We start from the raw sequence: 53,037 nt of genomic DNA, 5'->3' as shown, positions 1-53,037 counted from the left end.
GCGGGCGAAAAATCGGCCGCGCTGTCGTACTCGAACTGGGAAGCGTTGTTCACCACGCAGAGCACCGGGCCCAGCGCGGCGCTCGCGCGCCCCAGCAGCGCGCGCACGGCGGTTTCGTCGCTCAGGTCGCACTGCACCAGCGCGGCGCGCCGGCCAAGCGCCTCGACGCCCGCCGCGGTGGCGCGCGCGTCCTCGTGCGAGGCGCGGTAGTGCACGGCCACGTCCCAGCCGGCCTTGGCCAGCCCGAGCGCGATGGCGCGCCCGATGCGCTTGCCGGCGCCGGTCACCAGCGCCACGCGCGCGTTTGCGATTGCTTGTTCGTCCGCTTGTTCGTCCGCTTTGTCGTGCATATTTTGTCGATGCGTCCCGTTGTGGCTACAATGCCGAAATGTCCTTAACCTTACCCGTCCCCGATAGCGACGCGCTGGCCGCGTCCCACGCCCTGCAGCACCAGATTGCCGCCGAAATTGCGCAGCACGATGGTCCCATGGGCGGCGCGATCCCGTTTTCCCGCTTCATGGAACTGGCGCTGTACGCGCCCAAGCTGGGCTACTACAGCGGTGGCGCCGCCAAGCTGGGCAAGGATGGCGATTTTACAACCGCGCCGGAGATATCATCCCTGTTCGGCGCCGCGCTCGCCCAGGTTGCAGCCCCTATTATCGCCCAAAGTTCACCCAATATCCTTGAATTCGGGGCCGGCACCGGGAAACTGGCGCGCGACGTGCTGACAGCCATGGCGCAGCAGGGCGTGCGGATCGACAGTTACGCCATCATCGAACTGTCGGGCGAACTGCGCGCGCGCCAGCAGGAAGCACTCCGCGATTTTCCGCAGGTGACGTGGCTGGACGACTTTCCGGCCGCGTTCAGCGGCGTGGTGCTGGCCAACGAGGTGCTCGACGCCATGCCGGTGCAACTGGTGCGCAAGGACGCCGACGGCTGGCGCGAACTGTACGTGACGGTCGAAGACGGGGCCTTTGCCTTTACGCCGCGCGCACCCGATGCGCAGCTGAAGCAGCGCATCCAGACCCAGATTCCCGATGGCGAATCCTTGATCGAAGGCTATCTGACCGAAGTGCATGCCGTTGGCTGCGGCTTCATGGCCACGCTCGCGCGCATGCTGGCGGCGGGCAAGGGCGCGGCGATCCTGGTCGACTACGGCTTTCCGGCGCACGAGTACTATCTCGACCAGCGCATCGGCGGCACGCTGATGTGCCACTACCGCCATCATTCGCATCCCGAACCGTTTTACCTGCCGGGGCTGCAGGACATCACTGCCCACGTCGACTTTACCGCCATGGCGCTGGCAGCGCAGGACGCCGGGGCCGACGTGCTGGCCTACATGAACCAGGCGTCGTTCCTGCTGGCGGCGGGCATTGGCGAGCTGCTGCTCAAGCTCGATCCGGCCGACCCCAAGCGCTACCTGCCGCAGGCGAGCGCCGTGCAAATGCTGGTGTCGCCGGCCGAAATGGGCGAGCTGTTCAAGGTGCTCGTCGTCGGGCATGGCGTGACTTTGCCTGCGGCCGTGATGGCGGCCGATCGCACCCACCGCCTGTAGACGGCGCGCTTACCGCTTACCGGGCGAGACGCTTCAGGTAGATGCTGTAAGCGACGCCGTGAATGTCGGGCGCATCCGCATGCCACGTGAAACCCATGCGCTGGTACATGGGCAGCGCAACGGACATCAGGGCGCTGGTGTGCAGCGCAAACACGGGCGCCTGGTCGCGCCTGGCGCAGTCGATGCAGGCGTGCGCCAGCGCCCGGCCAACGCCCAGGCCGCGTGCCTCGGGCGCCACCACCAGCATGCGCATGATCGGCCAGGCCGGATCGAAAAACGCGCTCTTGATCTGGTGCGGCCCGATGTACGCGACCGCGCCGACCAACTGCGCGTTGCGCTCGGCAATGATGATTTCGCCGTGCGCCGACAAGGCCGACATGGCGCCGATCTTGTTGTTGAAACCGGGCCAGTCGGAATATGCAGATTCAAATTGGGCAAATGCGCTCACGGCCAGGGCATTGATTGCCGCGGCATCGGCGGGAGCATAGGGGCGCAAATTGATCGTATCCATCTGCGCAGTATGGCCTTGATGGCGGGCTCGGGCAAATGCCGGTGCGTCGCCTGGCGAGCGCCGGTGTGGTATCGGCTATCATGAAGCCAACAAAACGTCCGCATTGCCCATCCATGGCTCGAATCCACACGCACTATGACAACCTGAAAGTGTCGCGCAAGGCGCCGCAGGAAGTCATTCGCGCGGCCTACAAGGCGCTGAGCCAGAAGTACCATCCGGACAAGAACCCGCACGACGAGAAGGCCGCGCGCATCATGGCGATCCTCAACAGCGCCTACGGTACGCTGGCCGACCCGGTGCGGCGTCATGAACACGACGAGTGGATCGCGGCCGAGGAATGGGAAATCGACTGGCTGGAAAGCACCCGCGCCGACGACGGGCGCGAGCTCGCGCACGGCGAGGGGGGCCAGTGGCGCCCGGAACTGATCGACGACGCCGTCACGCCGCGCCTGCGGCGCAATCCGCTCTGGTGGCTGTCGCTGGCGCTGTGCCTGGCGCTTGGCTGTGCGGCGGGGGTGTTGCTGATGATCCAATTGAAAGTGGCGCCGGTGCCGGCACTGGCGCCGGTGGTCAGCGTGGCCGCCGTGGCGCCGCCGCCGGTGGTGCCGGTTGACGACCCGCTGCACGATGGCTGGGCCGTGAGCCAGGCGCCGGTGCCTGACGCGGCCCGTTCGCCCGAGGTCCTGACGCTGGGCATCACCGAGCTGGTGATCCCCAAGCGCGCGCCCGACTGCGACATGGCATTGACCATGCTGGCCTCGCCCAATGGCGAGGCATGGCCGGCGCAGTCGGGTTATGTGGACGGCTTCCCGGTGGGGAACCAGGGCAAGGAGATGCAGATTGTGCTCGACAATGGGGCCAATTCCTCGCCCGTGCTGGTGAAGGTGTATGACCTGGAGCGGCGCTCGAATGTGCGGCACGTGTTTGTGCTGGCGAACCAGAGCATGACGGTGGAGAACCTGGCGGCGGGCAGGTATGAGGTGCGCTATCAGAATATCGCGGTTGGGGGCAGCAAGGAGGAGTGCTTGGTGCGCAGGGCGCCAGCGGTGGTGCGGGCGGAGCCTTGAGGGGGTATTGGCGGCTCTTGGCGGAATGCGCTTTTCCGCCCTACATGTATCGCTGACCGCTGACCGTAGGGCGGAAAAGGGCTAGCCCGCATTCCGCCATGAGCCGCCACTACCTATTCAAATTTTCCATTGACCGATCCCGCTCACGATGTTATTGGCGGCTCATGGCGGAATGCGCTGCGCTTTTCCGCCCTACATGTATCGCTGATCGCCATGCGCCGCCGTCAGGTATTCAAATTCTCGATCAGCCCCATCTCGCCCGACGACATCAGCTTGTCAATGTCCACCAAAATGAGCATCCGCTCATCGATCGTCCCCAGTCCGATCATGTAGTCCGAATTGAACGCGGCTCCCATCTCCGGCGCCGGCTTGATCTGGTCCGGCGTGAGCGTGGTGACGTCGGACACGCTGTCGACCACCATCCCCATGATGCGCCCGCCAATATTGAGGATGATGACCACGGTGAACTGGTCATACACGGGCGTGCCCAGGTTGAACTTGATCCGCATGTCGATGACGGGGATAATAATGCCGCGCAGGTTGATCACGCCCTTGATGAATTCCGGCGCGTTGGCAATGCGGGTGACCGCTTCGTAGCCGCGGATTTCCTGCACCTTCAAAATGTCGATGCCGTATTCTTCGGAGCCTAGCGTGAAGGCCAGAAATTCGCGCCCGGCCGCTTCCTTGCCGGCGCCGGCATGGGCGGACGTGTTGGACGATTGGGTGTAGCTCATGGCAGTGCTTCCTTATGATTAATGCAAGGCGGCGCGGGCCGTCCAGCCTTACCGGTCAAGCGTAGCAGAGTCCGTGAGCAATTACGAGTAACACTGTTGCCGTCTTGCAAAATAAGAATGACCGAGGCTGGACTTGGTTGCTACTTTGTTTATAATAAAAAATGGGTAATTGACGGTGCCGCTGCTGTCGGCGCCACAGGCCCGCAGGAAACGCCTTATCCGCATCGCGCCCACCGCCCCTTTGAGGAGCCCGTATGACCGACCAGAGCGCAGACGCCGACGACAACTGGCTGCTTGACGAAGATGACGAAGCCGAGGGCGCCGCCCAGGCTGCCATCGACCAGCGCCTGTGGCGCGTGCTGATCGTTGACGACGACGTCGACGTGCACGCCGTCACCCGGCTGGCGCTGCGCAACGTCAGTTTCAAGGGCCGCGAGCTGGAGCTGTTTTCGGCCTACAGCGGGGCGCAAGGCTTCCAGATCCTGCGCGATACGCCCGACATCGCGCTGGTGCTGCTCGACGTGGTGATGGAAACCGACGACGCCGGCCTGATCCTGGCGCGCCGCATCCGCGAAGAATTGTCGAACCAGATCGTGCGCGTGGTGCTGCGTACCGGCCAGCCCGGCCAGGCGCCCGAGCAGCGCGTGATCATCGAATACGACATCAACGACTACAAGGCCAAGACCGAGCTGACCACGCAAAAGCTGTTCACCACGGTAATCTCGGCGCTGCGCGCCTACGAGAGCTTGATGATGCTTGAGCGCAGCCGCATCGGCCTGGGCAAGATCCTGGCTGGCGCCACCAATCTGTACCAGATCCATTCGCTGCGCGAATTCGCCTCGGGCGTGCTGAACCAGGTCAGCGCGATTCTCGACGTGGGCGCCGACGGCGTGCTGTGCGTGATGTCGGCCGACGCCGGCGCGCCCACGGTGGTGGCGGCCACCGGCAATTACGCGCCGCTGGCCGAGAACGAGACCATGCCGCCCGACCATCCGCTGCTGCCGGCCATTCACAAGGCCTTCGCCGAAAAACACAGCCAGTTCGAGCATCCCGCCAACGTGCTGTTCATCCACACGCTGGAAGCGCGCGAGCTGTGCATTTCGGTCACGCCGCCGTGGCCGCTGGCCGCCATCCAGCGCGACTTGCTTGAGGTATTTTGCGAACGCATCGCCGCCGCTTTCGACAACCTGTACATGTTCGGCCAGCTGCGCAAGGCGCAGGAAGCGACCGTGGTGGCGCTGGCCGACCTGGCCGAGTTTCGCGACCATGGCACCGGCGGCCATGTGCGCCGGGTGCAGAACCTGACCTCCCAAATCGCCGAGCGCATGAAGGAGCGCGGCGTGCAAGACCCGGAACTGACGCCCCAGCTGCTGGAAATGATCGGCCTGGCCAGCATCTTGCACGACGTGGGCAAGGTGTCCACGCCCGACCAGGTGCTGCTCAAGCCGGCCGCCCACAACGCCGAGGAGCGGCGCGTGATGCAGACCCACGCGCAAATCGGGCGCGCCATCCTCGAGCGCGCCGCCAGGATGGTCGACGGCGTGAGCTACCTGACCTACGGCGCGCTGATCGCCGGCGGCCACCACGAACACTTTGACGGCGCCGGCTACCCGAATGGGCTCAGCGGGCGCGCCATTCCGCTGTGCGCGCGCATCGTCGCCATCGTCGACGTGTTCGACGCGCTGCTGCACCGCCGTCCGTACAAGGAACCGTGGCCATACAGCGACGTTGTGGTGTACATCCGCGAGCGGCGCGGCACCCAGTTCGACCCGGATGTGGTCGACGCGCTGCTCGACGTCATCGAGCGCCATCCGCTAGCGCCCGCCGAAGGCGACTAGCGCTGTCGCATTCCAGCATCGAAAGGGGCAAAGCCGCCATTCGTTTCGGCTTTCGCGAGTGGAAAACGCCCTTTTTTGTTCCTCTGGCGTAATATGCTGAGGAGACGAAGCAGCTTGACTGGAACCCAGAAATGAACGAACTCGACGGATTGTCCGCACTGATTATCGAGCCGCACCAGGGGATGCGCGCGAGCATCCACAACATGCTCAATTTGTGCGGCCTGACCAAGATCGAACATGCGGGCGGCTCCAACGCCGCCGTCAAGCTGGTCACGACCAGGAGCTTCGACCTGATTTTGTGCGAGTACGATCTGGACGGCGGCCAGGATGGCCAGCAGTTGCTCGAAGACATGCGCCACCACAAGCTGATTGCCTTGTCGACCATGTTTTTCATGGTGACGGCCGAAGGCAACGCCGGCAAGGTGACCAGCGCGGCCGAGCTGACGCCGACCGACTACATCCTCAAGCCGTTCACGGCCGACCGCTTGCTCGAGCGGATCGCGCGCGCGCTCGACAAGCGCAACGCTTTCATGCCCGTGTTCCAGTTCATGGAAGTAGGCAACCAGCGCGACGCAATCGCCGCCTGTCTGGCCGGCATCAAGGCCCATCCCCGCTACGCGATCGACTTCATGCGCCTGCGCGCGGAATTGCACATGTTGCTGGGGGAGCCGGCGGAAGCCGAACCCATCTATCAGCAATTGTTCGACGCCAAGCAGATCGGCTGGGCGCGCCTTGGCGTAGCCAAGACGCTGTTCATGCGCGAGCGCTTTACCGAGGCGCAGGCGATCCTCGAAGCGCTGCTTGAAAACAACAAGAAATTTGTCGACGCCTACGACTGGCTGGCCAAGACCCACGCCGCGGTAGGCGAACTGGAAAAGTCGCAGGCCACGCTGACGGAAGCGGTGGCGGTGTCGCCGCACGCGGTGCGCCGCCTGCGCAAGCTGGGCGAAGTGGCGCTGGAAATGGGCGACACCGAGACGGCCGAACGCGTGCTCAAGCAGGTAGTGAGCAAGGCCAAGTATTCGGAATTTCGCGATCCGGAAGACCACGTCAAGCTGGTGCAGACGCTGGTAAAAAAAGGCGATCCGGTGCAGGCGGCCGCCGTGATTCGCGACCTCGACAAATCAATGGGCGGACAGAAAAATACGGACGTGTGCAGCGCCATTTCGTCGGCCATGGTGCATGAATACACGGGCAACGATGTGCGCCTGGCCGAGTCGCTGGCCAGTGCCCTGGCCGCCTGCAAGGATAGCCAAGGCTTGTCGTCTGACGTCAAGATGGAGCTGGCGCGCAACTGCCTGCAAAACAATATGGAGGAGGGCGCTTCCGACGTCATGCGCGACGTGATGCGCAACGCGCCGAATAACGCGGCCATGACGAAAGCGATGGGCGTGTTTGAAAAAGCCGGGCGCGGCGAACTGGCCAGCGCCATTGCCCAGGAAAGCCGCCAGGCCGTGGTGGAACTGGTGGCCGCCGGCGCGGTCAAAGCCAAGGAAGGGGACTACCGCGGCGCCGTCGCGCTCATGGTCGAGGCCGTCAACAAGCTGCCGGATAATCCGCAAGTGGTGTTCAACGCGGCCGTTGCCGTGCTCAAGTGCCTGGAAAACATGGGCTGGGAAGAACGCATGGGAAACTACGCGCTCACGCTCATCGAGACCGTGCGCCGGCTTGACCCGGTCAACCCCAAGCTGCCCGCGCTGGCCGGCCTGCATCAGCAGATCCTGAAAAAATACGACAAGGGTACGCGCGCCAAAAAGGCGTAGCGGTCCGGATCAAGAGCGAGCATGGCGAGCCACGAAACGCGTAAGGTGCGCGCATCCCTGATGAGCAAGGTGTGCGGCGACGAAGCCATGTTTGCACTGGGCACCTCGGTCGCGCAAGTGGTGCAGATGGCCTCGTCGGACGACCAGGGCACGCACGAGCTTGCCTATTACGTGCTGTCGGACGCCGCGCTCACGCAGCGCATCTTGCGCCTGTCAAACACGGCCACCTACCGCACGGCGTCGGGCACCAACGTCACCACCATTTCGCGCGCCATTTCCTTGCTCGGCTTTGACAACGTCAAGACCACCGCGCTGGCCATGCTGCTGGTGGACGCGCTGTCGAACAGCGCCCACGCGCAAAGCGTGCGCGTGGAGCTGGAAGGCGCGCTGTGCGCCAGCCTTGTGGGGCGCGAAATGGCGCGCCACAGCCCTTACCAGGGCGCCGAGGAAGCGTCGATTGCGGCCTTGTTCATGAACCTGGGTCCGCTGCTGGTAGCCTCGCACGAACATGACCGCTATCGGGAAATCAATGCGCTGCTGGTGGGTGGCGAGCACAACCTTGCGCAAGCTTCGCAAATGATCCTTGGCTGCAGTTACGACACCTTGTCGCAGGCCGTCATGGCCGAGTGGAAAATTCCCGATGTGATCGTGCGCGCGGTGGCGCCGTTGCCGGCCGGGGTGCAAAAAGGGGCGGCCAACCGCGGCGAATGGATGCGCCAGGTGGCCTCGTTCGGCACGGAAGTGGCGCGTCTGCTGGGCCGCTCGGCCGATCCCCATCGCAGTCACGAGGCGCGCGCGCTGCAGCAGCGCTACGGGGCCGCGCTCAATCTGGACGCCGAGCAGATGGGCGCGCTGTTCGATACCGTGCAGGGCGAAATGACACAACTGCTGCAAAGCATGAACATGCAGCCGCAGCCCAAGCTGGCCGAGGCGGTGCAGGAGGGCTTGCCGGACGTGCTGTTTTTGGCCACCATGGGCCATGACGAACTCGATGCCGGTGCGTGCCACCCCAGCGGCAAACCGATGAATGCGCGCGACCTGCTGCTGGCCGGGGTGCAGGATGTGACGCAGATGCGGGCGTCGGGCAGCGGCAAGGTCAATGAGCTGATCCTGGCGGTGCTGGAGACCTTGTACCGCAGCATGGGTTTCCGGTTCGCGACGGTGTGCCTGAAGGATGCGCGCAGCGGGCAGTACCGGGCGCGGCTGGCGTTCGGGGACGACCAGCAAAAATTGATGGCGGGCTTTGCGTTCCCGGTGGCGTCATCGCGCGATCTGTTTCACCTGGCGATGGAAAATGATGCCGATTTGATGATTGCGGATACCTCTTCGGTCAAGATCCGCGATTTGCTGCCGGAATGGCATCGCGCGCTGCTGCCTGACGCGCGCAGCTTTATCGTGTTGCCGCTGGTGGTGGGGAAGGTGCAGTTGGGATTGTTCTATGCGGACCGCAAGGCGATTGCGCCGGAGGGTGTGCCGCCGGACGAGACGTCGCTGATCAAAGCGCTCAAGGGGCAGATATTGGTCGCGCTGACGCCGTAGCCCGGCGACGCCCCCGCGTGCGAGGGTGTAGCAAAACGTTTCGCGACCTTCTGGCTGCGCAAACGATCGCCACACTTGGCAACTCGAAAACCAAAACCACATCGTCCTCGCGTACGCGGGGACCCATGGAACCGACGAGCCGCAGTTCTCTAAATTCGAGCTAATCACTGAATTGCATTGATTCGAATAAAACTATTGGCATCCTTTCTATGGGTCCCCGCATGTGCGAGGACGATGTGGCAGGAAAAAACTTCAACGCAAAGCTCACATTTCCTCGCGCACCCCTTGCACTCCCTATCTCTCTCCAGTTACAATCACGCCCCGAAGCAAGACGTCAACGCATTTGCGCAAAACACCCGCCAAATAAAGTTGACAGTAGTTTGCGCTTGCTTCATACTCTGCGGTTCCTCGCGGAGGGGTGGCCGAGTGGTTAAAGGCGACAGACTGTAAATCTGTTCTCTATGAGTACGCTGGTTCGAATCCAGCCCCCTCCACCAAGATGTTGTTGGAATGTTGCAGTCGGTGAAAAAGTTTTAAGTAAGAAGAGTTTCCTCGCGGGTGTAGCTCAATGGTAGAGCAGAAGCCTTCCAAGCTTACGACGAGGGTTCGATTCCCTTCACCCGCTCCAGCCTTCTTGAGCAACGCGTAGCACAAACATCGCAAGACAATTAGCCCTTTTAGCTCAGTGGTAGAGCACTCCCTTGGTAAGGGAGAGGCCACGTGTTCAATCCACGTAAAGGGCACCAGAATTTAGCATCACTGGTCGGCAGTATTTTCAAAGACAGTCAGGCTGGAACGTCATGCGACGTGCCTGAAAATCATTTAAAAAATAGTTAGGAGTCTAAAATGGCAAAAGGTAAATTCGAACGGACCAAGCCGCACGTCAACGTCGGTACCATCGGACACGTCGACCACGGCAAGACCACCCTGACCGCAGCAATCGCTACCGTCCTGTCGAAGAAATTCGGCGGCGAAGCAAAAGCCTACGACCAGATCGATGCAGCACCAGAAGAAAAAGCGCGCGGTATCACCATCAACACCGCCCACGTCGAGTACGAAACGGCTAACCGCCACTACGCTCACGTCGATTGCCCAGGCCACGCCGACTATATCAAGAACATGATTACCGGCGCAGCGCAGATGGACGGCGCGATCCTGGTGTGCTCGGCAGCTGACGGCCCGATGCCACAGACCCGCGAGCACATCCTGCTGGCCCGTCAAGTTGGCGTTCCATACATCATCGTGTTCCTGAACAAGTGCGACCTCGTCGATGACGCAGAGTTGCTGGAACTGGTTGAAATGGAAGTGCGCGAGCTGTTGTCGAAGTACGAATTCCCAGGCGACGACCTGCCAATCATCAAGGGTTCGGCACGTATGGCCCTCGAAGGCGACACCGGCGAAATGGGTGAAGTGGCGATCATGGCTTTGGCCGATGCACTCGACAACTACATCCCAACGCCAGAGCGCGCCATCGACGGCGCATTCCTGATGCCAGTGGAAGACGTGTTCTCGATCTCGGGTCGCGGTACCGTTGTGACCGGCCGTATCGAGCGCGGTATCGTCAAAGTCGGCGAAGAAATCGAAATCGTCGGCATCTCCGACACCGTCAAGACCACTTGCACCGGCGTGGAAATGTTCCGCAAGTTGCTCGACCAGGGTATGGCCGGCGACAACGTTGGTCTGCTGCTGCGCGGCACCAAGCGTGAAGACGTACAGCGCGGTCAAGTGTTGGCTAAGCCAAACTCGATCAAGCCGCACAATCACTTCACCGGTGAGATCTACGTCCTGTCGAAAGACGAAGGCGGCCGTCACACCCCGTTCTTCAACAACTATCGCCCACAGTTCTACTTCCGCACGACGGACGTGACTGGTTCGATCGAGTTGCCAGCGGACAAAGAAATGGTCATGCCAGGCGATAACGTGTCGATCACCGTCAAGCTGATCAACCCGATCGCGATGGAAGAAGGCTTGCGCTTCGCGATTCGCGAAGGTGGCCGTACGGTAGGCGCTGGCGTTGTTGCCAAGATCCTGTCGGAAGCCGGCAAGTAATTTCCAGCCAGCTGTTTCTGTATCAAAAAGGTGGGAACGGGGTTATACTTCGCTCCCACCTGTTTCACAGTGGCACAAATTCATATTGCCGGTCCATGGAGTCCGGTTCGCTCTTTCAAGGGAAATATCATGTCCGCACCAAACCAGAAAATCCGTATTCGCCTCAAGGCTTTCGATTACAAGCTGATCGACCAGTCCGCACTGGAAATCGTCGAGACCGCCAAGCGCACCGGCGCCGTCGTCAAGGGCCCAGTACCACTGCCAACGCGTATCCAGCGTTTTGACGTCCTGCGTTCGCCGCACGTCAACAAGACTTCGCGCGACCAGTTCGAGATCCGCACCCACCAGCGTCTGATGGACATCGTTGACCCAACGGACAAGACCGTTGACGCACTGATGAAGCTGGACCTGCCAGCTGGTGTAGACGTCGAAATCAAACTGCAATAATCGATTGCGATTTGCCGCCCGGGCAGCGATGCACGGGCGAGTTGGGGCCGGAGGAGTCCGCTTTATAGCGGATGAACCCGGCCCCGATGCATTTCAGCGACGCTTTAATCATGAACACGGCTTGAGATGCTGTGCGCCGGTGGCGCAGCCGGGCAAAGGGAGAGGATGCCAATGAACGACCGTGCCGGACTGTACGGCGTACTAGCGAACACGGTGCTGATTCTGCATGTCGGCATTGTGCTGTTCATCATCGGGGGGCTGGTGCTGACCCTGGCGGGCGGCATGCGCAAGTGGCGCTGGGTGCGCAACTTCTGGTTTCGCGCGCTGCATCTGGCGGGCATTGGCTACATCGCCCTGGAAGCCTGGCTGGGGATCGTGTGTCCGCTGACCACGCTCGAGCAATGGCTGCGCCGCCAGGCGGGACAGGCCGCCTACGGGGGCGATTTTGTCGCCCACTGGCTGCGCAAGTTCATGTTCTATGAAGCGCAGCCCTGGGTGTTCGTCCTGGCGTATTCGTCGTTCGGGCTGCTGGTGCTGCTCAGCTGGTTCGCTTTTTCGCCCGCTTATCCTTGGCGTAGGGTGAATTGATGTTCGGGTCGTAGACCGCCGGCAATCCTACCTGCTTGCGGCAACTATTGCGAATGCCCAGTTCGGTCGCCTTGTTTTCCTTGATCATTTCCGGCGTAGGCTCGCCGCCGTGCTGCGTCAACAGTTCGCGCGAGGCGGTATTGTGCGCGGTGAACAGGGGGACATAGCATTCGCAGTATTGGGGCAGCTTCGGATTGCCCTTCAAATCCCATTCGCCGAAAGGGCGCGGGAAGGTGACCGACTGCATGCAGCTTTGATAGTAGCCATGGGCGCCTTGCAGCGATCCGGAAGCGGCGTGCGCCGGCTGCAGCGCGAGGCAAAGCGCCGCGGCGAGCGTGGCGCGGAGCAGGGTGGCGAGGGGGGGCAGGATGGACATGCGTGCTGCCTTGTGCGGTGGAAAAACCGGCATCATAGCACGCAAAGTTGACCGAAAGTTATTATCTTTTGGCTATCGTGAGGCGGTACCCGGCGCGTTGGCGGCGCCGGGTGAGCAAGCGCTTACGGCGCCGGTGTGTTCTCTTCGCCTTTCGGGCAGCAGCGGTATTCGCTCGATTTTTCCAGCAGCTCGATCTGCTTTTGCAGCAGCTGGTTTTGCAGGTCCATACGCACCAGGTCGAGCGCCATCTGCTGCTTCAATTCAGGTTCGCAAATATCGCACTCGTCCAGGCAGCCCTTGACCAGCACGCCCGGCGTGGGCATTGCCATTTCCCGGCTCCAGCCCAGACGCCCCTGGGCCTCTGGCGACACTTCGCCGCCTACCTTGTCGATCAGCCCCTGCTTGACCAGGTCTTCATCGACCGCGCGCAGGGCGGCTTCGCGCACCGTCACCGGCATGGGCGAGGCGGGCGAGAAGGTGGTGAAGGCGCGCGCGGCCAGGCCGGGATTGATGCGGTTGGCATCCGCCTGCTGCTCCAGCGCGGCGCTGTCGAGGGCGCGCCGGGTCACTTCCAGCCGGTTGCTGGCCGTTGCCAGCACCGCCGTGGGCCGCACCGCCACCCTGGTGACGCTCTTGGGCGGATTGAGCGCGACCGAAGTGGGCGCCTGGGCGTCGATGACGCGCCGCTCGATGCGCACCAGTTCGAACTTGACGGTCTGGCACTTGTTAATCCGATAGAAATAAAAGCTGACCGCATGGCAGCGGTTTGGATTGCGGAACTTGCGCGAGGACGACTCGAACTGGTCGTCCGATTCGCCCTGCTGGTGGGCGCGGGTCGACACTTCGCCGATCGACGTCGAGGACGCCGCGCGGGTGCTCACCTCCATGTGCTGCTGGGTCGTTTCGGCGTGCTGGCTAAGCGCGCGCGCCAGCGTGCTGGCAGAGTGGGCGTCGTACGAGCCGGCCGACACCGAGCCGCCGATGCTGAAAATGCCCAGGTCGATGCCGGCGCCGCCGCCGCCGCTCACCGACGAGGAATGGAAGGACGAGCTGGCGTTGGTGGTGTCGACCAAGTTCAGGTTGCTCATGCCGTGCGCCATGCCTGCCGCGAAATAGGACTCTTCCGATGTAGCCTCATTCTTGTAACTGAGCTTGGTTTCGCTGTCAAAGCTGAAACGCGTATGGCGGTCGCTTGACGTCAGGTGCACTTCTTCGCCGGGCAACAGGGTGGTCGTGTACATGACGTCGCCCAGCGCCATGGGGCCGCTGCAGCGCGTCAGACGGAAATGCAGCGTGACATCGACCGCCACGGTGGTGCGGGCGCCATTGGCCTCGATCAAGGGATGAAACGGCAGCCGGTACGGGAAATTAAGCACGTCGCATACCGCACAATCGGTCAATTGCGGGCAGCACGGGATGTCGCGCTGTTGCATACCAGGGTCTTTCGGAACGTCATGATTCATTGCTAATTCTCCATTTTGGATGATGTGGCCGGCAGGCCAATGCCGACTATCGCAGTTCCTGCCGGGCCTGCTTTTGCGGCCGCGCATTGCCCGTTCATTGCCCGTTCATTGCCCGCCCATGCGGCGCCAAGACAGCGTGATTGACTGGATTTGCCGCAGCGCCGATACTCTTTACTTTCTGCTACCGAGCGCGCGCATGCCTGGAACGATCCTGATTGTCGAAGACGAGCTGGCGATCGCCGACAGCATTGCGTATGCCTTGCGCACCGACGGTTTCACGCCGCTGCATGTGAGCCTGGGCCAGAGCGCGCTCGACGCGATGCGCGCCACGCCGGCGCCGGCGCTGGTGGTGCTCGACGTCGGCCTGCCCGACATGAACGGCTTCGAGGTGTGCCGCCAGCTGCGCCAGTTCTGCGACGCGCCGGTCATTTTCCTCACTGCCCGCAGCGATGAAATCGACCGCATCGTGGGCCTGGAAATTGGCGCCGACGATTACGTGACCAAGCCGTTTTCGCCGCGCGAACTGGTGGCCCGCATTCGGGTTGTGCTGCGCCGCCTGGCGCCGGTGCCCATGCCCATCGCAGCGGCACCGGAACCAGCAAGATTCGTGCTGCGCGAGGAAGAAGCGCGCATCCTCTACTGCGGCAAGAGCTTGGAACTGACGCGTTACGAATACCTGCTGCTCAAGACACTGCTCGACCACCCGGGCCACGTGCTCTCGCGCGCGCGCCTGATGGACCGCGTGTGGGTCGACGCGCCGGAGACGCTGGACCGCACGGTCGACGCGCACGTCAAGTCGCTGCGCGCCAAGCTGCGCTTGATCGATGCCGCGGCCGACCCGATCCAGACCCACCGCGGCATGGGTTACAGCCTGGCTCCCGGCGCCTGATGAAAATCGGCCTGCGCATCCTGCTTGGCTACTTCCTGATCGTCGGCCTGGCCGCCTGGTTCGTGCTAGCCGTGTTCATGCAGCAGGTCAAGCCGGGCGTGCGTGCGACCCAGGAAGACGCGCTGGTCGACACCGCGCAACTGCTGGCCGCGCTGGTGGCCGACGACGTCAAGCGCGGCAACATGGCCGCGTCGCCGCTGCTCGAGCACATTCGCGCGGCGCGCCAGCATTCGGTGAACGTGACGATTGCCGGCATCCCGAAGCAGCATTTCAATTACCGCATCTACATCACGGACGCGAACGGGATCGTCACCTTCGATTCGCTGGGCGCCGACGTCGGCAAAAACTACGCCAAATGGAACGACGTGCTGCGTACCTTGCGCGGCCAGTACGGCGCGCGCAGCACGCGCGCCATTTATGACGACGATTCCAGCACCGTGATGCACGTGGCCGCGCCCATCCTGGACGGGCCGCGCATCATCGGCGTGCTGACGGTGGCCAAACCGAATTCGGCGGTGCAGCCGTTTGTCGAGCGCAGCCAGCAGGTGATCCTGCAGCGCGGCGCGCTGCTGCTGGCGCTGTCGCTGCTGATCGGGGGCGCATTTGCGTGGTGGCTGTCGAACGCGCTGCGTAAACTGATGGTCTACATCGCCGATGTCGAGGCGGGCAAGAAGGCGCCGCTGCCGGCGCTGGGGAACAACGAGATCGGCACGCTCGGCCGGGCGCTGGAATCGATGCGCGAAAAGCTCGAGGGCAAGGAGTATGTCGAAGAGCTGATGCACACCATGGCGCATGAACTGAAAAGCCCGATCGCGGCGATCCAGGGTTCGGCCGAGCTGCTGCAGGAAGACATGGCGAGCGAACAGCGGCAGCACTTCCTGGCCAATATCCTCAACCAGAACGCGCGCCAGAAGCAGTTGATCGACAAGCTGCTCGAGCTGATCCGCGTGGAAAAGCAGCAGCACCTGGCCGCCACCACCCGCATTGGCCTGGGCGCGCTGGCGCTGCAGGTGCGCGACGATTGCGCCGCGCGCATGCAGGCGCGCGGCCAACAGTTGGTGCTCGATGCCGCCGATATCCAGGTCGACGGCGACGCGCTGCTGCTGCGCCAGGCGCTGGGCAATTTGCTCGACAACGCGATCGATTTTTCGCCCGAGGGCGGCGTGATTGCCTTGCGCGTGGAGCAGCGCGGCGACCAGGCCGTCATCAGCGTGAGCGACCAGGGCACCGGGATTCCCGAGTACGCGCGCGAGCGCTTGTTTGAACGCTTCTATTCGCTGCCTCGGCCGGGCGGGGCCAAGAGCACCGGCCTGGGCTTACCCTTCGTGCATGAGGTGATTGCCCTGCACGGGGGCCGCATCACGGTTGCCAACGGCGCCGCTCAAGGTACGCTCGCCACCGTGGAACTGCCAGTGGTGCAATGATCCGGCTGGTGAGCCAAGCTCAATTGATCAGCTCGCAAGCTTGCGGAGCAGGAAGAAGCCATTCAGGGTCAGGCGGCCCTTGCGGGGATCGGGCGAGAGGCGCCCGGGTGCGTCGATTTGACCGGAATGCAAAATGGCGCCGTCGTAGAAAATGATACGGTTGAAAGCGGCCGGAACGCTGGCCACTTGCTCGAAGTAGTCGTTCGACGCTGTCAGATACGCGGCGGGCGCGCCGATGACTTGATCGAACTGGCTTGTGGTGCATTGCATCGCATGGCGGTTGAGGGCCGCCATCTCCGCGGGCGCCTTGCGCGGCGCGTAAAAACTGGTGCCGCCCAGCGCCGCATCGGCAAACAGATACAGCACCGATGCTGCGATGCCCTCGTTGGCTGCGGGGTTGACGCTACGCGGCCCGACCATGGTATCGCTGTGGCAGATGCGCTGTAAGGGCTGCAAGGCCGCAGGCGCCTTGGTCACCATGGACAGGCTGCTGCTTGCCTCGAGCGTGCGGCGGGCGCCCAGCAAGCGCCTGACATGCAGCGTAAAAAAGTCGCCCAGCTGCGCGGTGAAGGGATCGGGCATGGTCACTTCCGGGCCGGGAAAATAATTGCCGCCTTCGACCGCGAACATGGCGCGCTGGTCGTCGGCCCATGCCAGGATTTTCTCGGGTTCGAGCAGAAAGTCGTCGATGATCAGCACCGGCAAACGGCCGGGAATATCAAGCTGGCGAATAAGAGGACGTGGATTGAACAAGGCTTATCTTTATGGCGCGTGGCTGATGATGCACCTTCATGAATATACAGCATGATTTAATACAGCATGACCTAAGCACCGTGCAGCTGCGCGCGGGGCTGGGCGGCCGGTTCGCCCCTCCATAATCCGGTTCACCACATTTGATGTTGCATTCAGTGGGTTTGTGTTTACGATTGCTTATCGTCGCTGGCAATCAGGTGATTGACCGCGCCTCCCACATTCTTACCGAAGGCAAGTCCATGAAAAGAAGATCCTTACTCAAAATGGTGGCAACCCGGATGATTCCACTGGCCTTTTCTGGCGCACTGGCGCAACAGGCGCTTGGCGCGGTCAGCCTGAAAAAACGCTTGCGCGGGCGCGTCCGTCCCGGCCAGCCTGGCTGGCCTTCGCAGGCAAGCTGGAACCGCCTGAAGCAAGCAAGCACCGGTCAACTCACCAGGCTCGCCCCGTTTTTTGCCCCTTGCGCCGAGGCACAAACGAGCCCGGCCTGCAAAGAAGCGCTGACCCACGTCACCAATACCTTTGACCTGGGCGACCAGCCAGGCTTGACGCAAACGAGCGGCTGGATCGATGCGTGGACGTCGCAACCGAGCGCTTATGCGCTGGCGGCCAGTAACACGGCCGACATTGTGGCCGCCGTCAATTTCGCCCGCACGCATGACCTTCGACTGGTCATCAAAGGCGGTGGCCACAGCTACCAGGGCACGTCGGACGCGCCCGACTCGCTGCTGGTCTGGACGCGCGCGATGAACCAGGTCAGCGTGCAGGAAAACTTCGTCGCGCGCGGCTGCGAAGGCACGCAAGCGCCGCAGATCGCCGTGACGGTGGGCGCAGGCGCGCTGTGGATCGACGCCTATGACGCGGTGACCACGCGCGGCGGACGCTATGTGCAAGGCGGCGGCTGCACCACCGTCGGCGTGGCCGGCTTGATCCAGAGCGGGGGCTTCAGCAATTTTTCCAAGGCTTACGGCACCGCTGCCGCCGGTCTGCTGCAAGCGGAGGTGGTCACGGCCGATGGCCGGGTGCGCATCGCCAACGCCTGCACCAATCCGGATCTTTTCTGGGCGATCAAGGGCGGCGGCGGCGGCAGCGTTGGCGTGGTCACGCAACTGACCTTGCGCACGCGTGAACTGCCGGCCAGCTTTGGCGCGGTGTTTTTCACCATCAGGGCAGCGTCCGACCTTGCGTACCGCGCCCTAGTGGGCAGGATTATTTCGTTCTATAACAGTGCGCTGTTCAATCCGCACTGGGGTGAGCAGATGGCTTTTAACCCCGGTAATACGGTCAATGTATCGATGGTGTTTCAGGGGCTGCGAAAGCAGCAGGGCGCCGACATCTGGGAGCCGTTTCTGGCATGGGTGCGCGCCAGCGACGATTATGTATTCGAGAAGGCTTTCCAGTGCGTGGAGCTGCCGGCGCAGCACTTCTGGGATGGGCAATTCCTGGCCAAGCATGCGCCAGGGTTTACCGTTGCCGACACCCGGCCGGGTGCGCCCGCGCACCACATGCTGTGGAAAGGCGACCTGGAACAAGCCGGCTGGTTTATCCACGGCTATCGATCGGCGTGGATGCCGGCGTCGCTGCTGCAGGCGGACCAACAGGCGCGCCTGGTCGATGCGGTATGCCGTTGCGCGCGCTTGTGGCGCGTGGCGTTTCACTTCAATAAGGGATTGGCCGGCGCACCGGCGGCCGATATTGAAGCGGCGCGCGACACTGCCATGAACCCGGAGGTCCTGACGGCCTTTGCGCTGGCCATCGTCGCCGGCGGCGAAGATGCGCGCTTTCCCGGCATGCCGGGCGCCGGGTCCGATGATGCCAAGGCCAGGGACAACGCGCGCAAAATCGGCGCGGCGATGGATGAGCTGATGAAAGTGGCCCCAGGCGCCGGTTCGTATGTCTCTGAAAGCGACTACTTCCTGAGCAATTGGCAGAATGCGTTCTGGGGCAGCAATTACGAACGCCTGGCGCAGGTAAAGGCGAAATACGATCCGGATGGTCTGTTTTTTGTTCATCACGGCGTGGGCAGCGAAGCGTGGAGCGCTGACGGTTTTACCCGCCTGGCATCAAACAGCGTCGCAGGCGAGTAGCAGCGCACTTCACACAAAACGCATCACCAGCGCACATCCGTTTTTTAGTATGGCGGCTTCAACAACCTGGAGCCGCCATGCAAAGAACACTGCTTTTCAAGATACTCGCCATCATGGCGCTCACGCTGCTCATCTGCATACCGCTGGCGATGATCAATCTCACCATCACGGAACGCGCCCAGTTCCGCGAACAGGCGGTGGCCAGCATCGCCGCCGATTCGGTGCGCGAGCAAACCATCACCGGGCCAATCCTGGTGATCCGTTACACGGACGAATTCGATGAAGTGATCAAGACGCCCGACGGCGACAAGATCAAAACCGAAGTCGTGGCGCGCTCGGTGGAGCGTACCCACCTGGTATTTCCCAATGAGCTCGGTGTCGATTCGTCGATCAAGACTGACCGCCGCTATCGCGGCATTCATCAAGTGCTGGTGTATAGCGGCCAGCACACGATCGCCGGCGACTTTGTGCTGCCGCTGATGAACGAGCTGCCGCGCGCGTCGGCCAAGTCGGTCGTGCGGCTTGACCAGGCCAGCATCGCGCTGGGCATCGGCGACGTGCGCGGCATTCGCAATATCCCCAAGATCGACTGGGCCGGCGAGGTGGTCGAGTTCGAGCAGGGGACGGGGCTGACATCGGTGGCCAGCGGCCTGCACGCCAACCTGCCTGCATTGGCCCTGGCAGCGCCGGCGCGCGTGAAATTTTCGTTCGCGCTGGGGCTGGACGGCATCGAACGCCAGCATTTTGTCCCGCTTGGCAAGAGCAACAAATTCACCGTCAAATCCGACTGGCCGCACCCGCAGTTCAGCGGCGACTTCCTGCCTTCGCCCAGGGAGCGCACCATCAACGACAGCGGCTTTAGCGCGACCTGGAACATTTCGTCACTGTCGACGATGGCGCAAAAGCAGTTGCGCGCGGCCGAAGATACAGTCATGGCGCCCGATGCGCCCCGAAAAGCCACCGACAAGTTCAGCATCGGCTTCATTGAACCGGTCAACGTGTACTCGCTGGCCGAGCGCGCCACCAAGTACGGGCTGCTGTTCGTGGCATTGACGTTCGCCGCGTTCTTTGTGTTCGAGATCATGAAGCAGCTGCCGATCCACCCGGTGCAGTATCTGCTGGTGGGGCTGGCGCTGGTGCTGTTTTTCCTGCTGCTGGTGAGCCTGTCGGAGCACATCGCGTTTGCCTGGGCTTACCTGGCCGCCAGTGTCGGCTGTATCGTGCTGATTGGCTTTTACCTGTCGTTCGTGCTGCACAACTGGTACCGGGGGATGGGATTTGGCGTGGCCCTCACGCTGCTGTACGGCGCGCTGTATGGCCTCTTGATCTCGGAAAATAACGCGCTGGTGCTGGGCAGCCTGCTGCTGTTCACGGTGCTCGCCGCAGTGATGGTCGCCACCCGCAAGGTGGACTGGTATCAGGTCGGCAAAGCCGATCCGGTGGCAGCCGCTTAAAGGAGCCGGCCCATGTTTGTCCGTCAGTCGCTGCGCTTGCGCGCATTCGATGATCATTTGCTGGGTCTGCGTGCAATGCCAATGCCGCGACTGATGGGCGCCTGCCGCTTTGCTGTCGAATTTCTCTACTTCGGCTTTAAGAACGCGCGCGCTTGCCTGTTTGTCAGCCTGTTTTTCGCAGCGGTGTTCCTGGTGCCGCGCGCCGGCTTGCCGGGGCTTGCGCGCTACGATGTGCTGCTGGTCGTCGCGCTGGCGATCCAGGCATGGATGGTCTGGTCCGGTCTTGAGACGGTCGATGAAGTCAAGGCCATCACGCTGTTCCACGTGGTCGGCTTTGCGCTGGAGGTGTTCAAGACCTCGAGCGGCATCCAGTCTTGGTCCTATCCTGATGCTGCGTACACCAAGCTGCTTGGCGTGCCGCTGTTTGCCGGCTTTATGTACGCGGCCGTTGGCAGCTACATGATCCAGGCCTGGCGCCTGTTCGGTTTGCGCGTGGTGCACCATCCGCCGTACTGGATGAGTGCGGCCATCGCGCTGCTCATTTATGCGAACTTCTTCACGCACCACTACATTGGCGACTACCGCTGGTATATCGCGGCGTGTGCGTTGGGACTGTATGCGCGCTGCACCGTCATCTACACGCCGGTTGATGTCGAGCGCAGGATGCCCTTACTGCTGGCGTTCGTGCTGATCGGGTTTTTCATCTGGCTGGCGGAAAATATCAGCACGTTTTTCGGGGTCTGGCGCTACCCCAATCAACTGGGCGCGTGGTCGATGGTACATGTGGGGAAGTGGAGTTCGTGGTCGCTGCTGGTGATCATGACGTTTACGATGATTGCGAATCTCAAGCACATCAAGGCGCAGATTCAGGTGCCTGATTAGACGTTTTTTGCCTGTTGCCTGTGTGCACGGCGGCGTGGACCGGGGCGGGTAGCAAGGGAGAGTGACTCGGGCATTTGTACCCGTATTGTGCCTTGTTGTGCCTCGTTTTGTCTCGTTTCGCGCGCTGATCGGCGATTAGACATGCGAGGCTTTACCAACGTCATTTTGCGCGTCTAACGAGGCAAAACGAGACGTCAAATTCGACAAAATGCACTAGGGCGCGAGGCGGCGTTACCGCCTCCTCCTGCGCCGTGCTTGCTCAATAAAAATTGACGGCAAAACCCGTCCGGCTTTCAAGTATGGTGTGGACGCCTTTGTTTGGGCATCAGTCCTTGGAACCCTTGGTCCAGCGCAGGCCAAAGCCGAAGCGCCGGTCCATCAGCTCGTGCGCGCTTTGGCTGCCCTGCTGCGAGAAGTACTCTTCGAGCTTGGTGAACTGCAGGCTGCCGCTGCGGTTCTCGACCAGCGCGATGGCGCACATCATCTGGCTGCCGCCTTCCGACAGGCGCACTTCGATCGGCGGCTGGTTTGGCATGTTGATCGTCACCACACCATCGGTCGCGGCCCAGTTGGGCGCGCCCTTGTAGATGTAGGCGAAGATCAGCGCGCGCTTGATCGTGTGGACCTGGTCGCCGTTGATGATCAGGTTTTCGCCAGTGGTTGATTGGCCCGTGCGGTCGTCCGCTTCGAGCTTGATGTACGGCTCGCGGTCGTAGTCGCCCCAGGCGTTGCCGAGCGCCTGCACCAGGCCCGGACGGCCGTCAGCCATCTCGTACATGCAGCCCAGGTCCAGGTCGATGCCGCCGGACGGATTGGCGCCGCCCGTCAGGCGCGCCAGGAAGCCCTGCTTGGGCGCTGCAACGGGCGCCGCGCCCGTGTGGTTCCAGTTCAGGTTGACGTGGATGCGGCCAAAACCGCGACCGCCGGCCGCCTTGTCGAGCGAGACCTTGTCGCCGCGCTTTTCAAGCGTCACCTTCGACAGCGACACCTTGCCCGCCGCCGGCACGGCTGCTGGCGCCGCCGGTGCCGATGGCGGCGCCGACGGCCCGGCCTCGCTCCCGCCAAAGTGCTTGAGCAGCGCCGACAGGCCGCCATTGAAGCCCTGGCCGACTGCGCCAAAACGCCAGACCCCGTCCTTGCGATAGACTTCGCCGACGATGACGGCTTTTTCATCCTGGAAGTCGGCGCCGTTCATGGGGAACTGCACCGCGTCGCCCAGCGTGATGGTGCTCGCGCCGCTGGCACGCATGGTGCCGTTGCCGTCGATGGCGGCGACAAACACCAGCTTGTGGATGGTGTCGGGCAGCGCGGCCAGGTTGACGGCAAAGCGCGCCGTGCCCGCGTTCAGCGCCAGCTTGACGGCGTCGCCCGGGCTGGCAAGCTGGTTGTAGAACACCATGTAGCGTTCGTCGGAAAGCTTGTCGCTGGCGTCCAGCCCGAAGCACGAGACGTCCACCGTCATACCGGCGCCGGCGATGTCGACCACGATGGGGAATGGTGAATTGACGCCCAGGTCGGCGAGCTTGCCCTTTTGTCCACGCGAGAAAATGTTCACAATGCTTGTCCTTTTCAGTTGAAGGGAAATCAGGGCGCCGCAACGTCGCTCTGGTGCGCGCCAAATACGTTGGACTGCTCGACCATGCGCTGCGCCCACGCCCGGTGGGTGGCCACTTCGCACATGGAATCGTGCAGCTTGAAAACGGCCGGGCTGTCGACATCGAGGATCGCGCGCGCCGCTTCCAGGTCGCGCGCCTTGACGCGGTAATGCTGCTCGATGAGTGTAATCTGGCTTGGATGGATCGCGGTCTTGCCGACCATTCCGTAGGCCATGTCTTCGGCCACTTCCTGGTCCAGCAGGTCGGGCAGGTCCAGGTGTTCGAACACCGGCGCCGTGAGCACGAAACCGTACGGGCGGAAGGTGGTGACCAGGCGCGCGATGACCGGGCCGAGCGGGGTGCGGTAAATGGTCATGTTGCGCGGACGGCGCAGTCCGAGCAGCGCAAGCAGGTCGTTGCCGCCGATGCGCAGCGCCAGGATGCGCGAACGCACGCCCGGCTGCTCCAGCGTTTCGCGGAACTTGCGCATCTCGTCGTCGTTGAAGACGTCGGCCGTTTCCAGCGTGGGCATGAGCATGTGATCGGTGCTGCGCACCTGCTTGAAGTAGGCGTCGAAGTTGTGGCGCGTGCACTTGGGGATGACAAAGCCGGTCAGCTTTTCAACGCCCGGCATGGCCAGCACGCGCGCCAGCACTTCCGGGTTGCGCACGCGGACAAAGCGCTCGGCGCGGCAGTCAGCCTTCATGTTGGCCAGCACCACTGACAGGTTGAACAGGGCCCAGCTGAGGTCCGCATCGGCAACCGCGTCTTCGGTGCAAAAAATCAGCGAGCGGGTATGCCCGAGGCGCTCGCCATCGGCCACTCCCATCAGGTGTTTGTGATTTGCGGGCAGGTAGAGCGAAGCGCCCATTGACTTAGCCATCTAGTGCACTCCTAATCAGCGAAACGGCGTGGTAGGGCAACGCGGGATCGACCATCACGGGGATATTTTTTTCCTGCGCCAGCAAGACCAGGTGCGCAACGTCGATTGCTTCGGCGTCGCGCACGATCAGCAGGCGCGGACTGCGGCGCAGCAGCACGCGGGTCGCTTCGCCGATACCCGGCTTGACCAGGTTGATGTCATTGATGCCGTGCTGCGCCAATGCGGCTTGCATATAGTCGCGCGACACCGTGGCCGCCAGCGCCTTATCCATCGGCGCCAGGGTGCTTGATGCGGCGGGCAGCGTGAGCGCGTGCGCCACCAGCTCGTCGGCAAAGCGTTGCGACTGGTCTTGCGGCTCGAACTGCTTGTAGTACACGCAGCCGTGAAAGTCGCCGGGGCCGATCGACGCGTTCAGGATCGAACGGCTGATCAGGCCCGACACCGTGGCGTTCAGGATCGACGAAGGAATCAGGTAGTCGTCGCACGAGGCGGCGCAGGCGGCGCTGCCGGCCAGGTCCGACAGCACGTACAGGCCGCCGTCGATCCGGGTGCCGCGGCGCGCGTTGAATTCGGCGATGGCCGTTTCCAGCTCGCGCGAGATCACGCCCTTGCCGGTCCAGCCGTCGACAAAGACAATCGATTCGCTTGCGTGACCTTGGGCCAGGATGTGCTCGAGCGCGACCTGGTCGATGCCGCGGTCGCGGATGATCGAGACCGAATAGTGCTCCACGCCGCGCCCTATCGATGCCAGCAGGTGCTTGAGCACCACGCCCACGGGCGTACCGGCACGCGCCAGCGACACCAGCGTGATGGCGCCCGTCCGGCGTTCTGCGATCAAGCGCGCCAGCGTCAGGCAGTCCTGCGCCATGCGCGCCATGTTGGCCTTGCAGGCCTGGCGGAACACGTTCAGGTAGCGCTCGGACGGCAGCGATTCGGGCGACAGCATTTCGCTGTAGTGGCGCTGGCCCGACTGGATCAGTCTTTCTTTTTCAGGAATGTCGACGAAGTCGAGCATGTCCAGCGGCTTTAACAAAAAGCGCACGTCGCCGCTGCGGTAACTGCCGGAGAAATTCATAGCGCCTCCAAAGTCAGGCCGGCCAGCTGGGTGCGGCGCGGGACGATGGCGTAGTCGCAGGCGGCCATGAAACGCGCGTCGGACTTGCTGTCGCCAATGCCGAAGGTAAGGATGTCGCCATGCTCGGCGCGCAGCTTGGCCGTCACGTAGGCCACCGCGTGCGACTTGTTCAGCGCGGTGGGCAGGATCGCCAGGTTGTTGCCGTTACGGTGGATGAAGTAATCGCGCCCGCCTTGCGCGATCCACGGCGCGACCACGTCGCGCTCGATCGGCTCGAGGTTCTCGGCCACTTTTTGCGGGTCCTTGATGACCAGGTAAAACGGCGTATCACAGTCTTCGATCAAGCGCGCACGCGCGCCAAAGCCGGTGCGTTCGGCCCAGGCGTCGATCAGGGCAGCGAGTTCCTGCAGGCCGGGCAGGGCGGCCTGCATGGCTTCTTGCATGTGGGCCAGCCACTCCTGGTCGACACTGCGGTCGGGGCGCAGCACGATGCCGCCGTAGTCAAGCACGGCCCAACTGGAAAACGGCAGCTGGACGCGCCCGAAAGCGTTCAGGTTGCGCGCGGTGGCGGGGATCATGGTCATGCCGTCCTGCGCAAAAGCGATGAACGCGCGCTGGGCTTCGGTGGTGTACGAAATGGGATTGCCGTCCTTGAGGAAGGCAGTCGCTTGCAGGCCGTCCTGGCCGCCGCACTTTTCGAGTGACTGGAACAGGGTGTCGTCGAGGTCGGCGAACAGGAATTTATGAAACTTCTTCAACTTGGGTCTCGGTAATGAAATGGAAGAGGCGCGCGTGAAACACGTCGGCCAGGCCGCGCAGCGCGGCGTTCGGCGCTGTTTCGTGGCAGATGAAGACATGGTCGTACATGCCGGGGGTGACGTTATACAGGAAATTGGTGACACCCTCGCCATAATTGTCCGGAAACGCGAGCGCGGCCGACACCGAACCCCATTTCAAGATGGGCGAACGCGTGGTCGACTGCACCACCACGTCCAGACCCGCAGCTTCCAGGCCCGCACCCAGCATATACGAGGCGTGCATGAATTCGCCCGTGCCCAGCACCAGCACGCGCTGGCCCGGCTGCACGCCGGCCGCCAGACGCGCGACCAGGCCGCCCGGCACGCGCAAGGCGCGGTCCAGGCCAAAGCGGCCGAACACACCGCTCGCGCCGCGGTCGGCCGTGGCGTCATAGCGCTGCGCCGGCGGGCCTTCGGTGGGCACATCGCCCGGAATGAACTGGTATTCGCCGGACAGGGGCGCGGCCATGCTGGTGGTCACGCCAAAGCGCGCGCTCAAGGCCTCGGTGGCGGCCTGGCCCATGAAGTTGGTGACCGTGGCCAGGTGCACCCGTGCGATGTTCGGATTCAGTGCGCGCACCGCGTTCGACAGGTTCAGGAAGGTGTTGCCGGTGCTCGCCTCGTCGTCGATCAGTACCAGGGTGCGCGCGGTGAGCAGCAGGTCGCGCTTGTGCATCTCGGTGGGCATGTGCAGAAACTGGCGCGGCGCGTGGCTGTGCGCTTCCTCGAATTCGATTACCGGCTCGGTGCCTACCCGGTAGCGGGTGGTGTAGATGAACAGCGCGTCGCGCCCCGGGTTGGCGGCCAGCCAGGCTTCGAACACGCCCTGGCCCAGACCCACGGCCGTTTCGGCCATGGCGATGAAGACCACGGCGCCGTCGATGGCCGGCACCGCGTCGGCCATGTCGGCATGGATCATGCGCATCACGGACGGGCGCACCGGCCAGTGCTTGCCCAGCACCTTGGACAGGAATAAAAAGCCGCGCTTGGCGTTGGCGCGGGCGGCAAAGCCGAGCAAGTCGTCGAGCGGGTAGGCGCTCTCGTGGACGGTCAGTTCGAGCGTGCCGGTCGGCAGGGTGACGCTCAGGGGGGCGTTTAGCGGCAGTGTGGTGGCGTCGGTCATACAAGTTCCGTGGAAGAGGTCAGTTCGGCCACGCGAATGCCGTTGCGCACTTCGGGCACGTGCACCGTGTGGTAGCCGTCGGCGAAGCCGGCCAGGGCGATGTAGGGCAGGTTCGGGCCGGCCACGCAGGCCATGCCGATGCCGCCCGACATGCGCGGGTTAATTTCAAGCAGGCGCAGCGCGCCGCCGCCTTCGCGGTACTGCACGTTGAAGCACCCGTTCAGGCCAAAGTCGGCCGCCAGTTTGGCGGTGGCGTCGAGGATATCGCGGCGCATGTCGATCAGTTGGCCGCGCCCGGCCTTGCGCGGCTTTTTGCGCGCCACGGCGGCCACCAGGCGGCCGTTCTCGCCCACGCAGTCAACGCTGTACTCGTGCCCGTCCAAAAATTCCATCAGCAGCATGGTGCGAAACGCGCCCAGCTCGGCCAGCCCGCGTCGCATGTCGGCCAGGCCAATGTGGTACTGCTCGCCGGCCAGCAGCAGCGCGGCGCTGCTGCGCGCTTCGTCCAGCACCGCAAAGCCCAGGCCGAAGACCGATTCGGACGGCTTGACGCACAGCGTCTGGTGGACCTGGCGCAGTTCTGCGTAGGCGGCGTCGAACTGCTGCACGTCCTCGAACACGCGAAAGTCGGCCACGGGGGCGAGCGGCAGGTCGACCGTGGCGTAAAAGCGCGCCTTGTCGTGAATCAGTTCGAGCGACGCGACCGAGCCGGCGCTGAGCACGCGCGTGCCTTGCGCCTCGAAGCGGGCGTGTTCGCCGGCCAGGACGGTCGATTCCTTGCCGGGCACGAAAATGTCGACCTGGTGCTCGCGGCAAAAATCAAGGCACCACGCAATATAGGTGGCGGTGTCCATGCCGGTCGGCTCGACGAAAAACTCGTGCGCGACGCGGGCTGCGTTGACGTGCGGATTGGCATTGCTGTAGATGAGATGAAAGCGACCTTCGGTGTCCGCTTCGCGGATGAGGCCGATAGCCGCGTACACGGACGAGAACGTCCTGTTGAACCAGACACGCATGAATAACCTTAAAAATGACTGTTGATAAATTCTTTAACTATTGATAAAGGCAGCGGCGCTTACGCCAGCACGCCGTGTTGCTTGGCCAGCTTGAGCCAGGCCGGGTACTCGGCCATGAGCAGGTCGTACAGCGCGCCATCGCCGTGTTCATCGGGCGAGGCCACCGAAAAGAAGTTGGCGTTGTCGACCAGGCGTCCGCTTAATTCATCGAGTTTTTCGAGGAAGGGGAAGTCAGAGTCTGCGAACGCCAGCAGGCGCTTGCTTTTTGATTTGCGGCCTTTGCCAATGCCCATGAACTGCCAGAAGATCGGCTCGTAGCTGCTTTGGCGCAGCTGTTTTTCGGTCAGCGGCTGGTCGGACGTGCTGCCGTCGGTGACGAACATGACATACACCGGGATCGCGCCCTTGACGGGTGCCTTGCGTTCGGCGCCGGCGCCGTCCGGGAAGTAGAACTTGCGCACCGCTTCCATCGCCCGCCCGTAGCGGGTGTCGCCTTCGAGCGGGTGGCGCGAGATCACGTTCTGGATGTAGGTGGGCGCGTTGGACAGAGTCATGGGCGCCGGCCGGTGCACGCCGGAGCCGAACAGGAATACGTCGATCTCGCCATCATCGTCGAACTTGCAGCCAAGCGCCAGGATGCGGTCGGAAAACTGTTGTACCAAGCCCTTTTTGTAGAGCGAGGTCATGGAACCGGAAATGTCGAGTACCAGCGCGACCTTGGCGCGGTGCGCCGACAGGCCGACCTTGGCCAGCGAAACGCCGGCGTGCTTGACCAGGCTGACCAGCTGCGGCGCTTCGCGTTCGATGCGTTTTTCCAGCGAAATGCGCGCTGGCGGCGGCGCGGCGTCAGTCACCGCGCCGCCGAAGTGGGCAACGAGCGCATCAAGGCCGCCGTTGAAGCCCTGGCCGACGGCCATGAAGCGCCACTGGCCGTCCTTGCGGTACAGCGTGCCGAGCATGGCGGCGCGCTCCTGGGCGAAGTCGGCGCCGCTGAAAGGGAAGCGGGCGGCGTCGCCCAGTTGCAGAGCGCTCGCGCCCAGCTGGGCCAGGGTGCCGGCGCCGTCGACGCTGGCAGTGATGACGAGCTGGTCGATTGCCGCGGGCAGGCGCGTGGTGTCGATTGCGAAGCTGGCGCCGTTGGGGGCGGGCGTCATCGCCACGCCGCCGCACGGGGTTGCGCTCTGGTTGAAGAACGTCATGTACGGTTCGGCCAGCAGCTTGCCGCCGGCGTTCAGGCCGAAGCACGCAAAGTCCAACGGCACGCCGTTGGCGGCCAGCGAAATGACAATACGCCCGTTGCCCGTCATTGTAGCCAGTGGCAGGCGCTGCCCCCGTGAAAGCTGTTCCATCGTGCTCCGCTGTAAAAGAATTGGGTGCTGACTGGTCCGGATGGCGCGTTTGCGCTGCGGACCAGTCAGGTACTTAGGCGTTGACGCCGAACGAGCGGGCCAGGGGGCCCAGGCCGCCCTTGAAACCCTGGCCGATGGCCTTGAATTTCCATTCGGCGCCGGCGCGATACAGTTCACCGAAAATCATCGCCGTTTCGACCGAGCCGTCTTCGGACAGGTCATAGCGCGCCAGTTCCTTGTCGCCGTCGGCGTTCAGGCAGCGGATGTAAGCCTTGCCAACCATGCCGAAGTTTTGCTTGCGCGCGTCCGCTTCATGGATCGTGACGCACAGGGACACCTTGTCGATGTCGGCCGGCACCTTCGACAGGTCGACCAGGATCTTCTCGTCGTCGCCTTCGCCCACGCCGGACGTATTGTCGCCCTGATGGGTGACCGAGCCGTCGGTCGACTTGAGGTTGTTGTAGAAGATGAAATCGCTGTCGCCGCGAACCTTGCCGTCGTTTTTCTGCAGGAATGCGCTGCCGTCGAGGTCGAACGCGGCGCCGTCGGTGGCGCGCGGATCCCAGCCCAGGCCGATCATCACGCGCGTCAAGCCGGGTTCTTCCTTGCTCAGGTTGACGTTGCCGCCTTTTTGCAAACTGATTGCCATATAAATCTCTCCTTGGTTGAAATTCCGAAAAAGACCCGATTGGCCGGGTCTTGCTACAACAACCCTAGATGGGCACGTTTTGTAATCAATCAAGCAATCTATTTTAGCTCGAATACAACGCCGCACACGTAGTTGCTGGACAGAAATTGCAGCGCCAAGGTAGACTGGAATCCTCCTTTGCCACGCAGCTTGCCATGACCATCGACCTTGACAGCCGCCGCTCCATCCGCAAGATTGCCTGTGCGGATTTTGCTGCCTATCCGGTCTGGGAATGGGCGATCAACGAGGGCGCTCCGCTGGGCGACGGCGATTCCTTCCTGCGCCCGACCTCGCTCGACAGCCTGGGCCTCGATGCGGGGCGGCATTATGTAGTGAGTGCGACGGCCACGCTGAGCGAGGGCAGCGTGCTGCCGGCCTGCGTCGAAGTCAGCGTGCGCGGCAACCGGCGCCACGTTGAGCCGATGTTTATCTTCCTGCAGGAGCGCCATCTCGACTTTGGTGGCTCAGAGACAAAAACCGTGCTCAGTCACTACACCAAGCGCGCGGGTTGCCGCCCGCTGCGCTGGACGCTGGCCGTGCCGTTCGCGGGTGGAACGGTGCTGCCGTCGGGCATGTTGCGCGAGAGCTTGCTGTCGCGGGTCACGCGGCTGTGGACGCGGCTGCGGCGGGCGGCGGTAGGCAAGAGCGTCCTAGTGCCGTAGTACTTGCTTTGCGGCCTACACAGCAGGCATTCGTTTTGCAACCTCCCCCGGGGTCAGTTCCCCCATTGCGACACGAGCACATCTGCTGCTTGATGAGCTCGTGTCGCAATGGGGGAACTGACCCCCTAGAGATTGCAATGGGGGAACTGACCCCCTAGAGATTTCTAGAGATTTCCACAATCGCAAAGGCTGGCCGGGCAACAACCGCTACCGGAGTCTCACCCAATCGGCTGCTTACTATTGCGCTTTGGCGGGGGAGGGCGTGATAAACTCGCTGAAACGGGGGGCGCGATGAACTTGACCTTGGAATGCGAGCAGGAAGCTGACGGTCGCTGGATTGCGGAGGTTCCTGAATTGCCGGGTGTGATGGCCTACGGCATGTCGCCCAATGATGCGATGGCGAAAGCACAGGTGCTCGCACTGAGGGTCATTGCCGAGCGCATTGAACATGGCGAGTCGTTGCCTATCAGTTTTAGTATTTCTCTTCCCGTTAACGTATGACGCAGTGGCCTTCATCGAAGGCCAAGCGGGTTTTGGCTGCCCTTCTAAAAGCAGGCTGGACAATAAAGCGACAAAGCGGTTCGCATCGCACGCTCAGCCGTGACGGCTGGCCAGATGTCGTGTTCGCGTTCCACGACAGCGCAGAAATTGGCCCCGTCATGCTGGCGCGCATTGCCAAGCGAACGGGCTTGGGCGCTTCCGACCTGTGAGCGCCGCCGTACTGCCCCAAACGCTGACACAACACATCGCCATACCCCCAACTAAGTTGTTGCGTCAAGCCCTTTTGCACGTTATACTAGCCGGCTTCGGTATGGATTCGTCCGTTTTGAATCTGTCCTTTACTTGGTAGTTAAACAAAGCCCCGCCCAATCGCAGGTGGGAATGGAGAAAAAATGAGCCTAGGCCTTCTCGGTCGCAAGGTTGGAATGATGCGCATCTTTACGGATGAAGGGGACTCGATCCCTGTCACCGTGCTGGACGTGTCGAACAACCGTGTTGCGCAAGTCAAAACTCCTGAAACAGACGGTTACTCCGCTGTTCAGGTCGCTTTCGGTCAACGTCGCGCTTCCCGTGTGACCAAATCGGTAGCGGGTCACCACGCCAAAGCTGGCGTCGAAGCCGGCACCATGCTGCGCGAATTCCGCGTAGATGCAGGCAAAGCTGCCGAACTGAAAACTGGCGACATCGTCGCCGCTTCGCTGTTCGAAGTCGGTCAAAAGATCGACGTTCAGGGCGTTACGATCGGTAAGGGTTACGCTGGCGTCATCAAGCGTTACCACTTCTCTTCCGGTCGCGCTACCCACGGTAACTCGCGTTCGCACAATGTGCCGGGCTCGATCGGTATGGCGCAGGATCCAGGTCGCGTTTTCCCTGGTAAGCGCATGACCGGTCACCTTGGTGACGTTAACCGTACCGTACAGAATCTCGTCATCGCCCGTATCGATGCCGACCGTCAGCTGTTGCTGGTCAAAGGCGCCGTACCAGGTGCGAAAAATGGCCAAGTGATCGTCTCGCCTGCCATTAAATCCAAAGTTCAGAAGGGAGCTTAATTATGGAACTCAAGCTTCTGAATGAGCAAGGACAAGCAGGTTCGAACGTTGCTGCAGCCGATACCGTTTTCGGCCGTGACTACAACGAAGCACTGATTCACCAGATCGTGGTCGCCTACGCCGCTAACGCGCGTTCGGGTAACCGCAAGCAGAAAGACCGTGAAGAAGTCCACCACACGACCAAGAAGCCTTGGCGCCAAAAAGGCACCGGCCGCGCTCGTGCCGGTATGTCGTCCTCGCCTCTGTGGCGCGGCGGCGGTCGTATTTTCCCGAACTCGCCTGACGAGAACTTCACCCACAAAGTCAACAAGAAGATGTATCGCGCAGGTATCTGCTCGATCCTGTCGCAGTTGGCCCGTGAAGAGCGTCTGGTCGTCGTTGAGTCGATGAGCATCGATGCTCCCAAGACCAAAATGCTGTCGCAGAAGCTTGCCAGCATGGGTCTGGAATCGGTCATGATCATCACCGACAATCTGGAAGAGAACCTGGAACTGGCGTCGCGCAACCTGCCGCACGTGCTCGTCGTTGAGCCGAAGCATGCAGATCCGATGTCGCTGGTGTTCTACAAAAAAATCGTGGTCACCAAAGCAGCACTGGCCATGATCGAGGAGATGTTCGCATGAGCGGCATACTGAAATTTTCCGAAGAGCGCCTGATGAAGGTTCTCCAGGCGCCGGTCATTTCCGAGAAGGCCACCATGGTCGCGGAAAAGAACGAGCAGATCGTGTTCCGCGTATTGCCGGATGCGACCAAGCCTGAAATCAAGGCAGCCGTTGAACTGTTGTTCAAGGTTGAAGTCCTGTCCGTCCAGACAGCCAATCGCCAAGGTAAGCAAAAGCGTTCGGGCCGTTTCAATGGCCGTCGCAATCATACCAAGCGTGCTTTCGTGTGCCTGAAGCCTGGCCAGGAAATCAATTTTGTCGAGGAGGCTAAATAATGGCACTCGTAAAGATGAAACCAACCTCACCAGGCCGTCGCGGCATGGTGAAGGTTGTGAACCCGGACCTGTACAAAGGTCGTCCGTTCGCAGCCCTGGTTGAAAAGAAATCGAAAACTGCCGGCCGTAACAACAACGGTCACATCACCACCCGCCACATCGGCGGCGGTCACAAGCAGCACTATCGCCTGATCGACTTCAAGCGTCAGAAGGATGGTATTCCGGCAAAGGTCGAGCGTATCGAATACGATCCAAACCGTACCGCGAACATCGCCCTGCTGTGCTATGCAGACGGTGAGCGCCAGTACATCATCGCTACCAAGGGCATGGCCGTTGGTGACAGCGTGATGAACGGTTCGGAAGCGCCGATCAAGTCGGGCAACTGCCTGCCGATCCGCAACATCCCGGTCGGTACGATCATGCATTGCGTCGAAATGCTGCCAGGTAAGGGTGCCCAGATGGCCCGTACCGCCGGCGCCGGCGTGGTGCTGATGGCACGCGAAGGTACCTACGCTCAAGTGCGCCTGCGCTCGGGTGAAGTACGCCGCGTGCACATCGAGTGCCGCGCAACCGTTGGCGAAGTCGGCAATGCCGAACACAGCCTGCGCAAGATCGGTAAAGCTGGTGCGATGCGCTGGCGCGGTGTTCGTCCTACCGTTCGCGGTGTGGTCATGAACCCGGTCGATCACCCGCACGGTGGTGGTGAAGGTAAAACCGCAGCTGGTCGTCATCCAGTGTCGCCTTGGGGCCAACAGACGAAGGGTAAGAAGACGCGCCGTAACAAGCGTACGACTTCGATGATCGTCTCGCGCCGCGGCAAGAAATAAGGATAAGACATGACACGTTCATTGAAAAAAGGGCCGTTTATCGACGCCCACCTGGTGAAAAAAGTCGAAACCGCGCAAGCGAACAAAGACAAAAAGCCAGTAAAAACCTGGTCGCGCCGTTCGACGATTTCGCCAGACTTCATCGGTCTGACGATCGCTGTACACAACGGCAAGCTGCACGTGCCGGTGTACATCTCCGAGAACATGGTTGGACACAAGCTCGGCGAATTCGCACTGACCCGTACGTTCAAGGGCCATGCCGCTGACAAGAAGGCGAAGAAATAATGGAAACCAAAGCTATCCTCAAAGGTGTGCGCCTGTCGGATCAAAAAGGCCGCCTGGTTGCCGATCTGATTCGCGGCAAGAAAGTCGGCGCAGCACTCGACATCTTGCAGTTCAGCCCGAAAAAAGGTGCAACGATCATCAAGAAGGTTCTGGAGTCCGCCATCGCGAACGCCGAACACAATGATGGCGCTGACATCGACGAGTTGAAAATCGTACAGATCTATGTTGAAAAGGGTCCGATCCTGAAGCGCTTTACTGCACGCGCTAAAGGTCGGGGCGATCGTATCTCGAAACAATCCTGTCACATCTACGTGACTGTCGGTAACTAAGGGGTCACGATGGGACAGAAGATTCATCCAACAGGCTTTCGCCTGTCAGTAACCCGTAACTGGGCATCGCGTTGGTACGCGGGCAATGGTAACTTTGCCCAAATGCTCAACGAAGATCTCGCAGCACGTGCTTATCTGAAAAAGAAACTGAAGAACGCTTCGGTTGGCCGCATCGTCATCGAGCGTCCTGCCAAGAACGCGCGTTTCACGATCTACAGCTCACGCCCAGGCGTGGTCATTGGTAAAAAAGGCGAGGACATCGAAGTACTGAAGACCGCGCTGACCAAGATCATGGGTGTGCCGGTTCACGTGAACATCGAAGAAATCCGCAAGCCGGAAATTGACTCGCAGTTGATCGCCGATTCGATTTCGCAGCAGCTGGAAAAACGGATCATGTTCCGCCGTGCGATGAAGCGCGCCATGCAAAATGCCATGCGTCTCGGTGCACTCGGTATCAAGATCATGTCTTCGGGCCGTTTGAACGGTATCGAAATCGCTCGTAAAGAGTGGTACCGCGAAGGCCGTGTGCCACTGCACACGCTGCGCGCCGATATCGACTACGGTACCAGCGAAGCGGCAACGACCTACGGCATCATCGGCGTCAAGGTCTGGGTATACAAAGGTGACCGCGCGCCAAACGGCGACGCACCAGTCATCGATAGCCCGGCTGACGAAAAGAAGAGCCGCGGCCCGCGCCGTGACGATGGCAAACCAGCTGGCCGTCCGCGTCCAGCCGGCGCCCCTGGCCGTCCAGGTTCAACCCCAACTGGCGCACCAGTGGTCAAGGCCCGTCCTGCAGTCGCAGTGAAGAAGCCGGAAGCCGCAGCTGCCGCACCAGCTGAGAAAGCAGGAGAATAAATCATGCTGCAACCAGCACGCAGGAAGTATCGTAAAGAGCAGAAAGGTCGTAACACCGGCATTTCGCACACCCGCGGCACCGCGGTCTCGTTCGGTGAATTCGGTCTGAAGGCAGTCGCCCGCGGCCGTATCACGGCGCGTCAGATCGAAGCTGCACGTCGTGCCATGACCCGTCACATCAAGCGCGGTGGTCGTATTTGGATCCGTATTTTCCCGGACAAGCCAATTTCGAACAAGCCAGCTGAAGTTCGTATGGGTAACGGTAAAGGCAATCCAGAGTACTACGTCGCTGAAATTCAGCCAGGCAAGGTACTGTACGAGATGGACGGCGTCGACGAGACTTTGGCACGTGAAGCGTTCCGTCTGGCCGCAGCCAAACTGCCACTGGCGACGACTTTTGTCATCCGCCAAGTCGGCACTTAAAAGGAGTTGTAAATGAAAGCATCAGAACTCCGCGGCAAAGACCAGCCAGCGCTTGAAAAAGAGCTGAATGAGTTGTTGAAGGCCCAGTTCGGCATGCGTATGCAAATCGCTACGCAACAGCTGAGCAACACTTCGCAGCTCAAGAAGGTACGCCGCGATATCGCGCGTGTAAAGACTGTCATGAACTCGAAGGAAGCCAAATGAGCGACACCCCTAAAGTAGCGCTGAAGCGCACGCTGGTCGGTAAAGTGGTGTCGGACAAGATGGACAAGACGGTTACCGTGTTGATCGAGCGTCACGTCAAGCACCCGCTGTACGGCAAGATCATCATGCGTTCGAACAAGTATCACGCGCATGACGAAGGCAATGTGGTCAAGATGGGTGACACCGTCGAGATCCAGGAAGGTCGCCCGATCTCCAAGACCAAAGCTTGGACAGTAACGCGCGTTGTTCAGGCAGCGCCAGTTATCTAAGAGCTTTAAGCTTTACCAGTAGTGCCGGATGGGGCGGCCGCAGAGGAGCGCGGCAGCCAGCTTCCGGATAATAGTTCTTGCGGGCCCGCCAGTATTGTGTGATACTAGCGGGCTTCGTTCATGTAACGCCGCATATCAGTCACCCCGGTGGCAGCGGCCTAATAAAACGTAAGTTTTTGGAAAGTCCATCACCCAATCAGCGTTCTCCAGCAAGGAGGACACTGGCGGGACCAAGACTGACCGCAGGCCCACATCGTGGGGATTCTTCGGCTTAAGTTGGGAAAGAGAATACTATGATTCAAACTGAAAGCCGGCTCGAAGTAGCCGACAATACCGGTGCCAAGGAAGTTATGTGCATCAAGGTATTGGGCGGTTCCAAGCGCCGTTACGCTGGCATTGGCGACGTGATCAAGGTAACCGTCAAGGTTGCTGCGCCACGCGGCCGTGTCAAAAAAGGTGAAATTTATAACGCCGTGGTTGTCCGCACCGCTAAAGGTGTGCGCCGCCCAGACGGCTCGCTGGTGAAGTTCGACGGCAATGCCGCCGTACTGCTCAACGCCAAGCTCGAGCCGATCGGTACCCGTATTTTTGGACCAGTCACGCGCGAACTGCGCACTGAAAAGTTCATGAAAATCGTGTCCCTGGCACCTGAAGTTCTGTAAGGAGTCGCAATGGATAAGATTCGTAAAAACGACGAAGTCATCGTTCTGACCGGCAAAGACAAGGGCAAGCGCGGCGTTGTTCAACAGCGTGTAGACGCTGAACATGTCGTGGTTGAAGGCGTCAACATCGCTAAAAAAGCGACCAAGCCTAACCCAATGACCGGCGTAACTGGTGGTATCGTCGATAAGACAATGCCGATTCACGTGTCCAACGTTGCATTGTTCAATGCAGCGACTGGCAAGGCAGACCGCGTGGGCTTCAAAGACGTAGACGGCAAGAAAGTCCGCGTTTTCAAGTCCTCCGGCGAAGTAGTGAAAGCTTAAATCATGACACGTCTCCAAGAGTTTTATAAAGACAAAGTCGTTGCCGACCTCGTAACCAAATTTGGTTACAAGTCGCCAATGGAAGTGCCGCGCCTGACCAAGATCACCCTGAACATGGGCTTGGGCGAGGCAATCGCGGACAAGAAGATCATCGAACACGCAATGGGCGACATGACCAAGATCGCCGGCCAAAAGCCAGTGACCACCAAGGCACGTAAAGCTATTGCAGGTTTCAAGATCCGTGAAGGCTACCCACTCGGTGCGATGGTCACCCTGCGCGGCGCCCGCATGTACGAGTTCCTGGATCGCTTCATCACCGTGGCCCTGCCGCGCGTGCGCGACTTCCGTGGTGTGAATGGCCGTTCGTTCGATGGTCGTGGCAACTACAACATCGGTGTCAAGGAACAGATCATTTTCCCTGAAATCGAGTACGACAAGATCGATGTGCTGCGTGGTTTGAATATCAGCATCACGACGACCGCCAAGACCGACGACGAAGCGAAAGCACTCCTCGCCGCCTTTAAATTTCCGTTCAGAAACTGAGATCATGGCAAAACTATCACTGATCAACCGCGAACAGAAGCGTGCAGACCTGGTGGCAAAATTTGCCCCTAAGCGTGCAGCTCTGAAAGCCATCATCGATGACCAGTCGAAGACGGAAGAAGAACGCTATGAAGCCCGTCTGAAGTTGCAGGCTCTGCCGCGCAACTCGGCACCGACCCGCCAGCGTAACCGCTGCGCAATCACCGGTCGTCCGCGTGGCACATTCCGTAAATTCGGTCTGGGTCGCATCAAGCTCCGTGAATTCGCCATGCGTGGTGAAATTCCGGGTATGACTAAAGCAAGCTGGTAATAGGAGAATATGCAATGAGTATGAGCGATCCTATCGCCGATATGCTGACCCGCATTCGCAATGCACAAGGCGTTCAAAAAACGACCGTGGCCATGCCATCGTCGAAAGTCAAAGTGGCGATTGCCAACGTCCTCAAGGACGAGGGTTACATTGAAGATTTCGCCGTCACCGCAGCTGGTGGCAAGGCGGAACTGAAGATCGGTTTGAAGTATTACGTTGGCCGTCCGGTCATCGAGCGCTTAGAGCGCGTGTCCCGTCCGGGCCTGCGCGTCTACAAGGGCAAAGATGATATCCCTACCGTCATGAACGGCCTGGGTGTGGCGATTGTGTCGACCCCGCAAGGCGTCATGACAGACCGCAAAGCACGCGCCACCGGTGTCGGCGGCGAAGTTATCTGCTACGTGGCTTAAGGAGTATCGACAATGTCCCGAGTAGCTAAAATGCCGATCACTGTTCCAGCTGGCGCCGAAGTGGCGATCACTGCAGCAGCGATCACCGTCAAGGGCCCGCTGGGCACCATGACCCAGAACCTGAACGGCCTGGTAAAAGTAGAAAACAAAGATGGCACCCTGTCGTTTGACGTCGTCAACGACAGCCGTGAGTCGAACGCGATGTCCGGCACCTTGCGTGCCTTGGTCAACAATATGGTGACCGGCGTGACCAAAGGCTTCGAGAAGAAGCTGTCGCTGGTAGGCGTGGGCTACAAAGCCCAGGCCGCCGGTGACAAGCTGAACCTGTCGCTGGGTTTCTCGCACCCTGTTGCGCACCAGATGCCAGCCGGCGTGACCGTGACCACCCCAACCCCGACCGAGATCATCATCAAGGGTATCGATCGTCAACAGGTTGGTCAAGTCGCTGCCGAAGTGCGTGCTTACCGCTCCCCTGAGCCTTATAAAGGCAAGGGCGTCCGCTATGTGGACGAAGTGGTTAAGCTTAAAGAAACCAAGAAGAAATAAGGCTGACCATGGACAAGAAAGAATCACGTCTGCGTCGTGGACGCCAGACCCGCATCAAGATCGCTTCGCTGAAAGTAAATCGCTTGTCGGTACACCGTACCAACCTGCACATTTACGCCAGCCTGATCAGCCCGGACGCCAAAGTTCTCGTTTCGGCCTCGACGGCCGAAGCGGAAGTGCGCGCCGAACTGGCAGGCAAGAGCGGCGCCGGCGGCAATGCCGCCGCTGCTGCCCTGGTCGGCAAGCGTGTAGCGGAGAAAGCACTCAAAGCAGGGATTACCGAAGTTGCGTTTGACCGCTCCGGTTTCCGTTACCACGGCCGTGTGAAGGCGTTGGCTGAAGCCGCGCGTGAAGCCGGTCTGAAGTTCTAAGGAAGAATCGTCATGGCAAAAATGCAAGCTAAAATGCAAAGCGACAAGCCGGATGATGGCATGCGCGAAAAAATGATCGCGATCAACCGCGTGACCAAAGTGGTCAAGGGTGGTCGTATCATGGGTTTCGCCGCGTTGACCGTCGTCGGTGACGGCGATGGCCGCATTGGCATGGGCAAGGGCAAGTCGAAGGAAGTACCGGTTGGTGTGCAGAAGGCAATGGAAGAAGCCCGTCGCAACCTGATCAAGGTACCTCTCAAGAACGGCACGATCCACCACAACGTATCGGGCAAGCACGGCGCATCGAAAGTCATCATGATGCCCGCCAAGCCAGGTACCGGCGTGATCGCTGGCGGCGCAATGCGCGCTATCTTCGAAGTAATGGGCGTGACCGATATCGTGGCGAAATCCACGGGCTCGTCGAACCCTTACAACCTGGTGCGCGCCACGCTCGACGGTCTGTCAAAAATGAGTACTGCTTCCGACATCGCCGCCAAGCGCGGCAAGTCGGTCGAAGACATCCTAGGCTAAGAGGAACATCATGGCAAACACCATCAAAGTACAATTGGTCAAAGGGCTGATCGGCACGCGGCAAGACCACCGTGCCACCGTCCGCGGTCTGGGCTTGCGTCGTGTTAACTCGGTGTGCGAGTTAGAGGACACCCCATCCGTACGCGGCATGATCAATAAAGTGTCGTACCTCGTTAAAGTAGTCGCTTAAGCCTTCGGGCTTAAGTAACGGAGAAACTTATGGAATTGAACACAATCCAACCAGCCGAAGGCGCCAAGCACTACAAGCGTCGCGTCGGTCGTGGTATTGGCTCGGGCATCGGTAAAACCGCTGGCCGTGGTCACAAAGGTCAGAAATCGCGTTCGGGCGGCTTTCATAAAGTCGGTTTCGAAGGCGGTCAGATGCCTCTGCAGCGCCGTCTGCCTAAGCGTGGTTTCAAATCGCTCAACGCAACGTTCAAAGCTGAAGTACGCCTGTCGGACCTGAACAACCTGCCTGTCGGCGATGTCGACATCCTAGTGTTGAAGCAAGCTGGCATTTTGCAAGTCCTGGCGCGCGATGTGCGCGTGATCCTGTCCGGCGAAGTCACCAAAGCGGTGAACCTCAAAGGCTTGAAAGTGACTGCAGGCGCGAAAGCGGCAATCGAAGCAGCTGGCGGCTCGGTAGCGTAAGTTGCAGATCTAACAGCTTGATCGGAGCAAAAATTGGCGACTAATTCACAACTCGGTAAAAGTGCAGCTGCCGGTTTCCCTTGGGGTCGTCTCTGGTTTTTGCTTGGCGCGTTAGTCGTTTATCGTCTCGGTGCGCACGTTCCTGTCCCAGGAATCGACCCGGCACAACTGGCTAGCCTGTTCAAGCAAAACTCTGGCGGTGTCCTGGGCATGTTCAACATGTTCTCGGGCGGCGCGCTGGAACGTTTCGCGGTATTTGCACTTGGCATCACGCCTTACATCTCGGCCTCGATCATCATGCAACTGGTGTCGATCGTTTCCCCGCAGATGGAAGCGCTAAAGAAAGAAGGCGAATCCGGACGCCGCAAGATTACCCAGTACACCCGGTACTTCACGGTCGTGCTGGCGTTGTTCCAGGCTTTTGCCATTGCGGTCGCGCTCGAGTCGCAGCCGAATCTAGTGATCGAGCCTGGCATGGTGTTCCGCTTCGTTACGGTAGTGACGCTGTTGACTGGTACCATGTTCCTGATGTGGCTCGGCGAGCAGATCACGGAGCGCGGCCTCGGTAACGGTATTTCGATCATTATTTTCGCTGGTATCGCAGCGGGATTGCCGGCCGGACTGGTGCAGATGTTCTCGCTAGTATCGAACGGTTCGATGCACCCGGTGGCGCTGATCGTCATCCTGATGCTGGTGGCCTTCGTGACCTTCGCAGTGGTGTTCGTGGAACGCGGTCAGCGCAAGATTTTGGTCAACTATGCGAAGAAGCAGGTCGGCAACAAGGTATATGGCGGTCAAACCAGCCACTTGCCTTTGAAGCTGAACATGGCCGGCGTGATTCCGCCGATCTTCGCCTCGTCGATCATTATGTTTCCCGCGACGATCGTCGACTGGTTCACCAAGGGCAAGGACACCAGCGGCCCGGTGATCGGTTTCTTGAAAGACTTGGCAGCATCGATGGGGCCCGGTGAGCCCATCCATGCGCTGTTGTATGCAGTGGCAATCATCTTTTTCTGTTTCTTCTATACGGCGCTGGTGTTCAACAGCAAAGAAACAGCGGATAACTTGAAGAAAAGTGGTGCATTCGTTCCCGGGATTCGTCCAGGCGACCAGACTGCCCGCTACATCGACAAGATCCTGATGCGCTTGACACTGGCTGGTGCGGTGTACATCACCTTGGTGTGTTTGTTGCCGGAATTTTTACAGGCCAAATGGAAAGTTCCTTTCTATTTCGGCGGTACGTCCCTGTTGATTATTGTGGTTGTTACCATGGATTTCATGGCTCAAGTACAAAACTACGTCATGTCGCAGCAATATGAATCGCTGCTGCGCAAGGCGAATTTCAAGGGCGGTATTCCGACGCGATAAGCGCCCAGGAGCGGTCGAACCGAATGGCAAAAGACGACGTCATACAGATGCAAGGCGAGATTCTCGAGAATCTCCCAAATGCTACGTTTCGGGTAAAGCTGGAAAACGGTCACGTGGTGCTCGGACATATTTCGGGAAAGATGCGGATGAACTATATCCGCATCCTTCCTGGCGACAAGGTCACGGTGGAGCTCACGCCCTATGACCTGAGCCGGGCCAGGATTGTGTTCCGGACCAAGTAAATAATTTAGAAGTCGAACCAAATCGTAAAGAGGCAATTATGAAAGTTCTCGCATCAGTCAAGCGGATCTGCCGCAACTGCAAGATCATCAAGCGCAAAGGCGTTGTCCGCGTAATCTGCGTGGAACCGCGTCATAAGCAGCGTCAAGGTTAATTTAACGTTATTTATTGAGGATAACGAATGGCACGTATTGCAGGGGTTAATATCCCAAATCATCAGCACACCGTCATCGGCTTAACCGCCATCTACGGTGTTGGCCGCCCACGCGCACAAAAAATTTGCGCAACGACGGGTGTAGCGACCAATAAAAAGGTCAAGGATCTCGACGATAGCGAACTGGAAAAGCTGCGTGACGCAGTCGGAACGTTCGTTGTCGAAGGCGATCTGCGCCGTGAACTGTCCATGAACATCAAGCGGTTGATGGACTTGGGTTGCTACCGCGGCATGCGCCATCGCAAGGGTCTGCCTTGCCGTGGTCAGCGGACCCGCACCAATGCACGGACTCGCAAGGGTCCGCGCAAAGCCGCACAATCGCTTAAGAAATAACTAGGAAACGACTATGGCCAAGCAACAAAGCAGCGCCGCAGCAGCACGCGTACGCAAAAAAGTTAAAAAGAACGTCGCCGAAGGCATTGCACATGTCCACGCTTCTTTCAACAACACCATCATCACGATCACCGATCGCCAGGGCAATGCTCTGTCGTGGGCGACGTCTGGCGGTGCTGGCTTCAAGGGTTCGCGTAAATCGACCCCGTTCGCAGCGCAGGTTGCGGCTGAAGCAGCAGGCAAGGTCGCTGTCGAGTGCGGCGTGAAGAACTTGGAAGTGCGTATCAAGGGCCCCGGTCCTGGTCGTGAATCCGCAGTTCGCGCTTTGAACAACCTGGGTATCAAGATCACTGAAATCCAGGACGTGACGCCAGTGCCGCACAACGGCTGCCGTCCACCGAAGCGTCGTCGTATCTAAGACATACGATAAGAATTACCCGACGCCGGATTCGTCTGGCCGTCGTTAGCGAAATAAAGATTGCCGGAGCAGCCCCCGCAAGGGTATACTGCCCGGCTGTTCATGCATGCCATGTTTTTACATGCGCTGCTGGAACGCTATCTTTACTCTTGTAAGCCACCGTCTGCTTGAAAGCGAAGTGGACTAGCGCCTGCCACACCATGCGGTGTTGCCGGGGCGTCATACAAAGGAATTATTGTGGCACGTTATATCGGACCTAAAGCAAAACTGTCCCGCCGTGAAGGTACGGACCTGTTTCTCAAGAGCGCACGCCGCTCCCTCGATTCGAAATGCAAACTGGACGTCAAGCCAGGCCAGCACGGTGTCAAATCCGGTGCGCGTACCTCGGACTACGGCAACCAGCTGCGCGAAAAGCAAAAAGTCAAGCGCATGTACGGCATCTTGGAGCGTCAGTTCCGCCGTTACTTCGCCGAAGCCAACCGTCGCAAGGGCAACACCGGCGAAGCGCTGCTGCGTTTGCTGGAGGCGCGTCTGGACAACGTTTGCTACCGTATGGGCTTTGGCTCGACCCGCGCCGAAGCGCGCCAGCTGGTCAGCCACAAGGCATTCACGGTCAACGGCAACGTTGTGAACATCGCTTCGTACGCAGTGCGTACCGGTGACGTCATTGCAGTTCGTGAGAAGTCGAAGAAACAAGTACGTATCGCCGAAGCGCTGTCGCTGGCGGAACAGATTGGCATGCCTAGCTGGGTGTCGGTTGACTCGAAGAAAATGGAAGGCACCTTCCGTAGCTTCCCAGAGCGCAACGAAATCGCTAACGATGTCAATGAATCGCTGATCGTCGAGCTGTACTCGCGTTAAGAACGCCTGACCGCCTTCCTTGTTCACGCAGGGAGGGCGGTTTTGCCGTTGATATCGTTTCCCGCCCGCTTCTTCTTGACGCGGGCGTTTTCACTAATGCCATCAGCCTTATCGGTGTAATGAGCCGAGGGTATTGAAAAGGACATTTCATGCAAAACAGTTTGTTGAAGCCACGTATTATCGATGTTGAAGCCCTGGGCGCCGGTCACGCAAAAGTCGTGATGGAGCCATTCGAGCGTGGCTATGGCCACACATTGGGTAATGCGTTGCGCCGTGTTCTGCTGTCGTCGATGGTTGGCTACGCGCCTACCGAAGTGACGATCGCCGGCGTGGTCCATGAATATTCGTCGCTCGACGGCGTGCAGGAAGACGTCGTTGACTTGCTGTTGAACCTGAAGGGCGTTGTGTTCAAAGTGCACAACCGCGATTCGGTCACGCTGACCCTGAAAAAGGAAGGCGAAGGCGCGATTTTGGCTTCCGACATCGACTTGCCGCATGACGTCGAACTGATCAACCCGGACCATGTGATCGCTCACCTGACCGCCGGTGGCAAGCTGGACATGCAGATCAAGGTTGAAAAAGGCCGTGGCTACGTTCCAGGCAATGTGCGCCGCCTGTCGGAAGACACCAACAAGACGATCGGCCGCATCATTCTGGACGCGTCGTTTTCGCCGGTGCGCCGGGTCTCGTATTTCGTTGAATCGGCTCGCGTCGAACAGCGTACCGACCTCGACAAGCTGGTCATCAACATTGAAACCAACGGCGTGATCACGCCGGAAGAAGCGATCCGCCAGTCGGCCCGCGTTCTGGTGGACCAGTTGAATGTGTTCGCTGCACTGGAAGGCACGGAAGCTGCCGCCGAAGCGCCATCGCGCGCGCCGCTGGTCGATCCGATCCTGCTGCGTCCAGTCGACGATCTGGAACTGACCGTGCGTTCGGCCAACTGCCTGAAAGCAGAAAACATTTACTACATTGGCGACCTGATCCAGCGTTCGGAAAACGAATTGCTCAAGACGCCAAACCTGGGCCGCAAGTCCCTGAACGAAATCAAGGAAGTGCTCGCCTCGCGCGGCTTGACCTTGGGCATGAAACTCGAGAACTGGCCGCCTGCAGGTCTCGAAAAGTAAGCAACGCGCAAGCGTTGCGTGTCCTCGCGAACGCGGGGAACCAAGTTTTACCCCATCCGGGGCGGGTGCTCCGGATGTCTAACCAAGCTATCAACCGGCCCGCACTCAGTGAGTGATCGAAGAGCTGGATTTAAACAACTCGAAAGGAATTACCATGCGTCACCGTCACGGCCTTCGCAAGCTGAATCGTACCTCGTCCCACCGCCTGGCTATGCTGCGCAACATGACCGTTTCCCTGCTGCGTCATGAAGCCATCAAGACCACCGTCCCAAAAGCGAAGGAACTGCGCCGCGTTATCGAGCCGATCCTGACCATGGGCAAGACCGACACCCTGGCCAACAAGCGCCTGGCATTCGCCCGCCTGCGCGACCGCGAAATGGTGTTGAAGCTGTTCGCTGAACTCGGCCCACGTTACGCAAACCGCAATGGCGGCTACCTGCGTATCCTGAAAATGGGTTTCCGCGTCGGCGACAATGCGCCAATGTGCTACGTTGAATTGATGGATCGTCCGGACGTCACCAACGTTGAAGATGCTCCAACGGCTGAGTAATTAGTCCGTGATACGAAGAAAAAGCCAGGCGATGCCTGGTTTTTTTTCGTCCCTTGTGAGCCAGGTTGCGAAATTCGTGTCATTTTCAGAAGGCGACTGCTCGAATGTCTGGAGTCGGTTGCACCAACTGAAACATGCTTAGCCCGTACCCGCATGATGGACTGGCGTGTCGTGTAAAGTCACGGGCTACCTTGGCGATGGACTCCCCCGCCGCGAGACGGGCGATTGCTTCGATTTGCTGTACTATCGTTAGCGCTGGCGGCCGGCTCAAAGTCTTTCCTTCGGCACGCGCGCATGCGATACCCGTGGGTGCGCTCTATTAACAAAGCACGCTTGGAACTCAGCAACCGCGCTCAGCAGCTAAATGCCTGTTCAGGAATGTCTCGGACGTGAGACAAGCGTACAGCACACGTGTCGCTACGCCGTGTCGAGAGAGCAGCGCTTAGCGACTCGGGCTGCGAGGGCGTGGAAGAGATCAAAGAGAACCGTTGAGTTAAAGTTAACCGCGAATAAATCTACAAACCTTAATAGTCAACGGTTCCATAGTGCATCGTGCATCTACTATAATACGTTCTCTTTGCGACAATTAAATTTCACGCGTCGCGTTAACCACAATTGCTGCATCCCGTAATTTCTTAAACGATGCATACATTAAATCGTAAGTTTTATTATACCAATTATCAAAATCCTGCCGGCGATTTGAAGCGAGTGAATCGCGTTTTGCTTTTCGCGCGGTCTGATCAGTTGTGAAATGCTCAAAATCATTCAACAGCTTGTTCAGTATAGTGTACCCACGGGCGTATAAATCCGGAACTCCGGACATGATATTGTCTAGAGAATCTCTCGTATCCTGACAAAACTGGGAATAGCGGTATGAGTTCGCAGCATGCCCTATTGGAGCACTCCGGAATTCCTGGTTGTCCCTTGCAGTTTTGCACTCCACATAAATATTTCTTAATTCCAAGATGGTAGCCGCTGCGGCGGTACGTCTTTCGATAGCCCCGTTTGGATTGATTCTCCGATCAAGTTTTGGAAACGACTCTTCTAATAGGTCAGGAATTGCGTTAAAAATGTGTTCCCCTTGAGCACTCATTCTTTTAAACTCCCAGTAAATGGTGAATGGACGTACGCCGAGCAATCTAAGGTAAAGCATGTTAGTGCAGCAGTGCATTTTTTAAAGAAATAGCGGCCTAGGTTGACTTGGGCCGTATTTTTAGCAACCAAGCCAATCATAACCAATAATTATGGCTTGTTAATAATCTTTTCGCCGTCTGGCCGCAATTCTCCATTGGGTGAGACATGCCGGTACAGAGTCTGCCGCGTGACGCCAAGTTCTTTACAAAGCCCAGTCACGTTGGTTTCTGGTTTGCCCATGGAAGCCATCGCTAGGCGAAGCTTAGCAGGCGTCATCTTGAACGGCCGCCCGCCGCTACGCCCTCTAGCGCGCGCAGATGCCAACCCGGCGACAGTGCGCTCGGAAATTAGCTCGCGCTCGAACTCAGCCAAGGCGGCAAATATACCGAAAACTAGTTTGCCAGCGGCGTTTGTAGTATCGATTGCTGCGCCGTGGCCGTTTAACACCTTCAGTCCCACCCCGCGCGCCGTCAGGTCATGCACTGTATTGATCAAATGACGCAAATCCCGGCCTAACCGGTCCAACTTCCAAACCGCCAGGGTATCACCTTGGCGCAGCGCTTTGAGACAGGCGGCCAAGCCGGGACGATCTTCCCGTTTGCCTGATGCCTGATCTTCATAGAGATGCTTCGGGTCGACACCGGCCAACTCCAGCGCATCTCGCTGCAAGTGCGTCGTTTGCGAACCATCGGCCTTCGAGACCCGCATGTATCCAATTAACATGATTTCGTCTGTCACTTATACGGTCGATTGTGTGACAGTCCGTCCTGTCACTTGCCAATCATCAAAAACTGTCACTTAACCCGTTACTTAATGTATGACATGTAAAGGGTTCCGCTGGCTCATAATGTAACAGAAATTCGGCTGGAATTTGCTCTTTAGCAAATATCGCCCTAAGTTGCTCCAAAGAAGCAGGGTCGTTCCGACCGTACGACGCCAACCGGAATAGCGAACGTGCCGTTTCGGGATTGTGTCGAGCATCAAGAACGGCCTCTTCAATTGCTTCGGCCGCCTTTCGCCAGTAGTTGACGGGTTCTTCCGATCCCACGTGTACCGGCAGACCGTTTGTGAATTCTCTCTGCGGCTCTTGCACGAACAAGCCAGCGAACTCTCCGGCTGCATTCAAAATCTGCGATTCGATCAACCCGGTGGCTGTAGCCGCCGCCTCCAGCATTTGCAACTGCACCGAGTCCGCTAAAATCTCAAAGGCCTGCCATTGGCTCTGTCCGGCACGGAGCGGGTGGCCGCATCGCTCCCATACGTAACGGATAGCTTCACCGTATGATCCGCACAGCGATATCGGCGTGTTCAGCTCGTCCAACAAAGTGCGCAGCAGCCGAAACCAAAGTCCGGCATGGACCCGGCGGCGCGGTAGCTCGACGTATCCTGTTGTGAGTGCCTGCCAGGTGCGCCGGTCCATCGCCGAAATCGGCGCACTGGCCGGCCGCTGCCCACATGAAGCGTCATCCCAGCCCATGAACGTCCCAGTCCCTCCCCAATAGGGCTCCAGCCATCAACAATGCGTCGGGCAGCTCAATAGCAACGGCAATTGCCATATGAGTGGCAGCGCATGTTCCGCCGAGTCGCGAATGCAGGGCGGGCACGCCCGACGCAGCGGCTGCATCGGCAGCCAGGCGCGCCAGCTCATGATCGACCGCGTTTTTCGACGCCCCTTCGGCAGCAGAACTGATAGCTGAAAAACATAGGTTTCCAGGGCGGACGGAACCGAGTTGTCAAGACTGTCCAGCAGCCACGGCGTCCAGCCGGCGAAACTCATGCAGCGCAGACGGTCTTGCTCGATGCCGCTGCGCTGAGCCAGGGCTATCAACAGCGGTATCGGCGGCGCAGTGTCGAGGTCGTCGATCTGGCCGTGGCCAAGATCATGCTCCAGCAGCTCGCGCATGTCCATCTGGTAGCAGTCGGCGACACGATGAAGCCAGGACGACAATGCCTCGCCTTCCTTGGGGGCCGGATGTAGCGGCCAGCGTTGCGCCTGGCTCACATCAACTCCCGCTCGAACTGCCGGCGCCGCTCGCTGGGGCCAACGTAATCGGTCATGCTAAGCGTGCGGTGGTTGATGGCTTCCTCTCCGCTTTCCGCAGCGGCGACGGCCGCCGCTATCAGCAGATGTGCCAGTTCGCCGATGGTGCCCTCGCTGCGGGTTAGCAGATAGCGGGCCATATCCGGCGTGGCGATGGGCGAGCTTCGCCGCAACGGGAACGACGCGGCGAAGCTCGCCAGCAACGAATAGCAGTCATCGTTGGCCTCCCACAATGGAAGCATGACGGGCTCGAATCGGTTTTCCAGTTGATCGTCCGACCGGATGGCAAGGTACGCCTCGCGCGTGCCAACCCCGACCAGCGGAATGCGCAGCTCGTTGCCAAGAAAGCGCAGCAGATTGAGGAATTCCCGCCGGCTCACGCTGTTACCGGCAAGGACGTTGTGCAGCTCGTCGATCACCAGCATGCGCACACCGACGCGGCGCAGCAACGACAACGCCAATTGCTCCATCTCAGGCAGCCGCTGGCGCGGGCGCAGCGGCGCGCCCATGGCGGCGAGCAAGGCCATATAGAAGCGCGTGACCGATGGCTCCGATGGCATCTGCACGCACAGAACCGGGATGTGTTCCTGATCGTCGGTGGATGTGGCGGGGTGGGTACGGCAGAATTTCTCGATGATCATCGACTTGCCGTTGTTGGTCGGGCCGACCAGCAAGAGGTTGGGCATGCGCTGTTTGCTCGGCCACGCAAACAGGGTTTCCAGCCGGTTCAGCGCATCGACCGCGCGCGGATAGCCAATCCAGCGGTCGGCACGGATGCGCTGAATACGCTCGGCAGCCGGCAGACGGGCCAGCCCCTGTGCTCCCGGCAGCAGGTGGGATAGGTCGATGGCAGGAAATTCGTCCATGGCTACCATTCCTCGATCTGGCCAAATGGCATAGCAGCCGGTTGGCCTTCGGTTTGGGCATCAGGTACGTCAGTCACCGGCGGCGCAAGCTTGCCCGATGGCGATTGCGTTTTGAGATGCTGCCGCCGTTCCTGATCGCGCCGCGCCTTGCGCGTAGTGTGCTGAGCAGTATCCACGATGTCGCGCATTTGCCGGATCATGCGGAACAGCGCGGCCTCATCCACCTGTTCACGCCCGAGCTGCCGTAAGCTGGCCAGCGCCTGGCGTTGCTCCCACAACGTGATGGCGGGATGGGACAAGGTACGGTAGGGAATTTCCAGATAATGCTGCTCTTCCGGCTCCAGAATCCATATTCGGCTGATATCACGCGGGTCGCGCCGGATCAGGAATGCCGGCAAGCTTCCGCGCCGGGCGATCCATGGTTTGAGCGCGTCGGCATAGTAGTGGATGTGGTCGATGACAAAGCCCGTCCGGGTCAGTGCGCGTCGGATCACCGGCAGGAAATCGACAAGGAAAGCGGTTGCGTGCGTGACGATGGCCGGCGTGCCGGAACGGGCCACGGCATCGGCCCATAGCGCCGCCGGCGGCTGGAGCAGAGTTCCGTGCACAGAGCCGTGATAGGCACCGATTGCCAGGGTGAGCCAGCGTTCCAATTCGCGCAGCGTCAACGCCGCCATGCCGTCCGAATCGTACTTGCCGCGTTGGTTCGGGTTGGAAAACCTCGTGCCCGGCAATTCGTGGATCATCTGCATTGCGGTGCCGATGATTCGCTCCACGACGCCCCCAAAGTGCGGCAGGCCCGGCGGTCGATAACTCAACTGAATGCCGTGCTGTTCGCAGCCACGGCGCAGCGCCTCGCTCTTGAACTCGGCAGCATTATCCAGATAGAGCAGCTTGGGCTTGCCGCTCATCGGCCAATTCATTTCCACATCCAGACGTTCCAAGCTCGGGCGTTTGTCGCAGGCAGCGTGGGCCAGGCAAAGGCCGGCCGAGACGGCGGACGGGGCTTCCAGCGTGACCACCATACCGGGCACGCAGCGCGTGAATACGTCGATGGCGATTGTCAGGTAAGGGCGTCCAATGGGCTGCCGGTCACGCTCGTCCACGATAATCAGATCGATGACTGTATGGTCGATTTGAACTTGTTCAAGTGGCGCAGTGACTTCTGGAGGCAGGCCGCCGACGCCTTGCAAATCACGGGCATCATCCTGGCCACCCCGGCTGCGCACCACTTTTCGCGGGTCCAGGCTGGCGACGCGCAAAGCTACAGTGTTGCGTGCCGGCACCCGCAGCTTCTGTGCCTTGCACGCCTGTATTATTTCACGATACAGCGCCGCCAGGCTGCGCTTCTGCCGGGTCAGAAACCGCTTTTGCAACAGGTCGCGGATGATGAGCTCGACCGGCTCCGATAAGCGCCCCTTCCCTTTACCGCCGCTGGACTGACCTCGCGCAAAGTCCGTGACCAAGCCGGAGCCCTGGCGTGCGCGCCGGATCAAGACGTATACCTGCCTCCGGGACAAGCCCAACGAGTACGCGGCGTCATCGGCGGCCTGATGTCCGACAAAATCAAGTGCCGCGAGCGGCCCTACGACATCCATTCGTTGTCGCGCCTGCTCCCAGGCAGCATCCGGCAGTGTCAAGACCCCTTGCTCGGCTATGCGCTGTATTTCTGTTGCCACGCCCGCACCTCACTTCTGTGCATAGGAGTATTCAGCATAGTCGATGATGGTGAAGGCGGCTACTGACAAAAGTAAGTCAGGAATCGTATGCACAGTCGCCGTCTGGGTCAACAAAATGGTGCAGTCGCCTTCTGAAAATGACAATTCGCAATATCAGTGTCAGGTATTTTGGTCGCCCCAACTCTTCGATCCGGAAACCATGTATGCATTTTGAAGTCCCGAAAGCTTCGTCATTGAAAGAATTTGGCGGCGAATATCTGATGATCGTCATCAGTATCCTGACCGCGCTGGCGCTCGAACACGGCGCCCAGACACTGCATCATCGGACGGTCGCGCATGAAGCAAGCGAGAAGATCGATGCGGAGATCCGGGCCAACATTGAACAGATCAAGGCATTCCGCGTGTATAACCAACAGCAGGAGGACAAACTGGCGCTGATCCGCGAAGCTTTGCTGGCCGACATTCATGCCAAGAAAAGCGATGAGGAATTGAAAAAGCGCCTGCTTGGCGACTACCGGGGTGCCTTTGCGCTGAGCATTCGCACGCCCACCCTGCGGCGCGAGGCCTGGGACGTGGCGGTCGCCAACCAGGCCGTGAGCTGGATGCAGGCCGACGCGCTGAAGCGCTATTCCGTTGCATACGCATCCATGCGCGACATACAGTCGATTTCCATCACCGGCGGCAATAGCTTTCTGGATGGTCCGCGCATGATGGATGCGCTCAGCAATGCCCAGATGGGCGTGGTCGATGCGCACGAAACGTATCGTTTGCTCAATCAGATCATCTCTTCCTACCAGACCATCAATGGCAACCTGGCAACGCTGCAGAAGGAACTGGACGATACGGCCCCCGCCGATGGGTTGCGCGCCGCGCAATCCGGCCACGGCGCCGGGCAGGCCGGCAAGTAGGCAGACGCCCGTTATACCCGGTCAAGTCAAGAAAACCCAGCCTGCACCGACGCGAACGCTTCCTCCGGTGTACTATTCCGCTTGGTTTCGCGAAAGGAAGTCATGTACCGTTCTACCCTCAAGGCTGCGCTCGCGTGGCTGCTGCTGGCCTGCTCGCTGCTGCTGGCGGCCGCGCCGACGCTCGCGGCCGACGACTATCTCGATCCGGAAGCGGCCTTCAAGTTTTCGGCGCGCATGCTCGACCCGCAGACCGTGGCCGTCACCTACGACATCGCCGACGGCTACTATATGTACCGCGAACGCCTCAAGTTTACCGCCACCGGCGCCACGCTGGGCGAGCCGCGCATTCCGCACGGCAAGGTAAAGTACGACGAAACGTTCATGAAGAACGTCGAAACCTACCGCAAGAGCGTCACGATTACCATTCCCGTGCGCGCCAACGGCATGTTCACGCTGATGGCCAGCTCGCAAGGCTGCGCCGACGCCGGCCTGTGCTACGCGCCGCAAGACGCCAGCGCGCGTCTGGTAGGCGCCTTGCCTGGCGCCGGCCAGGCATTGGCGCCGGCCGATGGCGTCAGTGCCCCCGCCGCGCCGTCCGAACTGACCGGCATCGCGTCAGTGCTCGGTGGCGGCAAGCTGCTCGTGATCGTCCCGGCCTTTA

General features: G+C 60.3%; 64 protein-coding genes, 3 tRNA genes and 1 pseudogene (2 of these 68 running past the window's edge). 49 read left to right on the top strand and 19 right to left on the bottom strand.

Going from position 1 to position 53,037, the window contains the following annotated elements; all coding sequences use genetic code 11:
- Nucleotides 1-350: the 5' end (the start) of an SDR family oxidoreductase gene (locus ACP7BV_RS03680; RefSeq protein WP_426101616.1), read on the bottom strand. Its footprint begins 451 nt before the window's first position; only the first 350 of its 801 coding nucleotides appear in the window; its start codon is at nucleotides 348-350; its stop codon lies beyond the left edge, outside the window.
- A gap of 38 nt (nucleotides 351-388) precedes the next feature.
- Between ACP7BV_RS03680 and ACP7BV_RS03675 the strand changes: the two genes are divergently transcribed.
- The gene (locus ACP7BV_RS03675) at nucleotides 389-1,555 is read left to right on the top strand and encodes a class I SAM-dependent methyltransferase (protein WP_426101614.1); all 1,167 of its coding nucleotides are present in this window, start codon (nucleotides 389-391) and stop codon (nucleotides 1,553-1,555) included.
- A 16-nt stretch (nucleotides 1,556-1,571) separates the two neighbouring features.
- Here the strand turns inward: ACP7BV_RS03675 and ACP7BV_RS03670 are convergent, their stop codons facing one another.
- Entirely contained in the window at nucleotides 1,572-2,066 is a 495-nt protein-coding gene (locus tag ACP7BV_RS03670) for a GNAT family N-acetyltransferase (RefSeq protein ID WP_426101612.1), read from the bottom strand.
- A 113-nt stretch (nucleotides 2,067-2,179) separates the two neighbouring features.
- Between ACP7BV_RS03670 and ACP7BV_RS03665 the strand changes: the two genes are divergently transcribed.
- Nucleotides 2,180-3,133 carry a J domain-containing protein gene (locus ACP7BV_RS03665; RefSeq protein WP_426101610.1) on the top strand — a complete coding sequence of 318 codons (954 nt, stop codon included), beginning with the start codon at nucleotides 2,180-2,182 and terminating at the stop codon, nucleotides 3,131-3,133.
- A 224-nt stretch (nucleotides 3,134-3,357) separates the two neighbouring features.
- Here the strand turns inward: ACP7BV_RS03665 and ACP7BV_RS03660 are convergent, their stop codons facing one another.
- Nucleotides 3,358-3,867, bottom strand: a complete 510-nt coding sequence (locus tag ACP7BV_RS03660; protein WP_426101608.1) for a chemotaxis protein CheW — start codon at nucleotides 3,865-3,867, stop codon at nucleotides 3,358-3,360.
- A gap of 254 nt (nucleotides 3,868-4,121) precedes the next feature.
- Here ACP7BV_RS03660 and ACP7BV_RS03655 point away from each other — a divergent pair, with 254 nt between their 5' ends.
- From ACP7BV_RS03655 to ACP7BV_RS03615, 9 genes are all read left to right on the top strand, one after another.
- Entirely contained in the window at nucleotides 4,122-5,705 is a 1,584-nt protein-coding gene (locus tag ACP7BV_RS03655; RefSeq protein ID WP_426101606.1) for a DUF3369 domain-containing protein, read from the top strand.
- 131 nt (nucleotides 5,706-5,836) lie between these two features.
- Nucleotides 5,837-7,468: a response regulator gene (locus tag ACP7BV_RS03650; RefSeq protein WP_426101604.1), complete on the top strand. Its 1,632-nt coding sequence runs from the start codon at nucleotides 5,837-5,839 to the stop codon at nucleotides 7,466-7,468.
- A gap of 21 nt (nucleotides 7,469-7,489) precedes the next feature.
- Entirely contained in the window at nucleotides 7,490-9,007 is a 1,518-nt protein-coding gene (locus tag ACP7BV_RS03645; protein WP_426101602.1) for an HDOD domain-containing protein, read from the top strand.
- 412 nt (nucleotides 9,008-9,419) lie between these two features.
- Nucleotides 9,420-9,504 (top strand) — tRNA-Tyr (locus tag ACP7BV_RS03640).
- A 57-nt stretch (nucleotides 9,505-9,561) separates the two neighbouring features.
- Nucleotides 9,562-9,635 (top strand) — tRNA-Gly (locus tag ACP7BV_RS03635).
- 43 nt (nucleotides 9,636-9,678) lie between these two features.
- A tRNA-Thr gene (locus ACP7BV_RS03630) sits at nucleotides 9,679-9,753 on the top strand.
- A gap of 100 nt (nucleotides 9,754-9,853) precedes the next feature.
- Complete coding sequence (gene tuf, locus ACP7BV_RS03625) at nucleotides 9,854-11,056, top strand: elongation factor Tu (protein ID WP_426101600.1); 1,203 nt, start codon at nucleotides 9,854-9,856, stop codon at nucleotides 11,054-11,056.
- A gap of 129 nt (nucleotides 11,057-11,185) precedes the next feature.
- A complete protein-coding gene (gene rpsJ, locus ACP7BV_RS03620) occupies nucleotides 11,186-11,503 on the top strand; it encodes a 30S ribosomal protein S10 (protein ID WP_010394389.1) in 318 nt (105 codons plus the stop codon).
- A 171-nt stretch (nucleotides 11,504-11,674) separates the two neighbouring features.
- Nucleotides 11,675-12,091 carry a DUF2784 domain-containing protein gene (locus tag ACP7BV_RS03615; RefSeq protein ID WP_426101597.1) on the top strand — a complete coding sequence of 139 codons (417 nt, stop codon included), beginning with the start codon at nucleotides 11,675-11,677 and terminating at the stop codon, nucleotides 12,089-12,091.
- Here ACP7BV_RS03615 and ACP7BV_RS03610 read toward each other — a convergent pair.
- Nucleotides 12,042-12,467, bottom strand: a complete 426-nt coding sequence (locus ACP7BV_RS03610; RefSeq protein WP_426101595.1) for a hypothetical protein — start codon at nucleotides 12,465-12,467, stop codon at nucleotides 12,042-12,044. The genes ACP7BV_RS03615 and ACP7BV_RS03610 overlap by 50 nt on opposite strands.
- A 122-nt stretch (nucleotides 12,468-12,589) precedes the next feature.
- Nucleotides 12,590-13,930, bottom strand: coding sequence for a hypothetical protein (locus ACP7BV_RS03605; RefSeq protein WP_426101593.1), 1,341 nt, complete (start codon nucleotides 13,928-13,930; stop codon nucleotides 12,590-12,592).
- 196 nt (nucleotides 13,931-14,126) lie between these two features.
- On the opposite strand from ACP7BV_RS03605, the gene creB reads away from it, so the two are divergent.
- Both creB and creC read left to right on the top strand, forming a co-directional pair.
- A complete protein-coding gene (gene creB, locus ACP7BV_RS03600) occupies nucleotides 14,127-14,819 on the top strand; it encodes a two-component system response regulator CreB (protein ID WP_426101591.1) in 693 nt (230 codons plus the stop codon).
- Nucleotides 14,819-16,243, top strand: coding sequence for a two-component system sensor histidine kinase CreC (gene creC / locus ACP7BV_RS03595; RefSeq protein ID WP_426101589.1), 1,425 nt, complete (start codon nucleotides 14,819-14,821; stop codon nucleotides 16,241-16,243). Before creB ends, creC begins: the two co-directional genes overlap by 1 nt.
- Nucleotides 16,244-16,270: 27 nt before the next feature.
- On the opposite strand, the gene ACP7BV_RS03590 is transcribed toward creC, so the two are convergent.
- The gene (locus ACP7BV_RS03590; protein ID WP_426101587.1) at nucleotides 16,271-16,996 is read right to left on the bottom strand and encodes a DUF6445 family protein; all 726 of its coding nucleotides are present in this window, start codon (nucleotides 16,994-16,996) and stop codon (nucleotides 16,271-16,273) included.
- A gap of 239 nt (nucleotides 16,997-17,235) precedes the next feature.
- Between ACP7BV_RS03590 and ACP7BV_RS03585 the strand changes: the two genes are divergently transcribed.
- The 3 genes from ACP7BV_RS03585 to ACP7BV_RS03575 all read left to right on the top strand — a co-directional run bounded on the left by ACP7BV_RS03585 (nucleotide 17,236) and on the right by ACP7BV_RS03575 (nucleotide 21,419).
- On the top strand, nucleotides 17,236-19,083 hold the full coding sequence (locus ACP7BV_RS03585; RefSeq protein WP_426101585.1) for an FAD-dependent oxidoreductase: 1,848 nt from the start codon (nucleotides 17,236-17,238) through the stop codon (nucleotides 19,081-19,083).
- Nucleotides 19,084-19,160: 77 nt separating this feature from the next.
- Nucleotides 19,161-20,537, top strand: a complete 1,377-nt coding sequence (gene creD / locus ACP7BV_RS03580) for a cell envelope integrity protein CreD (protein ID WP_426101583.1) — start codon at nucleotides 19,161-19,163, stop codon at nucleotides 20,535-20,537.
- A 75-nt stretch (nucleotides 20,538-20,612) separates the two neighbouring features.
- Nucleotides 20,613-21,419 (top strand): DUF817 domain-containing protein, encoded by an 807-nt coding sequence (locus tag ACP7BV_RS03575; protein WP_426101883.1) that lies wholly within the window; start codon nucleotides 20,613-20,615, stop codon nucleotides 21,417-21,419.
- Between the two features lie 325 nt (nucleotides 21,420-21,744).
- Here ACP7BV_RS03575 and ACP7BV_RS03570 read toward each other — a convergent pair whose 3' ends face one another.
- The 8 genes from ACP7BV_RS03570 to ACP7BV_RS03535 all read right to left on the bottom strand — a co-directional run bounded on the left by ACP7BV_RS03570 (nucleotide 21,745) and on the right by ACP7BV_RS03535 (nucleotide 29,906).
- The gene (locus ACP7BV_RS03570; protein ID WP_426101581.1) at nucleotides 21,745-22,974 is read right to left on the bottom strand and encodes a TerD family protein; all 1,230 of its coding nucleotides are present in this window, start codon (nucleotides 22,972-22,974) and stop codon (nucleotides 21,745-21,747) included.
- Nucleotides 22,975-23,003: 29 nt separating this feature from the next.
- Nucleotides 23,004-23,897, bottom strand: a complete 894-nt coding sequence (locus ACP7BV_RS03565) for an HpcH/HpaI aldolase/citrate lyase family protein (RefSeq protein ID WP_426101579.1) — start codon at nucleotides 23,895-23,897, stop codon at nucleotides 23,004-23,006.
- Entirely contained in the window at nucleotides 23,890-24,972 is a 1,083-nt protein-coding gene (locus tag ACP7BV_RS03560) for a cysteine protease StiP family protein (protein ID WP_426101577.1), read from the bottom strand. The genes ACP7BV_RS03565 and ACP7BV_RS03560 overlap by 8 nt, the downstream gene beginning before the upstream one ends.
- A complete protein-coding gene (locus tag ACP7BV_RS03555) occupies nucleotides 24,969-25,730 on the bottom strand; it encodes a hypothetical protein (RefSeq protein WP_426101575.1) in 762 nt (253 codons plus the stop codon). Before ACP7BV_RS03555 ends, ACP7BV_RS03560 begins: the two co-directional genes overlap by 4 nt.
- Nucleotides 25,714-26,892: a phosphoribosyltransferase domain-containing protein gene (locus ACP7BV_RS03550; protein ID WP_426101573.1), complete on the bottom strand. Its 1,179-nt coding sequence runs from the start codon at nucleotides 26,890-26,892 to the stop codon at nucleotides 25,714-25,716. The genes ACP7BV_RS03555 and ACP7BV_RS03550 overlap by 17 nt, the downstream gene beginning before the upstream one ends.
- Nucleotides 26,889-27,908 (bottom strand): ATP-grasp domain-containing protein, encoded by a 1,020-nt coding sequence (locus tag ACP7BV_RS03545; protein WP_426101571.1) that lies wholly within the window; start codon nucleotides 27,906-27,908, stop codon nucleotides 26,889-26,891. The genes ACP7BV_RS03550 and ACP7BV_RS03545 overlap by 4 nt, the downstream gene beginning before the upstream one ends.
- Nucleotides 27,909-27,967: 59 nt before the next feature.
- Nucleotides 27,968-29,257 (bottom strand): VWA domain-containing protein, encoded by a 1,290-nt coding sequence (locus ACP7BV_RS03540; protein WP_426101569.1) that lies wholly within the window; start codon nucleotides 29,255-29,257, stop codon nucleotides 27,968-27,970.
- Between the two features lie 73 nt (nucleotides 29,258-29,330).
- Entirely contained in the window at nucleotides 29,331-29,906 is a 576-nt protein-coding gene (locus tag ACP7BV_RS03535; RefSeq protein WP_426101567.1) for a TerD family protein, read from the bottom strand.
- 194 nt (nucleotides 29,907-30,100) lie between these two features.
- Here ACP7BV_RS03535 and ACP7BV_RS03530 point away from each other — a divergent pair, with 194 nt between their 5' ends.
- The 31 genes from ACP7BV_RS03530 (at nucleotide 30,101) to rplQ (ending at nucleotide 45,748) form a co-directional block, all read left to right on the top strand.
- A complete protein-coding gene (locus ACP7BV_RS03530; RefSeq protein ID WP_426101565.1) occupies nucleotides 30,101-30,607 on the top strand; it encodes a hypothetical protein in 507 nt (168 codons plus the stop codon).
- A gap of 291 nt (nucleotides 30,608-30,898) precedes the next feature.
- On the top strand, nucleotides 30,899-31,108 hold the full coding sequence (locus ACP7BV_RS03525; protein WP_426101564.1) for a type II toxin-antitoxin system HicB family antitoxin: 210 nt from the start codon (nucleotides 30,899-30,901) through the stop codon (nucleotides 31,106-31,108).
- Nucleotides 31,105-31,317 carry a type II toxin-antitoxin system HicA family toxin gene (locus ACP7BV_RS03520; protein WP_426101562.1) on the top strand — a complete coding sequence of 71 codons (213 nt, stop codon included), beginning with the start codon at nucleotides 31,105-31,107 and terminating at the stop codon, nucleotides 31,315-31,317. Before ACP7BV_RS03525 ends, ACP7BV_RS03520 begins: the two co-directional genes overlap by 4 nt.
- 183 nt (nucleotides 31,318-31,500) lie before the next feature.
- Nucleotides 31,501-32,157, top strand: a complete 657-nt coding sequence (rplC, locus tag ACP7BV_RS03515; protein WP_426101560.1) for a 50S ribosomal protein L3 — start codon at nucleotides 31,501-31,503, stop codon at nucleotides 32,155-32,157.
- A gap of 2 nt (nucleotides 32,158-32,159) precedes the next feature.
- Entirely contained in the window at nucleotides 32,160-32,780 is a 621-nt protein-coding gene (gene rplD, locus ACP7BV_RS03510) for a 50S ribosomal protein L4 (protein WP_426101558.1), read from the top strand.
- Nucleotides 32,777-33,094: a 50S ribosomal protein L23 gene (rplW, locus tag ACP7BV_RS03505; protein WP_426101556.1), complete on the top strand. Its 318-nt coding sequence runs from the start codon at nucleotides 32,777-32,779 to the stop codon at nucleotides 33,092-33,094. Before rplD ends, rplW begins: the two co-directional genes overlap by 4 nt.
- Nucleotides 33,094-33,921 carry a 50S ribosomal protein L2 gene (gene rplB / locus ACP7BV_RS03500; RefSeq protein WP_093390447.1) on the top strand — a complete coding sequence of 276 codons (828 nt, stop codon included), beginning with the start codon at nucleotides 33,094-33,096 and terminating at the stop codon, nucleotides 33,919-33,921. The genes rplW and rplB overlap by 1 nt, the downstream gene beginning before the upstream one ends.
- A gap of 9 nt (nucleotides 33,922-33,930) precedes the next feature.
- Nucleotides 33,931-34,206: a 30S ribosomal protein S19 gene (gene rpsS / locus ACP7BV_RS03495; protein WP_054265824.1), complete on the top strand. Its 276-nt coding sequence runs from the start codon at nucleotides 33,931-33,933 to the stop codon at nucleotides 34,204-34,206.
- Nucleotides 34,203-34,535, top strand: a complete 333-nt coding sequence (gene rplV / locus ACP7BV_RS03490) for a 50S ribosomal protein L22 (protein ID WP_180279404.1) — start codon at nucleotides 34,203-34,205, stop codon at nucleotides 34,533-34,535. Before rpsS ends, rplV begins: the two co-directional genes overlap by 4 nt.
- Nucleotides 34,536-34,544: 9 nt before the next feature.
- The gene (gene rpsC / locus ACP7BV_RS03485; RefSeq protein WP_426101553.1) at nucleotides 34,545-35,393 is read left to right on the top strand and encodes a 30S ribosomal protein S3; all 849 of its coding nucleotides are present in this window, start codon (nucleotides 34,545-34,547) and stop codon (nucleotides 35,391-35,393) included.
- A gap of 3 nt (nucleotides 35,394-35,396) precedes the next feature.
- Nucleotides 35,397-35,816, top strand: coding sequence for a 50S ribosomal protein L16 (gene rplP / locus ACP7BV_RS03480; RefSeq protein WP_426101551.1), 420 nt, complete (start codon nucleotides 35,397-35,399; stop codon nucleotides 35,814-35,816).
- Nucleotides 35,817-35,828: 12 nt separating this feature from the next.
- Nucleotides 35,829-36,020 carry a 50S ribosomal protein L29 gene (rpmC, locus tag ACP7BV_RS03475; RefSeq protein ID WP_426101549.1) on the top strand — a complete coding sequence of 64 codons (192 nt, stop codon included), beginning with the start codon at nucleotides 35,829-35,831 and terminating at the stop codon, nucleotides 36,018-36,020.
- Nucleotides 36,017-36,289: a 30S ribosomal protein S17 gene (rpsQ, locus tag ACP7BV_RS03470; RefSeq protein ID WP_426101547.1), complete on the top strand. Its 273-nt coding sequence runs from the start codon at nucleotides 36,017-36,019 to the stop codon at nucleotides 36,287-36,289. The genes rpmC and rpsQ overlap by 4 nt, the downstream gene beginning before the upstream one ends.
- A 293-nt stretch (nucleotides 36,290-36,582) precedes the next feature.
- A complete protein-coding gene (gene rplN, locus ACP7BV_RS03465) occupies nucleotides 36,583-36,951 on the top strand; it encodes a 50S ribosomal protein L14 (RefSeq protein ID WP_426101545.1) in 369 nt (122 codons plus the stop codon).
- Between the two features lie 9 nt (nucleotides 36,952-36,960).
- Nucleotides 36,961-37,275 (top strand): 50S ribosomal protein L24, encoded by a 315-nt coding sequence (gene rplX, locus ACP7BV_RS03460; RefSeq protein ID WP_426101543.1) that lies wholly within the window; start codon nucleotides 36,961-36,963, stop codon nucleotides 37,273-37,275.
- Between the two features lie 3 nt (nucleotides 37,276-37,278).
- Nucleotides 37,279-37,818 (top strand): 50S ribosomal protein L5, encoded by a 540-nt coding sequence (gene rplE, locus ACP7BV_RS03455; protein ID WP_426101541.1) that lies wholly within the window; start codon nucleotides 37,279-37,281, stop codon nucleotides 37,816-37,818.
- A 4-nt stretch (nucleotides 37,819-37,822) separates the two neighbouring features.
- Nucleotides 37,823-38,128 carry a 30S ribosomal protein S14 gene (rpsN, locus tag ACP7BV_RS03450; RefSeq protein WP_426101539.1) on the top strand — a complete coding sequence of 102 codons (306 nt, stop codon included), beginning with the start codon at nucleotides 37,823-37,825 and terminating at the stop codon, nucleotides 38,126-38,128.
- Between the two features lie 14 nt (nucleotides 38,129-38,142).
- Nucleotides 38,143-38,538: a 30S ribosomal protein S8 gene (rpsH, locus tag ACP7BV_RS03445; protein WP_426101537.1), complete on the top strand. Its 396-nt coding sequence runs from the start codon at nucleotides 38,143-38,145 to the stop codon at nucleotides 38,536-38,538.
- A gap of 12 nt (nucleotides 38,539-38,550) precedes the next feature.
- Nucleotides 38,551-39,084 (top strand): 50S ribosomal protein L6, encoded by a 534-nt coding sequence (rplF, locus tag ACP7BV_RS03440; RefSeq protein WP_426101535.1) that lies wholly within the window; start codon nucleotides 38,551-38,553, stop codon nucleotides 39,082-39,084.
- A gap of 8 nt (nucleotides 39,085-39,092) precedes the next feature.
- Nucleotides 39,093-39,455: a 50S ribosomal protein L18 gene (gene rplR, locus ACP7BV_RS03435; RefSeq protein WP_426101533.1), complete on the top strand. Its 363-nt coding sequence runs from the start codon at nucleotides 39,093-39,095 to the stop codon at nucleotides 39,453-39,455.
- A gap of 12 nt (nucleotides 39,456-39,467) precedes the next feature.
- A complete protein-coding gene (gene rpsE, locus ACP7BV_RS03430) occupies nucleotides 39,468-39,986 on the top strand; it encodes a 30S ribosomal protein S5 (RefSeq protein WP_426101531.1) in 519 nt (172 codons plus the stop codon).
- Between the two features lie 10 nt (nucleotides 39,987-39,996).
- Nucleotides 39,997-40,176 (top strand): 50S ribosomal protein L30, encoded by a 180-nt coding sequence (gene rpmD, locus ACP7BV_RS03425; protein WP_426101529.1) that lies wholly within the window; start codon nucleotides 39,997-39,999, stop codon nucleotides 40,174-40,176.
- A 29-nt stretch (nucleotides 40,177-40,205) separates the two neighbouring features.
- Nucleotides 40,206-40,637, top strand: a complete 432-nt coding sequence (rplO, locus tag ACP7BV_RS03420; protein ID WP_099789584.1) for a 50S ribosomal protein L15 — start codon at nucleotides 40,206-40,208, stop codon at nucleotides 40,635-40,637.
- A 33-nt stretch (nucleotides 40,638-40,670) separates the two neighbouring features.
- Nucleotides 40,671-42,005, top strand: a complete 1,335-nt coding sequence (gene secY / locus ACP7BV_RS03415) for a preprotein translocase subunit SecY (RefSeq protein WP_426101526.1) — start codon at nucleotides 40,671-40,673, stop codon at nucleotides 42,003-42,005.
- A gap of 23 nt (nucleotides 42,006-42,028) precedes the next feature.
- A complete protein-coding gene (infA, locus tag ACP7BV_RS03410) occupies nucleotides 42,029-42,247 on the top strand; it encodes a translation initiation factor IF-1 (protein WP_005663428.1) in 219 nt (72 codons plus the stop codon).
- 38 nt (nucleotides 42,248-42,285) lie between these two features.
- On the top strand, nucleotides 42,286-42,399 hold the full coding sequence (gene rpmJ / locus ACP7BV_RS03405) for a 50S ribosomal protein L36 (protein ID WP_010394471.1): 114 nt from the start codon (nucleotides 42,286-42,288) through the stop codon (nucleotides 42,397-42,399).
- A 27-nt stretch (nucleotides 42,400-42,426) separates the two neighbouring features.
- The gene (rpsM, locus tag ACP7BV_RS03400; RefSeq protein ID WP_426101524.1) at nucleotides 42,427-42,792 is read left to right on the top strand and encodes a 30S ribosomal protein S13; all 366 of its coding nucleotides are present in this window, start codon (nucleotides 42,427-42,429) and stop codon (nucleotides 42,790-42,792) included.
- A 13-nt stretch (nucleotides 42,793-42,805) separates the two neighbouring features.
- Nucleotides 42,806-43,210: a 30S ribosomal protein S11 gene (rpsK, locus tag ACP7BV_RS03395; RefSeq protein ID WP_008444339.1), complete on the top strand. Its 405-nt coding sequence runs from the start codon at nucleotides 42,806-42,808 to the stop codon at nucleotides 43,208-43,210.
- 237 nt (nucleotides 43,211-43,447) lie between these two features.
- Nucleotides 43,448-44,071: a 30S ribosomal protein S4 gene (rpsD, locus tag ACP7BV_RS03390; protein WP_426101521.1), complete on the top strand. Its 624-nt coding sequence runs from the start codon at nucleotides 43,448-43,450 to the stop codon at nucleotides 44,069-44,071.
- A 149-nt stretch (nucleotides 44,072-44,220) separates the two neighbouring features.
- On the top strand, nucleotides 44,221-45,198 hold the full coding sequence (locus tag ACP7BV_RS03385; protein WP_054265842.1) for a DNA-directed RNA polymerase subunit alpha: 978 nt from the start codon (nucleotides 44,221-44,223) through the stop codon (nucleotides 45,196-45,198).
- 154 nt (nucleotides 45,199-45,352) lie between these two features.
- Nucleotides 45,353-45,748, top strand: a complete 396-nt coding sequence (gene rplQ, locus ACP7BV_RS03380) for a 50S ribosomal protein L17 (RefSeq protein WP_426101880.1) — start codon at nucleotides 45,353-45,355, stop codon at nucleotides 45,746-45,748.
- Between the two features lie 586 nt (nucleotides 45,749-46,334).
- Here rplQ and ACP7BV_RS03375 read toward each other — a convergent pair.
- From ACP7BV_RS03375 to ACP7BV_RS03355, 5 genes and pseudogenes are all read right to left on the bottom strand, one after another.
- Nucleotides 46,335-46,901: a hypothetical protein gene (locus tag ACP7BV_RS03375; protein WP_426101519.1), complete on the bottom strand. Its 567-nt coding sequence runs from the start codon at nucleotides 46,899-46,901 to the stop codon at nucleotides 46,335-46,337.
- 89 nt (nucleotides 46,902-46,990) lie between these two features.
- Nucleotides 46,991-47,605 (bottom strand): recombinase family protein, encoded by a 615-nt coding sequence (locus ACP7BV_RS03370; protein ID WP_426101517.1) that lies wholly within the window; start codon nucleotides 47,603-47,605, stop codon nucleotides 46,991-46,993.
- Between the two features lie 61 nt (nucleotides 47,606-47,666).
- Nucleotides 47,667-48,884 (bottom strand): annotated as a pseudogene (locus tag ACP7BV_RS03365) (TniQ family protein).
- Entirely contained in the window at nucleotides 48,881-49,789 is a 909-nt protein-coding gene (locus ACP7BV_RS03360) for a TniB family NTP-binding protein (protein WP_426101515.1), read from the bottom strand. The pseudogene ACP7BV_RS03365 and the gene ACP7BV_RS03360 overlap by 4 nt, the downstream one beginning before the upstream one ends.
- 2 nt (nucleotides 49,790-49,791) lie before the next feature.
- A complete protein-coding gene (locus ACP7BV_RS03355; RefSeq protein ID WP_426101513.1) occupies nucleotides 49,792-51,429 on the bottom strand; it encodes a transposase in 1,638 nt (545 codons plus the stop codon).
- A gap of 242 nt (nucleotides 51,430-51,671) precedes the next feature.
- Here ACP7BV_RS03355 and ACP7BV_RS03350 point away from each other — a divergent pair, with 242 nt between their 5' ends.
- Both ACP7BV_RS03350 and dsbD read left to right on the top strand, forming a co-directional pair.
- Nucleotides 51,672-52,376 carry a hypothetical protein gene (locus ACP7BV_RS03350; RefSeq protein WP_426101511.1) on the top strand — a complete coding sequence of 235 codons (705 nt, stop codon included), beginning with the start codon at nucleotides 51,672-51,674 and terminating at the stop codon, nucleotides 52,374-52,376.
- A gap of 102 nt (nucleotides 52,377-52,478) precedes the next feature.
- Nucleotides 52,479-53,037: the beginning of a protein-disulfide reductase DsbD gene (gene dsbD, locus ACP7BV_RS03345; RefSeq protein WP_426101509.1), read on the top strand. 1,190 nt of this gene lie beyond the right edge of the window; only the first 559 of its 1,749 coding nucleotides appear in the window; its start codon is at nucleotides 52,479-52,481; the stop codon falls past the right edge of the window.

Origin of the sequence: Massilia sp. TSP1-1-2 (assembly GCF_049896185.1) — a bacterium.
GTDB lineage: Bacteria > Pseudomonadota > Gammaproteobacteria > Burkholderiales > Burkholderiaceae_D > Telluria_A.
Note: the sequence above shows the minus strand (reverse complement) of the source record. Positions and strands in the feature narration are given on the sequence as shown.

Excerpts from the sequence above, each read along its gene's own strand:
- ACP7BV_RS03610 (WP_426101595.1), bottom strand. The coding sequence starts at position 12,467 with ATGTCCATCCTGCCCCCCCTCGCCACCCTGCTCCGCGCCACGCTCGCC.
- rpsK (WP_008444339.1), top strand. The coding sequence starts at position 42,806 with ATGGCCAAGCAACAAAGCAGCGCCGCAGCAGCACGCGTACGCAAAAAA.
- ACP7BV_RS03370 (WP_426101517.1), bottom strand. The coding sequence starts at position 47,605 with ATGTTAATTGGATACATGCGGGTCTCGAAGGCCGATGGTTCGCAAACG.
- rpsQ (WP_426101547.1), top strand. The coding sequence starts at position 36,017 with ATGAGCGACACCCCTAAAGTAGCGCTGAAGCGCACGCTGGTCGGTAAA.
- rplX (WP_426101543.1), top strand. The coding sequence starts at position 36,961 with ATGGATAAGATTCGTAAAAACGACGAAGTCATCGTTCTGACCGGCAAA.
- ACP7BV_RS03645 (WP_426101602.1), top strand. The coding sequence starts at position 7,490 with ATGGCGAGCCACGAAACGCGTAAGGTGCGCGCATCCCTGATGAGCAAG.
- creC (WP_426101589.1), top strand. The coding sequence starts at position 14,819 with ATGAAAATCGGCCTGCGCATCCTGCTTGGCTACTTCCTGATCGTCGGC.
- rpmJ (WP_010394471.1), top strand. The coding sequence starts at position 42,286 with ATGAAAGTTCTCGCATCAGTCAAGCGGATCTGCCGCAACTGCAAGATC.
- ACP7BV_RS03615 (WP_426101597.1), top strand. The coding sequence starts at position 11,675 with ATGAACGACCGTGCCGGACTGTACGGCGTACTAGCGAACACGGTGCTG.
- ACP7BV_RS03550 (WP_426101573.1), bottom strand. The coding sequence starts at position 26,892 with ATGACCGACGCCACCACACTGCCGCTAAACGCCCCCCTGAGCGTCACC.
- ACP7BV_RS03585 (WP_426101585.1), top strand. The coding sequence starts at position 17,236 with ATGAAAAGAAGATCCTTACTCAAAATGGTGGCAACCCGGATGATTCCA.
- rplP (WP_426101551.1), top strand. The coding sequence starts at position 35,397 with ATGCTGCAACCAGCACGCAGGAAGTATCGTAAAGAGCAGAAAGGTCGT.
- rpsM (WP_426101524.1), top strand. The coding sequence starts at position 42,427 with ATGGCACGTATTGCAGGGGTTAATATCCCAAATCATCAGCACACCGTC.
- ACP7BV_RS03605 (WP_426101593.1), bottom strand. The coding sequence starts at position 13,930 with ATGAATCATGACGTTCCGAAAGACCCTGGTATGCAACAGCGCGACATC.
- ACP7BV_RS03575 (WP_426101883.1), top strand. The coding sequence starts at position 20,613 with ATGCCAATGCCGCGACTGATGGGCGCCTGCCGCTTTGCTGTCGAATTT.
- ACP7BV_RS03540 (WP_426101569.1), bottom strand. The coding sequence starts at position 29,257 with ATGGAACAGCTTTCACGGGGGCAGCGCCTGCCACTGGCTACAATGACG.
- ACP7BV_RS03525 (WP_426101564.1), top strand. The coding sequence starts at position 30,899 with ATGAACTTGACCTTGGAATGCGAGCAGGAAGCTGACGGTCGCTGGATT.
- ACP7BV_RS03385 (WP_054265842.1), top strand. The coding sequence starts at position 44,221 with ATGCAAAACAGTTTGTTGAAGCCACGTATTATCGATGTTGAAGCCCTG.
- rplF (WP_426101535.1), top strand. The coding sequence starts at position 38,551 with ATGTCCCGAGTAGCTAAAATGCCGATCACTGTTCCAGCTGGCGCCGAA.
- rpsJ (WP_010394389.1), top strand. The coding sequence starts at position 11,186 with ATGTCCGCACCAAACCAGAAAATCCGTATTCGCCTCAAGGCTTTCGAT.
- rpsE (WP_426101531.1), top strand. The coding sequence starts at position 39,468 with ATGGCAAAAATGCAAGCTAAAATGCAAAGCGACAAGCCGGATGATGGC.
- rpsH (WP_426101537.1), top strand. The coding sequence starts at position 38,143 with ATGAGTATGAGCGATCCTATCGCCGATATGCTGACCCGCATTCGCAAT.
- infA (WP_005663428.1), top strand. The coding sequence starts at position 42,029 with ATGGCAAAAGACGACGTCATACAGATGCAAGGCGAGATTCTCGAGAAT.
- rplQ (WP_426101880.1), top strand. The coding sequence starts at position 45,353 with ATGCGTCACCGTCACGGCCTTCGCAAGCTGAATCGTACCTCGTCCCAC.
- ACP7BV_RS03670 (WP_426101612.1), bottom strand. The coding sequence starts at position 2,066 with ATGGATACGATCAATTTGCGCCCCTATGCTCCCGCCGATGCCGCGGCA.
- rpsS (WP_054265824.1), top strand. The coding sequence starts at position 33,931 with ATGACACGTTCATTGAAAAAAGGGCCGTTTATCGACGCCCACCTGGTG.
- ACP7BV_RS03660 (WP_426101608.1), bottom strand. The coding sequence starts at position 3,867 with ATGAGCTACACCCAATCGTCCAACACGTCCGCCCATGCCGGCGCCGGC.
- rpsC (WP_426101553.1), top strand. The coding sequence starts at position 34,545 with ATGGGACAGAAGATTCATCCAACAGGCTTTCGCCTGTCAGTAACCCGT.
- rplC (WP_426101560.1), top strand. The coding sequence starts at position 31,501 with ATGAGCCTAGGCCTTCTCGGTCGCAAGGTTGGAATGATGCGCATCTTT.
- ACP7BV_RS03560 (WP_426101577.1), bottom strand. The coding sequence starts at position 24,972 with ATGAATTTCTCCGGCAGTTACCGCAGCGGCGACGTGCGCTTTTTGTTA.
- ACP7BV_RS03375 (WP_426101519.1), bottom strand. The coding sequence starts at position 46,901 with ATGCTTTACCTTAGATTGCTCGGCGTACGTCCATTCACCATTTACTGG.
- rpmC (WP_426101549.1), top strand. The coding sequence starts at position 35,829 with ATGAAAGCATCAGAACTCCGCGGCAAAGACCAGCCAGCGCTTGAAAAA.
- ACP7BV_RS03535 (WP_426101567.1), bottom strand. The coding sequence starts at position 29,906 with ATGGCAATCAGTTTGCAAAAAGGCGGCAACGTCAACCTGAGCAAGGAA.
- ACP7BV_RS03650 (WP_426101604.1), top strand. The coding sequence starts at position 5,837 with ATGAACGAACTCGACGGATTGTCCGCACTGATTATCGAGCCGCACCAG.
- rpmD (WP_426101529.1), top strand. The coding sequence starts at position 39,997 with ATGGCAAACACCATCAAAGTACAATTGGTCAAAGGGCTGATCGGCACG.
- ACP7BV_RS03565 (WP_426101579.1), bottom strand. The coding sequence starts at position 23,897 with ATGGCTAAGTCAATGGGCGCTTCGCTCTACCTGCCCGCAAATCACAAA.
- rplO (WP_099789584.1), top strand. The coding sequence starts at position 40,206 with ATGGAATTGAACACAATCCAACCAGCCGAAGGCGCCAAGCACTACAAG.
- rplN (WP_426101545.1), top strand. The coding sequence starts at position 36,583 with ATGATTCAAACTGAAAGCCGGCTCGAAGTAGCCGACAATACCGGTGCC.
- creD (WP_426101583.1), top strand. The coding sequence starts at position 19,161 with ATGCAAAGAACACTGCTTTTCAAGATACTCGCCATCATGGCGCTCACG.
- ACP7BV_RS03350 (WP_426101511.1), top strand. The coding sequence starts at position 51,672 with ATGCATTTTGAAGTCCCGAAAGCTTCGTCATTGAAAGAATTTGGCGGC.
- ACP7BV_RS03530 (WP_426101565.1), top strand. The coding sequence starts at position 30,101 with ATGACCATCGACCTTGACAGCCGCCGCTCCATCCGCAAGATTGCCTGT.
- rplB (WP_093390447.1), top strand. The coding sequence starts at position 33,094 with ATGGCACTCGTAAAGATGAAACCAACCTCACCAGGCCGTCGCGGCATG.
- tuf (WP_426101600.1), top strand. The coding sequence starts at position 9,854 with ATGGCAAAAGGTAAATTCGAACGGACCAAGCCGCACGTCAACGTCGGT.
- ACP7BV_RS03360 (WP_426101515.1), bottom strand. The coding sequence starts at position 49,789 with ATGGACGAATTTCCTGCCATCGACCTATCCCACCTGCTGCCGGGAGCA.
- rplE (WP_426101541.1), top strand. The coding sequence starts at position 37,279 with ATGACACGTCTCCAAGAGTTTTATAAAGACAAAGTCGTTGCCGACCTC.
- ACP7BV_RS03655 (WP_426101606.1), top strand. The coding sequence starts at position 4,122 with ATGACCGACCAGAGCGCAGACGCCGACGACAACTGGCTGCTTGACGAA.
- rplR (WP_426101533.1), top strand. The coding sequence starts at position 39,093 with ATGGACAAGAAAGAATCACGTCTGCGTCGTGGACGCCAGACCCGCATC.
- ACP7BV_RS03520 (WP_426101562.1), top strand. The coding sequence starts at position 31,105 with ATGACGCAGTGGCCTTCATCGAAGGCCAAGCGGGTTTTGGCTGCCCTT.
- ACP7BV_RS03665 (WP_426101610.1), top strand. The coding sequence starts at position 2,180 with ATGGCTCGAATCCACACGCACTATGACAACCTGAAAGTGTCGCGCAAG.
- rpsN (WP_426101539.1), top strand. The coding sequence starts at position 37,823 with ATGGCAAAACTATCACTGATCAACCGCGAACAGAAGCGTGCAGACCTG.
- ACP7BV_RS03545 (WP_426101571.1), bottom strand. The coding sequence starts at position 27,908 with ATGCGTGTCTGGTTCAACAGGACGTTCTCGTCCGTGTACGCGGCTATC.
- rplD (WP_426101558.1), top strand. The coding sequence starts at position 32,160 with ATGGAACTCAAGCTTCTGAATGAGCAAGGACAAGCAGGTTCGAACGTT.
- ACP7BV_RS03675 (WP_426101614.1), top strand. The coding sequence starts at position 389 with ATGTCCTTAACCTTACCCGTCCCCGATAGCGACGCGCTGGCCGCGTCC.
- creB (WP_426101591.1), top strand. The coding sequence starts at position 14,127 with ATGCCTGGAACGATCCTGATTGTCGAAGACGAGCTGGCGATCGCCGAC.
- rplW (WP_426101556.1), top strand. The coding sequence starts at position 32,777 with ATGAGCGGCATACTGAAATTTTCCGAAGAGCGCCTGATGAAGGTTCTC.